The organism is Serratia sp. BNK-10 (assembly GCF_047456065.1).
GTDB classification, from domain to species: domain Bacteria; phylum Pseudomonadota; class Gammaproteobacteria; order Enterobacterales; family Enterobacteriaceae; genus Serratia; species Serratia ureilytica.
Window position 1 is genome coordinate 3858782 of sequence record NZ_CP179894.1, and the last position, 57671, is coordinate 3916452.

General features: G+C 60.5%; 43 protein-coding genes, 3 tRNA genes and 1 pseudogene (2 of these 47 running past the window's edge). 16 read left to right on the forward strand and 31 right to left on the reverse strand.

Annotated features, from left to right (window positions below; translation table 11 throughout):
* The 6 genes from ispU to rpsB form a co-directional block, all read right to left on the reverse strand.
* On the reverse strand, nt 1–359 hold the 5' portion of the coding sequence (gene ispU / locus ACMGG9_RS18620; protein ID WP_033644874.1) for a (2E,6E)-farnesyl-diphosphate-specific ditrans,polycis-undecaprenyl-diphosphate synthase. Its footprint begins 400 nt before the window's first position; 359 of the gene's 759 nt are visible here — the first part of the coding sequence; the start codon lies at nt 357–359; the stop codon falls past the left edge of the window.
* 268 nt (nt 360–627) lie between these two features.
* Entirely contained in the window at nt 628–1833 is a 1206-nt protein-coding gene (ispC, locus tag ACMGG9_RS18625) for a 1-deoxy-D-xylulose-5-phosphate reductoisomerase (protein WP_342193375.1), read from the reverse strand.
* Nucleotides 1834–1989: 156 nt separating this feature from the next.
* Complete coding sequence (frr, locus tag ACMGG9_RS18630) at nt 1990–2547, reverse strand: ribosome recycling factor (RefSeq protein ID WP_025160240.1); 558 nt, start codon at nt 2545–2547, stop codon at nt 1990–1992.
* 119 nt (nt 2548–2666) lie between these two features.
* Nucleotides 2667–3392: a UMP kinase gene (gene pyrH, locus ACMGG9_RS18635; RefSeq protein WP_004931940.1), complete on the reverse strand. Its 726-nt coding sequence runs from the start codon at nt 3390–3392 to the stop codon at nt 2667–2669.
* Nucleotides 3393–3540: 148 nt separating this feature from the next.
* Complete coding sequence (gene tsf, locus ACMGG9_RS18640) at nt 3541–4392, reverse strand: translation elongation factor Ts (protein WP_033644872.1); 852 nt, start codon at nt 4390–4392, stop codon at nt 3541–3543.
* Nucleotides 4393–4521: 129 nt separating this feature from the next.
* On the reverse strand, nt 4522–5247 hold the full coding sequence (gene rpsB / locus ACMGG9_RS18645) for a 30S ribosomal protein S2 (protein WP_016929891.1): 726 nt from the start codon (nt 5245–5247) through the stop codon (nt 4522–4524).
* 345 nt (nt 5248–5592) lie between these two features.
* Between rpsB and map the strand changes: the two genes are divergently transcribed.
* From map to ACMGG9_RS18665, 4 genes are all read left to right on the forward strand, one after another.
* The gene (gene map / locus ACMGG9_RS18650) at nt 5593–6387 is read left to right on the forward strand and encodes a type I methionyl aminopeptidase (protein WP_028127527.1); all 795 of its coding nucleotides are present in this window, start codon (nt 5593–5595) and stop codon (nt 6385–6387) included.
* Nucleotides 6388–6460: 73 nt separating this feature from the next.
* Nucleotides 6461–9124 carry a bifunctional uridylyltransferase/uridylyl-removing protein GlnD gene (glnD, locus tag ACMGG9_RS18655; protein ID WP_262825750.1) on the forward strand — a complete coding sequence of 888 codons (2664 nt, stop codon included), beginning with the start codon at nt 6461–6463 and terminating at the stop codon, nt 9122–9124.
* Nucleotides 9125–9166: 42 nt separating this feature from the next.
* Nucleotides 9167–9991, forward strand: a complete 825-nt coding sequence (gene dapD, locus ACMGG9_RS18660) for a 2,3,4,5-tetrahydropyridine-2,6-dicarboxylate N-succinyltransferase (RefSeq protein WP_004931932.1) — start codon at nt 9167–9169, stop codon at nt 9989–9991.
* 129 nt (nt 9992–10120) lie between these two features.
* Nucleotides 10121–10510, forward strand: coding sequence for a DUF3461 family protein (locus ACMGG9_RS18665; RefSeq protein ID WP_004931929.1), 390 nt, complete (start codon nt 10121–10123; stop codon nt 10508–10510).
* Between the two features lie 57 nt (nt 10511–10567).
* Here the strand turns inward: ACMGG9_RS18665 and ACMGG9_RS18670 are convergent, their stop codons facing one another.
* From ACMGG9_RS18670 to ACMGG9_RS18690, 5 genes are all read right to left on the reverse strand, one after another.
* Nucleotides 10568–11020 carry a flavodoxin gene (locus tag ACMGG9_RS18670; protein ID WP_033644870.1) on the reverse strand — a complete coding sequence of 151 codons (453 nt, stop codon included), beginning with the start codon at nt 11018–11020 and terminating at the stop codon, nt 10568–10570.
* A gap of 33 nt (nt 11021–11053) precedes the next feature.
* The gene (gene truC / locus ACMGG9_RS18675) at nt 11054–11824 is read right to left on the reverse strand and encodes a tRNA pseudouridine(65) synthase TruC (RefSeq protein WP_342193374.1); all 771 of its coding nucleotides are present in this window, start codon (nt 11822–11824) and stop codon (nt 11054–11056) included.
* Nucleotides 11825–11884: 60 nt separating this feature from the next.
* On the reverse strand, nt 11885–14233 hold the full coding sequence (gene pbpC, locus ACMGG9_RS18680) for a penicillin-binding protein 1C (protein ID WP_342193373.1): 2349 nt from the start codon (nt 14231–14233) through the stop codon (nt 11885–11887).
* A 49-nt stretch (nt 14234–14282) separates the two neighbouring features.
* Complete coding sequence (locus ACMGG9_RS18685; RefSeq protein WP_414161622.1) at nt 14283–20258, reverse strand: alpha-2-macroglobulin; 5976 nt, start codon at nt 20256–20258, stop codon at nt 14283–14285.
* Between the two features lie 146 nt (nt 20259–20404).
* Nucleotides 20405–20731, reverse strand: a complete 327-nt coding sequence (locus ACMGG9_RS18690; protein WP_033644943.1) for a YqcC family protein — start codon at nt 20729–20731, stop codon at nt 20405–20407.
* Between the two features lie 178 nt (nt 20732–20909).
* Between ACMGG9_RS18690 and ACMGG9_RS18695 the strand changes: the two genes are divergently transcribed.
* Entirely contained in the window at nt 20910–22148 is a 1239-nt protein-coding gene (locus tag ACMGG9_RS18695; RefSeq protein ID WP_033644867.1) for an MFS transporter, read from the forward strand.
* A 609-nt stretch (nt 22149–22757) separates the two neighbouring features.
* On the opposite strand, the gene syd is transcribed toward ACMGG9_RS18695, so the two are convergent.
* Nucleotides 22758–23306 carry a SecY-interacting protein gene (gene syd / locus ACMGG9_RS18700; protein WP_033644866.1) on the reverse strand — a complete coding sequence of 183 codons (549 nt, stop codon included), beginning with the start codon at nt 23304–23306 and terminating at the stop codon, nt 22758–22760.
* A 63-nt stretch (nt 23307–23369) separates the two neighbouring features.
* Between syd and queF the strand changes: the two genes are divergently transcribed.
* The 3 genes from queF (at nt 23370) to xni (ending at nt 26585) form a co-directional block, all read left to right on the forward strand.
* Complete coding sequence (gene queF, locus ACMGG9_RS18705; RefSeq protein WP_414161623.1) at nt 23370–24215, forward strand: NADPH-dependent 7-cyano-7-deazaguanine reductase QueF; 846 nt, start codon at nt 23370–23372, stop codon at nt 24213–24215.
* A gap of 192 nt (nt 24216–24407) precedes the next feature.
* The gene (gene ppnN / locus ACMGG9_RS18710) at nt 24408–25772 is read left to right on the forward strand and encodes a nucleotide 5'-monophosphate nucleosidase PpnN (protein WP_021505658.1); all 1365 of its coding nucleotides are present in this window, start codon (nt 24408–24410) and stop codon (nt 25770–25772) included.
* A 54-nt stretch (nt 25773–25826) separates the two neighbouring features.
* Nucleotides 25827–26585: a flap endonuclease Xni gene (gene xni, locus ACMGG9_RS18715; RefSeq protein ID WP_147881137.1), complete on the forward strand. Its 759-nt coding sequence runs from the start codon at nt 25827–25829 to the stop codon at nt 26583–26585.
* Nucleotides 26586–26624: 39 nt separating this feature from the next.
* Here xni and rlmM read toward each other — a convergent pair whose 3' ends face one another.
* The 4 genes from rlmM to ACMGG9_RS18735 all read right to left on the reverse strand — a co-directional run bounded on the left by rlmM (nt 26625) and on the right by ACMGG9_RS18735 (nt 29696).
* Nucleotides 26625–27728, reverse strand: a complete 1104-nt coding sequence (gene rlmM, locus ACMGG9_RS18720) for a 23S rRNA (cytidine(2498)-2'-O)-methyltransferase RlmM (protein ID WP_019455735.1) — start codon at nt 27726–27728, stop codon at nt 26625–26627.
* Nucleotides 27721–28116 (reverse strand): DUF423 domain-containing protein, encoded by a 396-nt coding sequence (locus ACMGG9_RS18725; RefSeq protein ID WP_004931896.1) that lies wholly within the window; start codon nt 28114–28116, stop codon nt 27721–27723. The genes rlmM and ACMGG9_RS18725 overlap by 8 nt, the downstream gene beginning before the upstream one ends.
* 51 nt (nt 28117–28167) lie before the next feature.
* On the reverse strand, nt 28168–29085 hold the full coding sequence (locus ACMGG9_RS18730) for a transcriptional regulator GcvA (RefSeq protein WP_004931894.1): 918 nt from the start codon (nt 29083–29085) through the stop codon (nt 28168–28170).
* 386 nt (nt 29086–29471) lie between these two features.
* Nucleotides 29472–29696, reverse strand: coding sequence for a YgdI/YgdR family lipoprotein (locus ACMGG9_RS18735; RefSeq protein ID WP_025304050.1), 225 nt, complete (start codon nt 29694–29696; stop codon nt 29472–29474).
* A gap of 196 nt (nt 29697–29892) precedes the next feature.
* Here ACMGG9_RS18735 and csdA point away from each other — a divergent pair, with 196 nt between their 5' ends.
* Nucleotides 29893–31098: a cysteine desulfurase CsdA gene (gene csdA / locus ACMGG9_RS18740; RefSeq protein WP_042785270.1), complete on the forward strand. Its 1206-nt coding sequence runs from the start codon at nt 29893–29895 to the stop codon at nt 31096–31098.
* 19 nt (nt 31099–31117) lie between these two features.
* Complete coding sequence (gene csdE / locus ACMGG9_RS18745) at nt 31118–31552, forward strand: cysteine desulfurase sulfur acceptor subunit CsdE (RefSeq protein ID WP_033652490.1); 435 nt, start codon at nt 31118–31120, stop codon at nt 31550–31552.
* Here the strand turns inward: csdE and tcdA are convergent.
* On the reverse strand, nt 31543–32349 hold the full coding sequence (gene tcdA / locus ACMGG9_RS18750) for a tRNA cyclic N6-threonylcarbamoyladenosine(37) synthase TcdA (protein ID WP_033652489.1): 807 nt from the start codon (nt 32347–32349) through the stop codon (nt 31543–31545). The two genes, csdE and tcdA, sit on opposite strands and share 10 nt — an antisense overlap.
* Nucleotides 32350–32433: 84 nt before the next feature.
* Nucleotides 32434–33570, reverse strand: a complete 1137-nt coding sequence (gene mltA, locus ACMGG9_RS18755) for a murein transglycosylase A (RefSeq protein WP_033644860.1) — start codon at nt 33568–33570, stop codon at nt 32434–32436.
* Between the two features lie 216 nt (nt 33571–33786).
* Here mltA and ACMGG9_RS18760 point away from each other — a divergent pair.
* The 3 genes from ACMGG9_RS18760 to ACMGG9_RS18770 all read left to right on the forward strand — a co-directional run bounded on the left by ACMGG9_RS18760 (nt 33787) and on the right by ACMGG9_RS18770 (nt 34140).
* Nucleotides 33787–33863 (forward strand) — tRNA-Met (locus tag ACMGG9_RS18760).
* A gap of 58 nt (nt 33864–33921) precedes the next feature.
* A tRNA-Met gene (locus ACMGG9_RS18765) sits at nt 33922–33998 on the forward strand.
* Between the two features lie 65 nt (nt 33999–34063).
* Nucleotides 34064–34140, forward strand: a tRNA-Met gene (locus ACMGG9_RS18770).
* Nucleotides 34141–34230: 90 nt separating this feature from the next.
* On the opposite strand, the gene amiC is transcribed toward ACMGG9_RS18770, so the two are convergent.
* Nucleotides 34231–35484 (reverse strand): N-acetylmuramoyl-L-alanine amidase AmiC, encoded by a 1254-nt coding sequence (gene amiC, locus ACMGG9_RS18775; RefSeq protein ID WP_033644859.1) that lies wholly within the window; start codon nt 35482–35484, stop codon nt 34231–34233.
* 239 nt (nt 35485–35723) lie between these two features.
* On the opposite strand from amiC, the gene argA reads away from it, so the two are divergent.
* Nucleotides 35724–37049, forward strand: a complete 1326-nt coding sequence (argA, locus tag ACMGG9_RS18780; protein ID WP_015378910.1) for an amino-acid N-acetyltransferase — start codon at nt 35724–35726, stop codon at nt 37047–37049.
* A gap of 38 nt (nt 37050–37087) precedes the next feature.
* On the opposite strand, the gene recD is transcribed toward argA, so the two are convergent.
* The 12 genes and pseudogenes from recD to rppH all read right to left on the reverse strand — a co-directional run bounded on the left by recD (nt 37088) and on the right by rppH (nt 55716).
* A complete protein-coding gene (recD, locus tag ACMGG9_RS18785; protein ID WP_047573888.1) occupies nt 37088–38938 on the reverse strand; it encodes an exodeoxyribonuclease V subunit alpha in 1851 nt (616 codons plus the stop codon).
* Nucleotides 38935–42484: pseudogene (gene recB / locus ACMGG9_RS18790) on the reverse strand (exodeoxyribonuclease V subunit beta). The gene recD and the pseudogene recB overlap by 4 nt, the downstream one beginning before the upstream one ends.
* Nucleotides 42481–45369: a pitrilysin gene (gene ptrA, locus ACMGG9_RS18795; RefSeq protein WP_042785784.1), complete on the reverse strand. Its 2889-nt coding sequence runs from the start codon at nt 45367–45369 to the stop codon at nt 42481–42483. Before ptrA ends, recB begins: the two are co-directional and overlap by 4 nt.
* A gap of 232 nt (nt 45370–45601) precedes the next feature.
* The gene (recC, locus tag ACMGG9_RS18800) at nt 45602–48973 is read right to left on the reverse strand and encodes an exodeoxyribonuclease V subunit gamma (RefSeq protein WP_308383502.1); all 3372 of its coding nucleotides are present in this window, start codon (nt 48971–48973) and stop codon (nt 45602–45604) included.
* 32 nt (nt 48974–49005) lie between these two features.
* Complete coding sequence (locus ACMGG9_RS18805) at nt 49006–49362, reverse strand: prepilin-type N-terminal cleavage/methylation domain-containing protein (RefSeq protein WP_033644852.1); 357 nt, start codon at nt 49360–49362, stop codon at nt 49006–49008.
* On the reverse strand, nt 49352–49798 hold the full coding sequence (locus tag ACMGG9_RS18810) for a YgdB family protein (RefSeq protein ID WP_015378916.1): 447 nt from the start codon (nt 49796–49798) through the stop codon (nt 49352–49354). Before ACMGG9_RS18810 ends, ACMGG9_RS18805 begins: the two co-directional genes overlap by 11 nt.
* Nucleotides 49795–50361 (reverse strand): prepilin peptidase-dependent protein, encoded by a 567-nt coding sequence (locus ACMGG9_RS18815; RefSeq protein ID WP_414161624.1) that lies wholly within the window; start codon nt 50359–50361, stop codon nt 49795–49797. The genes ACMGG9_RS18810 and ACMGG9_RS18815 overlap by 4 nt, the downstream gene beginning before the upstream one ends.
* Entirely contained in the window at nt 50355–50858 is a 504-nt protein-coding gene (locus ACMGG9_RS18820; RefSeq protein ID WP_042785274.1) for a prepilin peptidase-dependent protein, read from the reverse strand. Before ACMGG9_RS18820 ends, ACMGG9_RS18815 begins: the two co-directional genes overlap by 7 nt.
* A 174-nt stretch (nt 50859–51032) precedes the next feature.
* Entirely contained in the window at nt 51033–51827 is a 795-nt protein-coding gene (thyA, locus tag ACMGG9_RS18825; protein WP_015378919.1) for a thymidylate synthase, read from the reverse strand.
* Nucleotides 51828–51834: 7 nt separating this feature from the next.
* On the reverse strand, nt 51835–52707 hold the full coding sequence (gene lgt / locus ACMGG9_RS18830; RefSeq protein ID WP_015378920.1) for a prolipoprotein diacylglyceryl transferase: 873 nt from the start codon (nt 52705–52707) through the stop codon (nt 51835–51837).
* Nucleotides 52708–52929: 222 nt separating this feature from the next.
* Nucleotides 52930–55176, reverse strand: coding sequence for a phosphoenolpyruvate--protein phosphotransferase (ptsP, locus tag ACMGG9_RS18835; protein ID WP_033644849.1), 2247 nt, complete (start codon nt 55174–55176; stop codon nt 52930–52932).
* A 12-nt stretch (nt 55177–55188) separates the two neighbouring features.
* Nucleotides 55189–55716: an RNA pyrophosphohydrolase gene (gene rppH, locus ACMGG9_RS18840; RefSeq protein ID WP_004931849.1), complete on the reverse strand. Its 528-nt coding sequence runs from the start codon at nt 55714–55716 to the stop codon at nt 55189–55191.
* Between the two features lie 696 nt (nt 55717–56412).
* Between rppH and mutH the strand changes: the two genes are divergently transcribed.
* Both mutH and ACMGG9_RS18850 read left to right on the forward strand, forming a co-directional pair.
* Nucleotides 56413–57099, forward strand: coding sequence for a DNA mismatch repair endonuclease MutH (gene mutH / locus ACMGG9_RS18845; protein WP_033644848.1), 687 nt, complete (start codon nt 56413–56415; stop codon nt 57097–57099).
* A gap of 100 nt (nt 57100–57199) precedes the next feature.
* Nucleotides 57200–57671, forward strand: the 5' portion of a protein-coding gene (locus ACMGG9_RS18850; protein ID WP_033644847.1) for a TerC family protein. 245 nt of this gene lie beyond the right edge of the window; only the first 472 of its 717 coding nucleotides appear in the window; the start codon lies at nt 57200–57202; the stop codon falls past the right edge of the window.

The following is a 57671-nucleotide window of genomic DNA, read 5'->3' on the forward strand; positions in this document are numbered from 1 at the left end:
TCCTGCAAACGCGCGCTGAATCGGCTGATATCGCCGATCACTCGCAGCCTGACGTTATGTTTATGCAGGCTTTTTACTTCACTATCCAAAGCGCGGACAAAAAGCTCCATCAGGGCAGAGACTTCCTGCACCGGACGGTTCCAGTTTTCGCTGCTGAAGGCATAAAGCGTGAGCGCATCTAAATGGTGGCTGGCGGCAAAACTGACCGCGCGGCGAACCGATTTCACCCCTGCTTTATGACCGAAGACACGTAACTTGCCCTGACGTTTGGCCCAGCGTCCGTTACCGTCCATGATAATGGCGACATGGCGCGGCCCCGGGGAAGATGGATTAGCCTCTTGTTGGTTTGCGGACGACATAACTCGTACTTATTTCCTCAATAGAAATATAACTGCCTTTCCGGAACATCAGGCCCTTACGCGCAAAAAAAGCCGTGTGCCCGACACGGCTTTCAGCCTGCCCTTGCGATACCCGGCGCAGCCGGGCCGCCATTGACGCACAAGGCGCCAATCGGGCCATAATTCAACGGTATAACCGCTGACAGGTGGCGCAGACTATACCACCTCAGCGGGGCATGAACAAACGGCCCCGCTGCGGCGCACGCGAATTACGAGCAAAATCGGATAATCACCGTGATCGGCCGCACAACGCGCGAACCCGCTCCTCAGCGGCGGCGCGCGCCTGACGGTCAATGTCTAAGACCGCTTCGATGCTCGTCGGTTCCTGCAGCGCGAGACGTTCTACCACCTGGCGATTGACCGCCGCGATATCGGTAAAGCGAATCTGCTGCTGCAAAAATGCCGCCACGGCGATTTCGTTGGCCGCGTTCAGCGCGGTGGTGGCCGCCTGGCCGGCATCGAACGCTTCGATCGCCAAATACAGGCAAGGATAACGCTCACACTCCGGTTCGGCGAAGGTCAGCGAACCGATACGGCAGAAGTCCAGCGCTTCCACACCGGAATTCACACGCTGCGGATACGCCATCGCGTGAGCGATTGGCGTGCGCATATCCGGCGTCCCCAACTGCGCCAGCACGCTGCCGTCGGCATAGCGCACCATCGAGTGAATCACCGACTGCGGGTGCAGGATCACTTCCATTTGCTCGGCCGAGGCGTTAAACAGCCAGCGGGCCTCAATGTATTCCAGACCTTTGTTCATCATGGTGGCGGAATCCACCGAGATCTTGCGGCCCATCGACCAGTTTGGGTGGGCGCAGGCTTGATCCGGCGTCATCGCGGCGAACTGTTCCAACGGCGTGGTGCGGAACGGGCCGCCGGAACCGGTAAGCACGATGCGCGAAACACCATGACTGTCCAGTGAAGAGTATCCCAACTGACGCTGAATGTTCTCAGGCAAACTCTGAAAAATCGCGTTGTGCTCGCTGTCGAGCGGCAGCAGTTGCGCCTGGCTTTGCCGCACCGCGTCCATAAACAGACGGCCGCAGGTGACCAGCGACTCTTTGTTGGCCAGCAGCACCTGCTTGCCCGCGCGGATCGCCGCCAGCGTCGGCAACAGCCCCGCGGCGCCGACGATGGCCGCCGTCACTTGATCGACGTCATCCAAAGCGGCCAATTCACAGGCCGCTTGTTCCCCAGCCAACACTTCGGTAGCGACGCCGTTCTCCGCCAGGATAGCGCGCAGCTCGCGCGCGGCGCTTTCATCCGCCATCGCGGCAAATGCGGGCCGAAATTCCATGCATTGCTGCGCCATGACCGCAACGTTGCGGCCGGCCACCAGCGCTTTGATCGCAAAACGGTCGAGATTCGCCCTGACCACGGCCAGGGTGCTGGTCCCTACCGAGCCGGTCGAGCCAAGAATGGTCAGTTGCTTCATGAGTTCACTCTGAATAACTGTCTGATGAGATCGGAAGTGCTCCAGTGTGGAACCTTGGACACCGCTTGTCCATGATCTTTCAGTACGATGAAACGGGATCTGCGCCACAAAAAACAAAGCGCCGCCCAGGCGACGCTTTTTTCTGCGCGATGCTGATTAGAATTCCATCAGCTCTTTTTCTTTCTCCGCCAGCGCGGCGTCGACCAGCTTGATGTAAGCGTCGGTCATTTTCTGAATCTCGTCTTGTGAACGACGCTCTTCGTCTTCGCTGATCTCTTTATCTTTCAGCAGCGCCTTGACCTTGTCGTTGGCGTCGCGACGCACGTTACGCACCGCTACGCGGCCCTGCTCGGCTTCGCCGCGCACGATCTTGATCAGATCCTTACGACGTTCTTCAGTCAGCGGAGGCAGCGGAACGCGAATGTCAGAACCGGCGGAAGACGGGTTGAGGCCCAGATCGGAGCTCATGATCGCTTTCTCAACGGCTTGGCTCAGGCTGCGGTCGAATACGTTGATTTTCAGCGTGCGGGAGTCTTCCACGGTCACGTTGGCCAGCTGACGCAGCGGCGTAGCGGCGCCGTAGTATTCCACCATGATGCCGTCCAGAATGCTTGGAGAAGCGCGGCCGGTACGGATCTTGCTGATTTGGTTTTTGAATGCTTCTACGCTTTTTTCCATGCGTGAATCAGCATCTTTTCTGATTTCATTAGTCACGTTGCAAACCCTTGGAAGCTGGTTACTTGGCAGGCGATACTCAAGTATAGCCCGTAATCGTACTCGAAGAGCGCGCGGCGCCTGGCGTCACGCGCTCCGAAAAAGAGGTGTGAACAGCCTTATTTGCTGATCAACGTACCTTCGTTCTCACCCATCACCACGCGGCGCAGCGCACCAGGCTTGTTCATGTTGAACACGCGGATCGGCAGACCGTGATCGCGGGCCAGCGTAAATGCCGCCAGATCCATCACTTTCAGCTCGCGCTCCAGCACGTCCTGATAGGTTAATTGTTCATACAGCGTCGCATCCGGGTTTTTCACCGGATCGGCGGAGTATACGCCATCCACTTTGGTGGCTTTCAGCACCACGTCCGCTTCGATCTCGATGCCGCGCAGGCAAGCGGCGGAATCGGTGGTAAAGAACGGGTTGCCGGTACCGGCGGAGAAGATCACCACGCGGTTGTTGCGCAGCAGGCTGATAGCCTCTGCCCAGCTGTAATTATCACATACGCCGTTCAGCGGGATCGCTGACATCAGGCGGGCGTTCACATAGGCACGGTGCAGTGCATCACGCATAGCCAGGCCGTTCATCACGGTAGCCAGCATTCCCATGTGGTCGCCCACTACGCGGTTCATGCCGGCTTGCGCCAACCCCGCGCCGCGGAACAAGTTCCCGCCGCCAATAACTACACCGACCTGAATTCCCAGTTCGACCAGCTCTTTCACTTCCTGAGCCATGCGATCCAAAACGCTGGCGTCGATACCAAAACCTTCTGCACCTTGCAGGGCTTCGCCACTCAGTTTAAGCAGAATACGCTGATATACGGGTTTTGCATTGGTTGCCATGGTGTTCTGTCCTAAGAAGCAGTATTAGTATTGGGGATTTCAGCCGATGAAACGCGCCTGAGGTGAGCATCACGCTGCAGGGCCTGCCACCGGTGTAATTCTGGCTGGATAGTATGGAACCGCCAGACGGCGGTTCCATCGACAGTCATTAAGACTGTTTGCTCATCGCGGCAACTTCAGCAGCGAAGTCGGTTTCGACTTTCTCGATGCCTTCGCCCACTTCGAAGCGAATGAAGTTGGTCACGTCAGCGTTGTGCTCTTTCAGCACCTGAGCAACGGATTTGCTCGGATCCATAACGAAAGGCTGACCGGTCAGAGAAACTTCGCCGGTGAATTTCTTCATGCGGCCTTCAACCATTTTCTCTGCGATTTCTTTCGGCTTGCCGGACTGCATGGCGATGTCCAGCTGAACCTGGTACTCTTTTTCTACCACTTCAGCAGACACGTCTTCTGGCTTCACGAACTCTGGCTTGCTCGCCGCAATGTGCATTGCGATTTGCTTAACCAGCTCTTCGTCAGCGCCTTTAGCCGCAACCAGAACGCCAATGCGCGCGCCGTGCAGGTAGCTGCCCAGCACGTCGCCTTCCAGGGAAGCAACGCGACGAATGTTGATGTTTTCGCCGATTTTTGCCACCAGCGCTACGCGCTCTTCTTCGAACTGTGCTTTCAGCACGTCAACGTCAGTGATTTTGCCGGCCATAGCGGCATCCAGCACTTTGTCGGCGAACGCCTGGAAACCGGCGTCTTTCGCAACGAAGTCAGTCTGGCAGTTAACTTCCAGAATGATGCCGTAGTTGCCTTCGATCTTGGTTTTGATCACGCCGTCAGCAGCTACGTTGCCTGCTTTTTTAGCGGCTTTGATCGCACCGGACTTACGCATGTTTTCGATTGCCAGTTCGATGTCGCCGTTGGATTCAACCAGCGCCTTCTTGCAATCCATCATGCCAGCGCCGGTACGCTCGCGCAGTTCTTTTACCAGGGCAGCGGTAATATCAGCCATTTATTTTTCCTCGGTTATCTCGCGTGGAGACAGTTCTCATTCAGATAAGCAAAGGGGGCCTTTACAGGCCCCCCTAACCAACATATGTCAATACCTGGTTAATAAGGGCTCAGTGACGAGCTTGCCTTATTATTCAGCTTCTACGAAGCCTTCTTCCGCCTGAACGGCCAGATCTTGAGAACGACCTTCACGCACAGCGGCAGCAACAGCAGTCAGGTACAGGTTTACTGCACGGATTGCGTCGTCGTTACCAGGGATGATGAAGTCAACGCCGTCTGGGTTGGAGTTGGTATCAACGATAGAGAATACCGGGATACCCAGGTTGTTGGCTTCTTTGATCGCGATGTGCTCGTGATCGGCATCGATAACGAACAGTGCGTCTGGCAGACCGCCCATATCTTTGATACCGCCCAGGGAGTTTTCCAGCTTGGCCAGTTCACGAGTGCGCATCAGCGCTTCTTTCTTGGTCAGCTTGTCCAGGGTGCCGTCTTGAGACTGGATTTCCAGATCTTTCAAACGCTTGATGGACTGACGAACGGTTTTCCAGTTAGTCAGCATGCCACCCAACCAGCGGTGGTTCACGAAGAACTGGTCACAGCTGTTCGCAGCGTCTTTTACCGCTTCGCTTGCTGCGCGTTTGGTACCAACGAACAGGATCTTGCCTTTACGGGAAGAGATCTTGCTCAGTTCAGCCAGAGCGGCGTTGAACATTGGTACGGTCTGCTCCAGGTTGATGATGTGAACCTTGTTACGAGCGCCGAAGATGAAAGGCTTCATTTTCGGGTTCCAGTAACGGGTCTGGTGACCAAAGTGAACACCAGCCTTGAGCATGTCGCGCATGGAAACAGTTGCCATGATTAAACCTCTATAGATTAATTGGGGTTATGCCTCCACGTATCCCATAACGCCGACCCTGGCGGCGACAAGTCACCTCAGGGCACCCCGGCGGATGTGCCGATACGTGTGTGTTATTTACACAAAATGAGTGCAGTTAAAGTATTTTCGGCTCATTCCCGCCAGGTCACAAGAACCAAGACACGGATCGCCGGCGCGCTTTATACCATAAACCTGCCGCCGACACCAACTTTTGTTGCGTTTCGCCGGGCGTCAGGAAATGAAATTTGGCAGCCCCCGGCCGGGCTGATACCATAAGTCACTGCTTCTTATTGTCGACGATAACGACACCTGCGGACGAATTTCATGGCAATCTCAATTAAAACACCTGATGACATCCAAAAAATGCGCGTGGCCGGCCGCCTGGCCGCCGAAGTGCTGGAGATCATCGAGCCGCACGTCAAACCTGGCGTGACCACCGGCGAGCTGGACCGTATCTGTCACGAGTACATCACCAACGAGCAGCAGGCCATTTCCGCCTGCCTCGGCTATCACGGCTTCCCGAAATCCGTGTGCATTTCGGTGAACGAAGTGGTGTGCCACGGCATCCCGAGCGACGACAAAACGCTGAAAGACGGCGACATCGTCAACATCGACGTGACCGTGATTAAAGACGGTTTCCACGGCGACACCTCGAAGATGTTCATCGTCGGCAAACCGACCATTCTGGGCGAGCGCCTGTGCCGCGTTACTCAGGAAAGCCTGTATCTGGCGCTGAAGATGGTCAAACCGGGCATCCGTCTGCGCACCCTGGGCAAGGCTATCCAGCAATTCGTCGAAGCCGAGAAGTTCTCCGTGGTGCGCGAGTACTGCGGCCACGGCATCGGCGAAGTGTTCCACGAAGAGCCGCAGGTGCTGCACTATGACGCGGACGACGGCGGCGTGGTGCTGCAGCCGGGCATGGCCTTCACCATCGAACCGATGGTCAACGCCGGCGACTATCGCATCCGCACCATGAAAGACGGCTGGACGGTAAAAACCAAAGATCGCAGCTTGTCGGCGCAGTATGAGCATACTATTGTGGTGACTGATAACGGCTGCGAGATAATGACGTTGCGCAAGGATGACACCATCCCCAACATCATTACACACGAGATGTAAGCACCGCGGCGAACGCCGCGTGCAGAATATCACCAGGCCGGCTTATGCCGGCCTTTTTTATGGGCTGCGCACTATGTCTGACAATCTTCTTCAACAGGCGGCCCCGGCCGTGCCGATGCCGCCCGCCTCCCCCAGCGCCTACGGCGACGACGAGCTCACCTGCCCGGTGCTGAAACAGCGGCTGGAACAGTTTCAGCTGTGGCTGGCGGCGGCGTTCGACGCCGGCTCCAGTGCAGAAAGCCTGGTGGCGGCGCGCAGCGACTTCATCGATCGCCTGCTGCGCCGGCTGTGGACGTTCTACGGCTTTGAAGATATCCCGGAAACCGCGCTGGTGGCGGTCGGCGGCTACGGCCGCGGCGAGCTGCACCCGCTGTCGGATATCGACGTGCTGGTGCTCAGCCAGCGCCGGCTGACGGAGCAACAGTCGCTGCGGGTCGGCGAATTCATCACCCTGCTGTGGGATCTCAAGCTGGAAGTGGGCCACAGCGTACGCACCCTGGAAGAGTGTTTGCTGGAAGGGCTGGCGGATCTGACCGTGGCCACCAACCTGATCGAATCGCGCATGATCTGCGGCGACGTCGCGCTGTTCCTGCAGATGCAAAAGCATATCTTCAGCGACGGCTTTTGGCCTTCGCCGCAGTTTTTCCACGCCAAGATCAACGAGCAGCAAGAACGTCATCAGCGCTACCACGGCACCAGCTATAACCTGGAGCCGGATATCAAAAGCAGCCCCGGCGGCCTGCGCGACATCCACACGCTGCTGTGGGTGGCGCGTCGCCACTTCGGCGCCACCTCGCTGGACGAAATGGTCGGCTTCGGCTTTCTCACCCAGGCCGAACGCAACGAGCTGAACGAATGCCAGAGCTTCCTGTGGCGCATCCGCTTTGCGCTGCACCTGGTGCTGCCGCGTTACGACAACCGTCTGCTGTTCGATCGCCAGCTCAGCGTCGCGCAGCTGCTGCGCTATGAAGGCGAAGGCAACGAGCCGGTCGAGCGCATGATGAAAGACTTCTACCGCATGACGCGGCGCGTCAGCGAGCTGAATCACATGCTGCTGCAGCTGTTCGACGAGGCCATCCTGGCGCTGGACGCCACCGAAAAACCGCGTCCGCTGAACGACGATTTCCAACTGCGCGGCGATCTGATCGATCTGCGTGACGAAACGCTGTTCATCCGCGAGCCGCAAGCCATCATGCGCATGTTCTACCTGATGGTGCGCAACCGCGAGATCAAAGGCATTTACTCCACCACAGTGCGCCAGCTGCGCCACGCGCGCCGCCACCTGAAACAGCCGCTGTGCACCATCCCGGAAGCGCGCGATCTGTTCATGGCCATCCTGCGCCATCCCGGCGCGGTGTCGCGCGCGCTGGTGCCGATGCACCGTCACAGCGTGCTGTGGGCCTACATGCCGCAGTGGGGCAAGATCGTCGGGCAGATGCAGTTCGATCTGTTCCACGCCTATACCGTCGACGAACACACTATCCGGGTGCTGCAGAAGCTGGAGAGCTTCGCCGATCCGCAAACCCGGCCGCGCCATCCGCTGTGCGTGGAGCTGTATCCGCGCCTGCCGCACCCGGAACTGCTGCTGCTGGCGGCCTTGTTCCACGATATCGCCAAAGGGCGCGGCGGCGATCACTCGATCCTCGGCGCGGAGGACGTGGTGGAGTTCGCCGAGCTGCACGGCCTCAACTCGCGAGAAACCCAACTGGTAGCCTGGCTGGTGCGCTGCCACCTGCTGATGTCGGTCACCGCGCAGCGCCGCGATATCCAGGATCCGACGGTGATCCAGCAGTTCAGCAGCGAAGTGCAGAGCGAAACTCGCCTGCGCTACCTGGTATGCCTGACGGTGGCGGATATCTGCGCCACCAACGAAACCCTGTGGAACAGCTGGAAGCAGAGCCTGTTGCGCGAGCTGTATTTCGCCACCGAGAAACAGCTGCGCCGCGGCATGCAAAACAGCCCGGATCTGCGCGAACGCGTGCGCCACCACCGGCTGCAGGCGTTGGCGCTGCTGCGCATGGACAACATCGACGAAGAGGCGCTGCACCGCATCTGGAGCCGCTGCCGCGCCGACTATTTCCTGCGCCACTCGCCGAATCAGCTGGCCTGGCACGCCCGCCATCTGCTGGCCCACGATTCCACCCAGCCGCTGGTGCTGGTCAGCCGCCAGGCGACGCGCGGCGGCACCGAGATCTTCATCTGGAGCCCGGATCGTCCTTATCTGTTCGCCGCCGTCGCCGGGGAGATGGATCGCCGCAACCTGAGCGTGCACGACGCCCAGATCTTCACCAACCGCGACGGTATGGCGATGGACACCTTTATCGTGCTGGAGCCGGACGGCAGCCCGCTGGCGCAGGATCGCCACGCGGCGATCCGCCAGGCGCTGCTGCAGGCCATCACCCAGCGGGAGTACCAGCCGCCGCGCGTGCGCCGCCCCTCTTCCAAGCTGCGCCACTTCAGCGTGCCGACCGAGGTCACTTTCCTGCCGACCCACACCGATCGCCGCAGCTACCTGGAGCTGACCGCGCTCGACCAACCCGGCCTGCTGGCGCGGGTGGGCGAAGTGTTCGCCGATCTGGGGCTGTCGCTGCACGGCGCGCGCATTTCCACCATCGGCGAACGGGTCGAGGATTTGTTTATCCTGGCCGACGGCGAGCGGCGCGCGCTCGACCAAGAAACGCGCAGAAAGTTGGAGCAACGGTTGACAGAGGCCCTCACCCCAAACGATAAAATGTGATACAAGTAACTTTTTACCGACAACATCAGGAAAGAGAACAGCATGCAGCAATTACAGAACGTTATTGAAAGCGCCTTCGAACGCCGTGCGGACATCACCCCGGCGAACGTAGACACCGTAACGCGCGAAGCGGTAAACCAGGTGATCGGCCTGCTGGACAGCGGCGCCCTGCGCGTCGCCGAGAAGATCGACGGTCAATGGGTCACCCACCAGTGGCTGAAGAAAGCCGTGCTGCTCTCTTTCCGCATCAACGACAACAAGGTGATGGACGGCGCGGAAACCCGCTACTACGACAAAGTGCCGATGAAATTCGCCGACTACGACGAAGCACGCTTCCAGAAGGAAGGCTTCCGCGTCGTGCCGCCGGCCACCGTGCGCCAGGGCGCGTTCATCGCTCGCAACACCGTGCTGATGCCGTCTTACGTTAACATCGGCGCCTACGTCGACGAAGGCACCATGGTCGACACCTGGGCCACCGTCGGTTCTTGCGCGCAGATCGGCAAAAACGTTCACCTGTCCGGCGGCGTCGGCATCGGCGGCGTGCTCGAGCCGCTGCAGGCCAACCCGACCATCATCGAAGACAACTGCTTCATCGGCGCGCGTTCCGAAGTGGTGGAAGGCGTGATCGTGGAAGAAGGCTCGGTGATTTCGATGGGCGTCTACCTCGGCCAGAGCACCCGCATCTATGACCGCGAGACCGGCGAAATCCATTACGGCCGCGTGCCGGCGGGCTCGGTGGTGGTTTCCGGCAACCTGCCGTCGAAAGACGGTTCTTACAGCCTGTACTGCGCGGTGATCGTCAAGAAAGTCGACGCCAAAACGCGCGGTAAAGTCGGCATTAATGAGTTATTGCGTACTATCGACTAAATTGAAATAGCGGGTGATTCACCCGCTATTTTTTTGTCTGCGTTTCGCTGGCAGTCACAGTCGCAGATCTCGCTTTCCGCCATAATCGCAGTCGTGGAATATAACGATCACATCTAAAGAGGGCGCAGTATGTACGATAACTTGAAGAGTTTGGGCATCAATCAACCGGAAGACGTCGATCGCTATAGCCTGCGTCAAGAGGCCAACAACGACATCCTCAAGATCTATTTCCGCAAGGACAAGGGCGAGTTCTTCGCCAAGAGCGTGAAGTTCAAGTATCCGCGCCAGCGTAAAACCGTGGTGGCGGACAACGCCGGCCAGGGCTACAAGGAAATTCACGAGATCAACCCGAACCTGCGTTACGTGATCGACGAGCTGGATCAGCTGTGCCAGCGCGATCAGGTGGAAGTGGATCTGAAGCGTAAAATCCTCGACGACCTGCGCCATCTCGAAGGCGTGGTGTCGCACAAGATTGCCGAGATCGAAGCCGATCTGGAAAAACTCACCCGCGGCAAATAATGCGGATCGGCTGACCCGCATCATCGTTAAGGCGCCCTTTTGCGGCGCCTTTTTACGTTATGACTGCAGCAGCGTGCCCCACTGCTCGACCCACGGGCAGGCGGCCACTTCCGGCTCCGGCTGTTCCATCGCATCGATTTCCAGCACTTCGCCAACGCGGGTGGCGCCCTGTTCCTGCAGCAGCGCATCGAACGTGCGCCCAGCGCCGCAGAAGTGGTCATAGCTGCTGTCGCCGAGGGCGATCAGCCCATAGCGCAGCTCCGGCTGATAGCCAACCTGATCGCGGATAGCGTGGAACAGCGGCGCGATGCTGTCCGGCAGATCGCCCTGCCCGGTAGTGGAGGTGATCACCAGCGCGTAGTGCTGACGATAAAACTGCCAGGCCTCCAGCGTGCCCTCTTCGAACAGTTTGACCTCATGGCCCTGCTCGCTGAGGATGTTTTGCGCCTCTTCCGCCACCAGCAGCGAATTGCCGTAGACCGTTCCCACGAAGATACCAACCTGAGCCATGGCTCCTACTCCCTTCATTACCTTTAAAAATTGTCAGCTATCCTGACCGTTAGCCGCGCTAAACTCAACCCCGGCAAGTTCAGGGAATACCCTCGCCCAGCCGAACTGCGCCATCACCCCTTGCCAGGCCTCGTCCCAGCGCGCCGTTACCTGCAGCGGCTCGCCGGTCACCGGGTGCGTCAGCTGCAGATGGCTGGCGTGCAGCATCAGGCGCGGGCAACCGAAATGCTGCGCCATCCCGCGATTCTGCCGCAGATCGCCGTGCTTGCTGTCGCCGATGATCGGGTGGCGCAGGTGCGCCATATGGCGCCGCAGCTGATGTTTGCGGCCGGTTTCCGGCTGCAGTTCCACCAGACTGTAACGCGCGCTGTCGTAGCGGCCGACGGCCACCGGCATCTCTACCTGCGCCAACGGCCGGTAGTGCGTCACGGCCGGCTGCGGCCCCTTGTCGGCATCGGCATGTTTATCGGCGATTTTATCCAGCTCCGCCGTCAGCGGGTAGTCGAGGGTCGCCCCCTCCTGCACGTAACCGCGCACCACCGCATGGTAGGTTTTCTGCACCTGATGCTGCTCGAACTGCTGCGACAGCAGACGCGCCACCTCGCTGGAGAGCGCCATCAGCAGCACGCCGGACGTCGGACGATCGAGACGGTGCACGGTAAAGACGTGCTTCCCGAGCTGATCGCGCACCGTCTGCATCATAAAGCGAGTTTCATGACGGTCCAGCCAACTGCGGTGCACCAACCAGCCCGACGGTTTGTTCACCGCCACCAGGTGTTCATCCTGATACAAAATCTCAATCACATCGCATTCCCAGGTCAATAGCCGTTTCGGGCGCGAGTATAACAGGCATGGGACGCAACGCTAGTTCACCCATTCGATGGTCACCAGGCGCGTATCGGCCCGGCCGCGATCGTCCACCGCCCGAATGCGGTAGCGCCCGTTATTGATCGGCCGCCAGTCGATCGGTTTTTTGCTGGCGCTGCTGCCGAGATAGATATCGTCGACGAACCAGTACACCGTCTTGCTGTCGGCGTCCGTCACCGCATTGAAGGCGATTTTGTCCCGTCCCTGCTGCGACTGGCGCAGGGTATAAGTGGTGTTTTTCAACGGCGAGGTGATGCGCGGCGCGTTGCCGCCGACGGCGATGCCGTTGTCCTTGCAGCGATTGACCGGCGGCGCCCGCTTCGGCAGCCCGGCCTGGGCGAACACGTTGGCCAAATCGGAAGGCCAGAATTCAAAAATTTCGGTGTGGGTCTGCGCCGCGTCATACGGCGGGCAAACAACCTCGCCGCTGTGAGTATCCAGCACCACCGGCCGGTAGACGCTGTCTACCTTGATCGGCGACTTGCCGGGAATGAACCAGGTCTTGCCCTTTTGCTGGCACCAAGGCGTCGGCAGATCGCCGCTGGCGAGACAGATGTCTACCCGCCGCAGCCGCTTGGGGAACGGATGTTTCGGTTCCCGCAGGGCGGGATAGCTGGCATTGACGCTGTCGATGATATTGAAAAACAGCGGCGCGGCCGCCTCGGCGCCGACCAACGCATTGTTGCCGCGCCCATCGAAGTTGCCTTCCCACACCACCAGCACGTAAGGGCCGAAAATCCCGACGCTCCAGGCGTCGCGAAAGCCCCATGAAGTGCCGGTCTTCCAGTACACCGGCAGCGACGAAGAACGCTGCGCCAGCGTATCGCCCGGCCGCCGGTGCTGGCGCAGCATATCCAGCGTGATGAAACTGGCCTCCTCGCTCAACAGCCGCACCGGCCTCGGTTCACCCTCGTTCAGCCGCAATCGCAGCGGCCGCAGCTCGCCGCGGTTCGCCAGCAACGCGTACAGCTTCGCCAGCTCCTGCGCCGTCACCTCGCCGCCGCCCAGCACCAGCGACAGTCCGTAGTGGCCCTCATTGGCCATATTGGCGACGCCGGTCAGGCGCAAAAACTGATAAAAGGTCGGCTGACGCAGCTGTGAGGCGACATAGACAGCCGGGATGTTACGGCTGAAATTCAGCGCGTCGGTGGCGGTCACCGGGCCGAGAAAACGCCGGTCGAAATTTTCCGGCGCATAGGCGCCGAACGACGAAGGCACGTCTTTCAGAATGGTCATCGGATGCAGCACGCCCTGCTCCATGCCCAGCGCGTAGATGAACGGCTTCAGCGTCGATCCCGGCGAACGCTTGGCGTTGGTGCCGTTCACCTGCCCCTGGATCGGACGATTGTAATAGTCCGCCGAGCCCACCAGCGCGCGCACCCCCATATCGCGGCTGTCCACCAGCAGCACCGCGGCGTTTTGGATGCCGCGGCTGCGGTTGCGGGCGATAAAAGCGTTGACCTGCCGTTCGACCAGCCGCTGCAGCCCGGCGTCCAGCGTCGTGTCTACGCGGGTATCGCGCTGCACCAGTTGCTGCGTCTGCAGGCGCAGCTGTTCGATAAAGTGCGGTGCGATATAAGGCACTTGTTCAGGCTGCCGCAGCGCCAACGGCAGGCGGAACAGCGTTTGCTGGCTGGCGTCGGTGGGGTAAACCCGCTGCCAACGCTGGAACAGACGATTGCGCGCCTGCGTCAACGCCGCGCCGAGCACGCCGGTTTTCGGCTCCAGACGGTAGCTGGGTGACTGCGGCAAGACCGCCAGCGTCAGCGCCTCCGGCAGAGTCAACTCCCGCGGCGACTTGGCGAAATAGATCAGGCTGGCGGCGCCGATGCTTTCAATGTTGCGGCCGTAGGGCGCGTAATTCAAATAGGCTTCCAGGATATCGCGCTTGGAGTAGCTCAGTTCCAGCTGCACCGCACGCAGCACCTGCAACACCTTGCCGCCCGGCGTACGGGTATTGAGATGCCAGCGCATCCGCGCCAGCTGCATGCTGATGGTCGAACCGCCCTGCATTTTGCCGCCGGCGACATAGCTGCGCCAGAAACCGCGCATCAGGCTGACAGGGTTAAAGCCGGGGTTATAGTAGAACCAACGATCTTCGTGCAGCAGCAACCCGCGCACCGCCAGCGGCGACACTTGCTCCAGCGGGGTCCACAGCCGGTAGCGATCGTCGTTGGCCAGCGTAATGCGCAGCAGCGCGCCGTGCCTGTCGTAATAAACGGAAGACTGCGGCAGCCCCTGCCACAGGGGCGGATGCGGCCACAGCCGAATTGCGGTCAACAGCAGCGCCAGTAAAAACACCGCCATCAAGCCGTTTTGCAGCACGCGCCCGGTCAGGATCTTCATACGTTCTCAGCATTCCGGCGCCAGACGCTGGCCTGGCGCCGGATACGGCCTAGTCGTTGCCCGCCGGCACCACCACCAGCTTGCCGCCGCCGGCCGACATGGCCTGCACTTCTCGGTCATACATGGCTTCGCCGTAGGCCGGTGGAATAATAAAGCTGCCGGTATTGGTGGCCTTGATCTGATAGACGAACTCCTGCACCTCGGTGCCGGCGCTGCCGTAGATAATCACCCGATCTTCACGGATGTCGCTGTAATCCGGCGCCCAGGTGGAGCCGGTGGCGGCCAGCGGCGACTGCCAGCCGCCGCGATCGTCGCTCTCCTCACCGGCATCGGCCGGTTCCGGCGGCGTCTGCTGCACCACTTCGAACCCGCCCGGCAGCAGATCGACAATCGCCAGGTTGCTCTGCCCCTCTTTCGAGTTGGCGCGCACCTTCAGATGGACGTTGATCTTCTGCCCCAGCGTCACCTGCGTCACCGGTTTGCCCTGTTCGTCGGTGTACTCGCGGACGATCTCAATCCCGCGCGACAGCGCTTTTTGCGGCGCGTTCAGATCGTAACCGGCCTGCGTCACCACATACCAGGCCGGCGCGCTGCCGCCGTTGGTGAAGCGCACGGCGGTGGCATCGGCGTTGAACTGCCCCTGAACGAACAGCCCCTGCAGCTCACTGATGCGCTGCGGGTCGCCGCCGCTTTTGCCCACCTGCACGATGCCTAACGCGTCCGCATTGGCGGATTGCGCCGCCACCTGGGCCGAATAGCTTTCCAGCGCCAGGATGCTCATTGCAGAGGAGTAGGTGGTATAACGCTCTTCCTTCAGTGCCTTGACCATATTCTCCAGCACCTGCGGCGGAATCGACGCCACCTTCTCAGGGAAGTGACGGGTAATCAAATACAGCCGCGTCGCATCCTGCACCAGCGGATCGAAATAGTTCTGCGTCCACCAGGCGCTGTCATAGGCTTTGCTCAGTTGCTGCCAGCTGGGTTGCAACAGCGCGGCGGCTTCGTCGTCCATCTTCAACAAACGATAGGAAGAGGCCAGATACAGCGCGCTCAGATCGGTTTTCCACCCTTCGCCATAGCGTTTTTGCAGCGTATCCTGCACGGCCGCCAGCGAGTTGGTGGTCACTTCGCCCTGCAGCGTCAGCAGGTAGACCGCCCAACTACGCAGGCGCAGCAGATACAGATCATCGAAACCGCTGGCCGCCAGCTCGCGCAGCGCGCCGTTAGCTTCGTCCAGCATGCCTTCCGGCAGGGCGTAACCCGCCGCTTTGGCTTCGAGCAGATATTGCACCACATAAGGCGTGACGAAAGGATCGGCATCCGGCGACGAACGCCAGGCGCCGATCGCCCCGCTGTCGTTCTGACGGGCGCGCAGCACGCCCAGCAGGTTGCGCAGCTGCTTGCTGACTTCCGCCTGGCTCAGGCTGCCTTTCATCTCTGGATGGCGGCTCTGCAACATCAGCGGAATGGAACGGCTGACGATCTGCTCGGAACAGTAATACGGATAATCCGCCAGGTATTGCGCCAACCCGCTGGTCAGCACCAGCGGCGAATTCGACACCGCCGCCCGGCGCTGCGCGAAAGCGTCGAACATCTGGCGCAGGCCATCGACATTCTGGCTGCCGCCGCTCATGCGCCCCATCACCGATTGAGTACGGTACGGCGCCGCCGGCCGCACCGAGGTGCTGACGGTGCGACGGCTGGCCTGGTCGCCGTAACGGGCGTCGAACACCAGCGGCGCATCGCCCAAAACGGCTTTGGCGCGCAGACGGAAGGCGATCACGCCCTCGCGTTTTTCCGCCAGCGTCAGGCTTTGCGTCGCGTTGCCCACCACCTCCAATTGCGGCGGCGGCGTCAGCAGGACGTTGATGGCTGCCGACTGGCCGTTCAGCCCTTCGAGGTTGTTGCTGACGCCCACGCTGACGTCGAACTCATCGCCCGGCGCCACCATCGCCGGCACGTTCGGCGTCATGATGAAGCTGTCGCGCACCGTAGCGGCGGTTTGCGCCTTGCCGATTTTCTCCGGCGTCACCGAAATCGCCATGACGCGGATCTTGCCGTTGAAGTAATCCGGCACCGGATAGACGAACTGTTTCTCGCCGCTGACCTCGGTAATGCCGGACCAATAGGCCACCGGCTTATCGCGCTTGCGCTTGAACGGGTTGAGGTTGAGATCCAGCCCTTCGCCCGCATCGCCGCCCGGCGCCGCGGTCAACGCCATCAGCTTGCTGAATTCCGGCAGGATCAGATCGAGGATCTGCGAGCTGCTCACGTTCAGTTCGCGCTTGCTGAAGAAGAACTCCAGCGGATCCTTCAGACGGTAACGCGCCACCTGCAGAATGCCCTCATCGACGGCGAACAGCGCCACCTGCTGCGGCGCATCGGTCTTGACCGTCATCGTCAGGTTTTCACCCGGTTTGATGACCTCCGGCGCCGTCACCTCGAGGCTGTTTTGGCGCGCCTTGGTGCTGATCTTGAACGGCATCACGCCATAGCTCAGCGGGCTCATGAAGATCTCGCTGGAGTTGATGTCGCGCACGAACTGCACGTTGATGTAGCCGTTGCCCTCCATGCCGGCCGGCACGCGGATCGTCTGCACGGAGCTGGTGGTGTCGGTGTGGAACCACTGCCAGGCGTAAACCTTGTCCTTCTCGATGGTGATCAAGCCGCTGCCGGTATAGGGCGCGTTAATCGCCACCTCGATCTCTTCACCGGGCTGGTATTCCGCCTGGTTGAGTTTTAGCTTCAGTTCGGCGTTGCGATCCAGCGAACGGCTCAGGTTGGCGTTGCCGGCCACGCTGTAGGCGACGCGGTTGAGCGTCTTGCCCTGCGCATCTTCGATCACCAGCACGAAGTCGCCCGGCTTATCGGTCGCCAGCCGCAGATCCGCGCCCTGATCGCCCAGCGCCAGCGGCTGTTCCAAGAGCTGTACTTCCTTCATCTTCGACTGGTATTTGTAAACGCCCGAATCCTGTTTGGTCAGCACCGAAATGTATTTCTGTTCGATCAGCACCTGCTTCAGGTTCGGCATGGCGATCTGTTTCAGGGCCGGATCGATGGCGATCACGTTCAGATGCCGCTCCGCGTCGCGATTGATGTAGCCCAGATCGCCGTCGGCCTTCACCCCAATCAGGTAATCGTAAGGCGAAACCAGCGTACGGGCGGTAGCCGCCACCGAGCGACCGCCGCCGGCAACGAACGCCTCCGACAACAGCTGCAGCTGATAAGTGGCGTCGGCGTAAGATTTCAGATCGAGCGGAATATCAGCCGCGCCGTGTTCATCGGTGGTGCGATCTTCCAGCTCGGTTTCGAACCCGTCGCTGTTTTGTCGGTTTTCGTAGAACGCATAATCCGGGAAGCGATCGAAGCTCGGATACATTGGCCGCAGCGTCAGCCTGGTGGTCACACGGCGATCTTGCGCCGGGGTGCCGAACAGGTTCTGCACATCGATGCTGGCCTTCAGCTCAGACGGCTTGACCCAGCCTTGCTGGCGGTCCGGCGTCAACGCCAGCTTCACTTTCAGTTGATCCGGCTCGAACTCCTTCACATTGACTGCGGTATGGCCGAGCAGCGTGGAGGTGTCGTTGTTTTTGCCGATCAGATACAGATAAACGTTCCACTCGCCGGTGGGCGAGTTTTCATCGGTGGTATAGCTCAGTTCGTTGAAACCGCTGGCGCCCAGCGTCAGCGGCACGGTGGACATCAGCTTGTCGCGCGGATCGCGAATTTCGGCGCGCACCGGCACGCCGGCGAGGCCAACGCGCCAGTCGGCGGCGCGAGTGATCAGGCCGATATTGAAGGTGTCTCCCGGCCGATACACGCCGCGGTCGGAGAACAGGTAGCTGCTGAGCGTGCGCGGATCGGTCGGCGTTTGTTCACCGGCAACGTCGAAGCGCGAGAAATCCAGCCCGCGATCGTTATAGCTGCCGGTCGGCAGGAAGGAGACATCCCCTTCTTTCTCCACCAGGAACATCACCGGCTGGCGCTCGTTGGTGTACACATCCAGCGCCGGGAAACGCACGTGGCCGTCGGCGCCGGTGGTTTGGCTGAGCAGCGTCACGCCGTTTTTGGCCACCACAGATACGTTGGCGCCGCTGACCGGCGCACCGCTTTGGATCGACTGCACGAAGACGTCGCGCGTCTTATCCTGCGAGCTCTTGGCGACGATGCCCAGATCGGTCACCACCACAAAACGCGAATCGCCGACGTCGGGCTGCTCTTCCCCTGCGCTCTCGTCCTGTTCCTGCTCCTGCTCGGCGCCCGCCTCTTCCGCCGCCGGTTTGCGATTCGGCTGCCATTCCGACAGCGTCAACAGAAACACCCCACGATGGGAACTGGCGTTGGTGGAGAGATAGCGGGAAAGATCGATGCCCTGATAATTCACTTCCCCCGGCCGCTCGTTGTTGAGCGCCGTCTGGTATTTGAAATGCTCGGTGAAATACTCATCGTTGAGCCGGTTGAATTCCGTGGACGAGTATTCCCGGCTTTTGAAGGAAACAATGTGCTGCAGCTGACTCGGGATCACCCGCTTGATGTCCAGCCGCAGGCCCGCCACGTTGCGCGCCGCCACGCTGATCTGCTTGTCGCCGTTGACCGACAGCAGCGAGCCCTGCGACATGAACTGCAGCGATTTCGGGAACTCCGGCACTTCGACCACCCGATAAACCTTCTTCGGCATTTTGTAACCGCCGGCGGAGATCAGCTGGTTATCGATCTCGAGCAGCATAAAGCGGTGCGCCGGGGCGTCAAAACGGAAGCTGAACTGCGGCTGATAGGCCTCTTCCGCCTCGTTAAGCGTCAACGGCAGCGGCGTCGCCTGCGCCAGCACGTTCTTGCCGACGCTGTCTACCGTCCATGGGTAAAAGTCTTCAGCATCATTGGCGGCCTCGGCATCGCTCGGATCGTGCTGCGGCAGCAGCCAGGCTTTCGCGGCTCGCGCCAGCTCTTTATCCTTCACCGCATCGCTGAAACCAACCACCAGCGCACGCTGCCCTTTGCCGCCGTCGGTGTCCACCACCTGGGCGCTGGCGTCGCTCAGCGCCAGGCTGTACAGGGTGGGAACCTTGACCCAGTTGCTTTTCGCCTCTTCGACCGCGTTGCCGGCCGCCGTCGATTTAACGCCCTTGCCGACGGTCAGATGTACCGCGCCGCCCTGATCCAGCGCCTGCAGCGGCTCGGAATGCACCCAGGCGTTCAGTTTTTTCTCGTCATAGACCAGAGAGAAATTCAGCTTCTTCTCGGAGGTGGCGCTGCCTTCTTTCAATCCCAGCGAAATCTGTTTTTCAAAGCTGGCGACGTCGACCGGCGCGTTGAACTGCAGATTGAAAATCGCGCTGCGTTTCTGCGCATTCTGCGGATCGCGGTAGTACTCGGCCTGCCCCAGACGGTAGCCGAACGCAGGCACGGTGAAGGCATAGCGGGTTTTGGCGAGTTTGACCTGCGGCGCCAGCAAGGTAGCGGGCTCGAGGGTCACGTCATATTTCGCGCCCATCGGCAGCGGCTTTTTCGGCGTGAACACCAGCGTCGATTCATTGTTCCACGCCCACTGCCCTTCCGCCGTCGGTTTGAGGGTGATGCCGGCGCTCACGGTTTTGCCCACCGCGGCGATCGGCGCGACCGAGCCGCTGAAGGCCAGACTCACCGTTTGTGGCGCTTGCCGGGCGGCGGTGTAATCTATCGGCGCGGGGTTAGCCAGCGATGCGCTGACCTCCTGAACCACCATCGGCGCCGGTTCGATCGGCTGAGGCCGATTTTGCCACCAGTGCCAACCGTAAAACGCGCCGCCCGCGGCGCCTGCCAGCAGCAGCAGGCCCAGACCGATCGCTTTCGGATGTTTATCCACGCCGCTTTCCAGCCGCAGAAAACCGCGCGGCAGCGCAGCCCACCAGGCCGGCGCGCGCCAGCTGAGGTTGCCGACCAGCGGTCTCAGCAACCGCCCCAACAGCGACAAGACCCCACCCAACAGGCGGCAAACGCCCTTAACCAGGGTAAAAGGCAAACGAAGGATAAACCTTAATAAATCCATTATTGCAGCACCTCATCATCCTAATGCAGCCCCCGGTCAACCGCCGCGGTTTAACCGAGCCTAAAGACGCCGTCGGCTCTCCTGCCCGGCATCCGCGCGAGTACTCTACACTGCCGGGCGGCAAAAATCTGCGCGCCGCCGGCGAATTACGGCTCTTTATTCAACATCAAATCCAACTGCTGCAGCAGCACCAACAGCGGCAGACTGCTCGGCTCACGCTCCTTCAACGCCTCCTCGAAGTAAGGCGTGATGGCAAAACGCGTCGGCAGCGGCGCTTCGGCGTCCAACAGCGCATACATGCGCGGCAGAAACACCCACTGCAGCCAAGCCTCGGCCGACATGCTGTCGATGCAGAACGGCTCGGTGCTGGAGAAAGCCTCAGGCTCGGGCGGCGCGGCCTGCCACAAGGCCAAATCGCGCATGGATTGTTCAATCGCCTGCAAACTGCGGCGAACCTGATTATGTATACTCATCTGCATTCCCGATCTCTTTTCATCATGATATTCAGCTCGCTGGCTGAAAGGCGGCAAAGCATAGCATTTTTATAGCCCAAATTTGGCGCGCCCGAGACCGGCTGCCGTTTTTATCTGGTGGCGTGCGCCGCCGCGCGGCACAATAGCCCCACCGAATTCACCACACAGATAAAGATTCATGTCCGTAATAACAGAGAAAAAAAATCACGCGACGCCCGGTAAGGCCATGCTGGCCTCGGTCACCGGTTACGCCATGGACGGGTTTGACCTGCTGATCCTCGGCTTTATGCTGCCGGCCATCAGCATCGAATTAGGATTAACCTCATCGGCCGCCGGCTCGCTGGTCACCTGGACGCTGATCGGCGCGGTGCTGGGCGGCGTGATCTTCGGCCATCTCAGCGATCGCTTCGGCCGCATCCGGGTGCTGACTATCACCATCCTGATGTTTTCCCTGTTCACCGGCCTGTGCGCCGTGGCGCAAGGCTATTGGGATCTACTCGCCTATCGCACGCTGGCGGGCATCGGGCTGGGCGGCGAGTTCGGCATCGGCATGGCGCTGATCGCCGAAGCCTGGCCGGCGGAGAAACGCAACCGCGCTTCGGCCTACGTCGGCATGGGCTGGCAGTTGGGGGTGCTGGCGGCCGCTTTCCTGACGCCGCTGCTGCTGGAACATATCGGCTGGCGCGGCATGTTCCTGGTCGGCCTGCTGCCGGCGCTGGCGTCATTCCTGATCCGCCGCACGCTGGGCGAACCGGAGGAATTCGTGCGGCAGAAAGACGCCGGGCAGCCGCTCTCCTTCCTTCAGCGTTTGCGCCTGCTGTTTAAGGATCGCGCCACCAGCAAGGCCAGCATCGGCATCTTCATTCTCTGTTCGGTGCAGAATTTCGGCTACTACGGGCTGATGATCTGGATGCCGACTTATCTGGCGAAAAACTTCGGCTTCTCGCTCACCAAGTCCGGCCTGTGGACGGCGGTGACGGTGGTCGGCATGACGTTCGGCATCTGGCTGTTCGGCGTCCTGGCCGACCGCTTCGCCCGCTGGAAGATCTTCGTGCTGTATCAGGTCGGCGCGGTGGTGATGGTGATCGGCTACGCCCAGTTGAGCGATCCGATGCTGATGCTGTTCGCCGGCGCAGTGATGGGCATGTTCGTCAACGGCATGATCGGCGGTTACGGCGCGTTGATTTCCGATACCTACCCGGTGCAAGCGCGCGCCACCGCGCAAAACATCCTGTTCAATCTGGGACGCGGCGTCGGCGGCCTGGGGCCATTGGTGATCGGTGCGCTGGTGACGCAGGTGTCGTTTACCGCCGCCATCAGCCTGTTGGCGGCGATTTACCTGCTGGATATCTACGCCACGCTGTTCCTGCTGCCGAAAAAACAGGGCGCAGGCGATACGCTGGGCGCGATTGGTTAACGCGGAAGAAGGATTGAGACGGGGCGCACGCGCGGCGGGATAGAACAAAAAGTTGGGGGCACTGCGTTAACAGTGCCCCCGGTTCGTTTTATAGCCATCCCGCTACACAGCATGCTCCCTGCTCAATCCTTGAAAACTTTTCCTGCGGCCATCCTGACCAAGTGGTCCTTGCATCATCCTGCAGCATCGTCCTGACGCGGTTCCTCAGCCTTCCTGACCCGCCGACAGTCCTGCGCCGGCTCTCAATCTCCGTCCTGGAGGTGTCCTTGGTTTCAATCCTGAAACATCCTGGGCATCTCCTGACGCCATCCCTCGCTCTTGCCTGAGCGCATCCCTTTCTTCTTCCTGAAGCTGCATCATCCTGATGCTTTCCTGCTCCGCCGGGTCCGTGCCGGTAATGATAAGATCGCTCAAATTTCCCGGAATCACAAGGGTTTGAGAGGTGTCTCACACTAAATTAAGACTAAGAGTTATCCTAAAGAAATTCTAACCAATTGATCTGGATAACAATAATCTCATAGTCCAAAGAGAGGTGAAAAAAATTAAGAGCGATCTCTCACAGCCCGTGTGAGAGATCTCTTACACGACCGACGGCGAATCCGCCGCGCTTTAGTCCAGCACTGGGCGCAGCGCATCGAGGAAATTCCCCAGCGTCGCCGCCAACAAAGTGCGCTTATCGCTGCCGAACTGCTCCAGCACCACGTTGCCGCTGACGTTGCACAGCGACACCATCGTCATCTCGGATTCGGTGGTCGCCAGGAAGAGAGTCGGTGACAATTTGAGGCGCTTTTGCGTCACCAGATGGCCGATCAGATTCTCCTGCAGGCGGATGAAATCCTCTTCGCTCCATACCTGCAGCAGGCTCAGGCGATGCTCCCCAAATTGCGCGCTCATGTCACCGGCGTATTGCTGCGTGTAGAAACGGTGCGCATCCGGCTGCAAACGCAGCTCCAGCGCGGCCTCTACCTTCTCCAGCGTCGCCGCCGGTTCGAAAGGCTGCGGCAACCACAGCACGTCGTCCTCGCGATTCTCCACGATGCAGGGCGACGGCACGCCGTACAGCGCCTCGCTGGCCGGCGCGTGGCCGCGCTCTTGCTGCCACAACTCGACATAGCGTTGAGTGAATTCACGCAGAGCGTGCGATACATCATGGTCCATATTCTTTCTCGCATACGTTAAACTGACGGCCATTGTACCTATCTCTGACCGAGGTGACAGCAGATGTCCTCATATCAAGACCACCAGGCCCTGTCAGGGCTGACGCTGGGCAAACCCACCGCCTATCGCGATCGCTACGACGCCACGCTGCTGCAGGCGGTGCCGCGCAGCATGAACCGCGAGCCGCTGGGGCTGTATCCCGACAACCTGCCCTTCCACGGCGCGGACATCTGGACGCTGTACGAACTCTCCTGGCTGAACGCCAACGGGCTGCCTCAGGTGGCGGTGGGCGAGATCGGCCTCAACGCCGACAGCCTGAACCTGATCGAATCGAAAAGCTTCAAGCTGTATCTCAACAGCTTCAACCAAACGCCGTTCGCCGATTGGGAAACGGTGCGCAGCACGCTGCAACGCGATCTGTCCGCCTGCGCCCAGGGCGAGGTGAGCGTCACCCTGTTCAGCGTCGACCAACTGGAAGGCAGCCCGATCGCTCGTCTGGCCGGCGACTGCATCGACCAGCAGGATATTCGCATCGACAATTATGAGTTCAACGCCGACTACCTGCAAAACGCCGCCGGTGAAGAGGTAGTGGAAGAGCAATTGGTCAGCCACCTGCTGAAGTCCAACTGCCTGATCACCCATCAGCCGGACTGGGGCTCGGTGCAGATAAGCTACCGCGGCGGCAAGCTCGATCGCGAAGCGCTGCTGCGCTATCTGGTTTCCTTCCGCCACCACAACGAATTCCACGAGCAATGCGTCGAGCGCATCTTCAACGAGCTGATGCGCTATTGCCGGCCGCAAAGCCTGACGGTTTACGCCCGCTATACCCGCCGCGGCGGACTGGATATCAACCCGTGGCGCAGCAACGTCGCATTCGCTCCCGAGCACGGCCGCCTGGCGCGCCAATAAGTGCGAAACATTGCTCAACAACTGAGCTAACGAGCGGTTTGTGTTGGTAAAAGCGCAGGGACGGCGGTAAGGTTAAAACGAGGCTGCGGCCGGGCAGAGCGCCCGCTTCGCCGCAGCACGCCAACCATAACGAGATGCTGTTTTGCTGCGTATGGATTACTACCGCCCCGCACCGGGTGCAAAGGAGTTACCTTGATTACACACATCAGCCCGCTTGGCTCTATGGATTTATTGTCGCAGCTGGAAGTAGACATGCTGAAGCGCACCGCCAGCAGCGACCTGTACCGCCTGTTTCGCAACTGTTCGCTGGCCGTGTTGAACTCCGGCAGCCAAACCGACAACAGCAAACAGCTGCTGTCGCGCTATGAAACCTTCGATATCAACGTGCTGCGCCGCGAGCGTGGCGTGAAGCTGGAGCTGGTCAATCCACCGGAAGAGGCGTTCGTCGACGGCCGCATCATCCGTTCACTGCAGGCCAACCTGTTCGCCGTGTTGCGCGACATTCTGTTCGTGCACGGCCAAATCGCCAGCGCCGGCCGTTTCCAACACCTGAACCTGGAAAACTCGGCCCACATCACCAACCTGGTGTTCTCGATCCTGCGCAATGCGCGCACGCTGCATCTGGATGAGGATCCCAACATGGTGGTGTGCTGGGGCGGGCACTCGATCAACGAGAACGAATACCTGTACGCGCGCAAGGTCGGCAGCCAGTTGGGCCTGCGCGAGCTCAACATCTGCACCGGCTGCGGGCCGGGCGCCATGGAAGCGCCGATGAAAGGCGCGGCGGTCGGCCACGCGCAGCAGCGTTACCGCAACAGCCGCTTTATCGGCATGACCGAGCCGTCAATCATCGCCGCCGAGCCGCCTAACCCGCTGGTGAACGAGCTGGTGATCATGCCGGACATCGAAAAACGCCTGGAAGCCTTCGTGCGCATCGCGCATGGCATCATTATCTTCCCGGGCGGCGTCGGCACCGCCGAAGAGCTGCTGTACCTGTTGGGTATCCTGATGAACCCGGAGAACAGTGAACAGGTGCTGCCGCTGATCCTGACCGGGCCGAAAGAGAGCGCCGACTACTTCCGCGTGCTGGACGAGTTCATCATGAACACGCTGGGCGACGAAGCGCGCCGCCATTACACCATCATCATCGACGATCCGGCGGAAGTGGCGCGGCAGATGAAAAAAGCCATGCCGCTGGTGAAGGAAAACCGCCGCAACACCGGCGACGCCTACAGCTTTAACTGGTCGATCCGCATCGCGCCGGATCTGCAACTGCCGTTCGAGCCGACCCACGAAAACATGGCTAACCTCAACCTGTATCCGAACCAGCCGCCGGAGCAATTGGCCGCCGCGCTGCGCCGCGCCTTCTCCGGCATCGTCGCTGGCAACGTGAAGGAAAACGGCATCCACGCCATTGAGCAGTTCGGCCCGTACAAGCTGCACGGCGAACCGCAAATGATGAAGCAGATGGACAGCCTGCTGCAGGGCTTTGTTGCCCAGCACCGCATGAAGCTGCCGGGCAGCGCCTATGTGCCCTGCTACGAAATCGTCGCCTGACCCTCAATCCCGGGCGGCGTAACGGCCGCCCTGTTTTTTCTGACCTTACCGCCCATGATGATACACCTACTGATTGTCGACGCCCTGAACCTCATCCGCCGCATTCACGCCGTGCAGGGCTCCCCTTGCGTCAACGCCTGCCGCCACGCGCTGCAGCAGTTGCTTCAGCACAGCCGCCCAACCCACGCGGTGGCGGTATTTGACGAGGACGACCGCAGCGAAAGCTGGCGCCACCAAATTCTGCCGGACTACAAGGCCGGGCGCTCGCCGATGCCGGAAAACCTGCAACAGGAGATGCCGCAGCTGCGTGAAGCCTTCGCCGAACTGGGCGTCGCCAGCTGGCATTCACCCGGCAACGAGGCAGACGATCTGGCGGCCACGCTGGCGGCGAAGGTCGCCGGCAGCGGCCACCAGGTGACCATCGTCTCCACCGACAAAGGCTATTGCCAACTGCTGGCGCCGAACGTACAGATCCGCGATTACTTCCAGAAACGCTGGTTGGATATGCCTTTCGTGCAGCAGGAATTCGGCGTGCTGCCGCAGCAACTGCCGGACTACTGGGGGTTAGCGGGGATCGGCAGCAGCAAGATCCCCGGCGTGGCCGGCATCGGGCCGAAAACCGCCGTGCTGCTGTTGCAGCAGTCGGGCAGTCTGGACGGGATCTATCAGCACCTGGAGCAGGTGCCGGAGAAATGGCGCGGCAAGCTGGAGCAGCACCGCGAGCTGGCCTACGTCAGCAAACACGTCGCCACGCTGCGCACCGATTTGTCGCTAGACGGTAACCTGCAGCAGCTGCGCCTGCCGATACAATAAGGGCGCTGCAAGCAGCGCCCTTCATCAGGTTTAACGCGATTAATCGCGCTCGTCGCGGCGGCCCGGCACCGCCGACCACATGCGGCGCACGTGTACGGTGATCTCTTCGCGGTCGTGATACAGCTGCTTGGCATGCACTTCAACGCTGATGCCGGCAGCGCCCAGCGCTTCGCGGATGCTCATCAGGTTTTGCGACACTTCCTCGTAGCGTTTTTTCATCGGCAGTTTGAGGTTAAAGATCGCTTCGCGGCACCAGCCTTTCACCAGCCACTGAATCATCAGGCTGGTCACCTTCGCCGGTTTCTCCACCATGTCGCACACCAACCAATAGATCTTGCTGCTGTTCGGCTCGAACTTGAAGCCGTCGGCGCGGTGATGCGTTACCTGGCCGGTTTCCATCAGGCTCGGCGCCATCGGGCCATTATCCACCGAATGCACCATCATGCTGCGCTTCACCAGCTGATAGGTCCAGCCGCCCGGGCAGGCCCCCAGATCGACCGCATGCATGCCGCTGGCCAGGCGCTCGTCCCACTCGTCCGCGGGGATGAACACATGGAACGCTTCTTCCAGCTTCAGCGTCGAACGGCTCGGCGCATCGGCCGGGAAACGCAGACGCGGAATGCCCATATAGAACGGTGAGTTGTTGTTGCTGTAGGAATAACCGACGTAGCAGCAGCCCGGCGCGATGAAAAATACATGCACCACTGGGCGAGTCGGGTTCTCGCGCGCCATCAGCACCTTCTGCTCGCGCATCGCGGCGCGCAGCGGCACCGTCAGCTTGCGGCAGAACTTCATCAGCTCTTTGCTTTCGTTGGTGTCCGGCACTTCCACCCGCAGCTCGCCGCCGCGATCGACCACGCCGATCAGCATGCCGACGATCGGCGATACCCGATCTTCCGGCGGCAGATCGCGCAGCAGCTCACCCACCACGATCATTTGGCGGGCGAAAATCAGTTCGCGGAACGGAATCTCCCGCGCCAGGCGGTCGGCATCGTCCGGCTGATAGCATTCGAACAACACGTAACCGCTGTGCTCTTTTACCCGCGCAAAGCCGTAAATCTCCAGCTGGGCGGCTTTATCGGTGATCTCCGCCGCACACTCTTTTTCGAAGCCGGGACGGCAGTACAACGCAATCTTATTCATGGCGCTCGGCCTTTTTCCTCAGACGCAAAGCGCCAATCAACATCAATATCCAGCCGATCAAGAAGCACACGCCGCCAACCGGCGTGATATATACCCAGACCTTCAGGTGCGACAGCGCCAGACAATAGAGGCTGCCGCTGAACAACACGGTGCCGAACGCCAACAGCGCTCCGCTCCAGTAAAACCACAGGCTCACGCGGCGCTGCATCGCGACCGCCAGCGCCAGGATGGCCAGGGTGTGGAACCCCTGATACTCCAGCCCGGTGCGGATCCAGGCCATTTCGTTGGCGCCCAGCGTGCCGCTTAACACATGCGCGCCGAATGCGCCCAGCGCGACAAACACAAAGCCGCTGATAGCGGCGAAAACCAGCATGGAACGGCTGCTCATCGTGATCTATCCCATTAAAAATCACCGACCGCGGCAAGGCGGCGGCCGGCCTTATTGTTCGTAGCGGAAGCGGAACTTCTCTTGTTCGCTGGCGGCGCGCGCCAGGATCCACTGCCGGAAGGCGGCTATTTTACCCAGTTCTGCCTGGCTGTCATGACATACCAGATAAAAAGCATTTTTACTGACCAACACATCATTGAACGGGCACACCAGACGACCGGCTTCAATCTCGGTTTGCGCCATCACGTTGTTCACCAGCGCCACGCCCTGACCGTGCACCGCCGCCTGCACCACCATGGCGCTGTGGCTGAAGATTGGCCCCTGCTGCACGTTGATGTGCTGCAACCCCAGCTGGCGCGTATAGGCCAGCCAGTCGCGGCGTGAAACGTCATGCAGCAGCGTATGATAAGCCAGATCGTCTGCAGTTTTCAGCGGATGATCGCCGGTCAGCAGGCTCGGCGAACAAACCGGCAGCAAATATTCCGCATACAGGCGCTCGGCACGCAGCCCCGGCCAATTGCCGCGGCCATAGAAAATCGCCACGTCGACGTCGTCCGCCAGCTTGTCCTCTTCACGGTCCACCGCCTGGATGCGCACGTCGATGCCCGGATAAGCTGAGTTAAAGCCGGACAGACGCGGCACCAGCCACTGAATGGCGAAGCTCGGCGGCAAACTGACGGTCAATGCCCCCTTGGCGCTGCGCGCCTGCAGCTTGCGCGTCGCCTCGTTGATCGAAGAGAAGATCTCCTTGATATCAAGGTAGTAACTTTGCCCCTCTTCGGTCAGCAGCAGCGAGCGATTGCGCCGGCGAAACAGCTTCAGCCCGAGGAAGTCCTCCAGCGACTTGATCTGGTGGCTCACCGCGGCCTGAGTCACGAACAGCTCTTCCGCCGCCTTGGTGAAACTCAGGTGGCGAGCGGCCGCATCGAACACGCGCAGCGCATTGAGGGGAGGTAAGCGTTTAGACATTAAATTAGCTACTTTTGTGTAACATTAATCCGAATGATTCGGCGCCGAAAATCGAGCGGCTTTGTGTGGCAAGCCATGGACAAACGCTAACGGCGCATTGCCATTAGTTTTTTTAATCCGAGCCATTATAATTTGTCCGTTGAGGATGCGCCAGCAAATACCTATAGTGGCGGCACTTCCCGGGCCGGAACGAAAAGGGAGTGGGTGTCGAGGACGCCGATGAACTTTTGGCTTGTGGTTGTGATGTTGTGTTTGCAAATTGTCCGGCGATTCCGGACATGGTAGCTAGGCTACTGTTTTTTCACTTCCTGTACATTTACCCTGTCTGTCCATAGTGATTTTATGCAGCACCGCAAAACTTGCGGTGCTTTTTTTTTGCCTGACGGTTACTGGTTGCTTTCAACCATCTCTTTCACATCGGCGCGGTTGATCTGCTGTTCGACGCCGTTGGCGTCTTTATAGCTGATCATGCCGGTATCGTTATCCACTTTAGGCTTGCCGTCAGCGACAATGGTGCGTCCGTCATTGGTATGCATCACGTAGTTGCTGGAACAGGCGGCCAGGGTGAACGTAAGCATCAGGGCAGAGAGAACTGCGGCTGTTTTCTTCATTGAGGACTCCTTTGTAGTTTTAAATGCTGATAAATACCTTTTATGTGTATAGATGCGATTAATAAGCGCACGTTTAATAGCATAACAAACTTTCCCAATTTTGCCAGGCGATAAGTCCTAATCGGCGCGAACGCTTGTCTCCGGCGGCAAAATAGGACAGGATCACCCATCGACTCAAGCCAGTGACAATCAGGGTATGACGCCTTTTAACCCCAGCCTTTTTCGCCAACAGTTTCCCGCGCTCGCGCAGGACGGCATCTATCTGGACAGCGCCGCCACCGCGTTGAAACCGCAGGCGGTGATCGACGCCACGCAGCAGTTTTATCGCGACGACGCCGCCACCGTGCACCGCAGCCAGCATCGGGCGGCGCAGGATCTGACCGCTCGTTTCGAGCAGGCGCGCGGCCAGGTCGCGCAACTGATCCATGCGCCATCGGCCGACGATATCGTCTGGACGCGCGGCACCACCGAGGCGATCAACCTGGTGGCGCAGAGTTATCTGCGTCCGCGTCTGCAGCCGGGGGATGAAATTCTGGTGAGCGAAGCGGAACACCACGCCAACCTGATCCCCTGGCTGATGGTGGCGGATCAAACCGGCGCCCGGGTAGTGAAACTGCCTATCGGCGCCGACCGGCTGCCGGACCTGGCGCAGCTCCCCGCCCTGCTCAACGATAGAACCCGCCTGTTGGCGCTGGGGCAAATGTCCAACGTCACCGGCGGCTGCCCGGATCTGGCGCCGGCGATCGCGCTGGCCCATGCCGCCGGCGCGCGCGTGATGATCGACGGCGCACAGGGCGTGGTTCACGACCCAGCCGACGTACAGCGGCTCGATATCGATTTCTACGCCTTCTCCGGCCACAAACTGTATGGCCCGACCGGCATCGGCGCGCTGTACGGCAAATCCGAGCTGCTGGCGCAGATGGCGCCGTGGCAAGGAGGGGGAAAGATGTTGACCCAGGCGTCGTTCGACGGTTTTATCCCGCAAAAACCGCCGCACTGCTTCGAGGCCGGCACGCCAAACATCGCCGGCGTGCTGGGGTTGGCCGCCGCGCTCACTTGGCTTCGCGAACAGGACATGGCGGCGGCGGAGCGCTACAGTCGCGAGCTGGCTGACCGGGCGGAACAGCGGTTGGCGCAGCTGCCGGGCTTTCGCAGCTTCCGCAGTTCCGGTTCCAGCCTGCTGGCGTTCGATATCGCCGGCGTACACCACAGCGACATCGTCACGCTGCTGGCGGAGCAAGGCATTGCGCTGCGCGCCGGCCAGCACTGCGCGCAGCCGCTGATGGCAGCGTTAGGCGTCAGCGGCACGTTGCGCGCGTCGTTCGCCCCCTACAATACTCAACAGGACGTCGATACGCTGGTCAGCGCGTTGACCCACGCCCTCGACCTGCTGGCCGACTGACTTGATTCCCGGAGACGCTATGCTCGCCCCCCATCCTTTTGGCCGAGAGATCACCGCCGAAGCGTTGATCGCCACCTTCAGCGCGCTGAAACAGTGGGAAGACCGCTACCGCCAACTGATTATGCTCGCAAAACGGCTGCCGCCGCTGCCGGAGGCCTTGCGCAGTGAAGAAATGGCGTTGAGCGGGTGTGAAAACCGCGTCTGGCTGGGGCACCAGTTGCTGGAAGACGGCACGCTGCACTTTTATGGCGACAGCGAAGGCCGCATCGTGCGTGGCCTGTTGGCGGTGCTGCTGACCGAAGTGGAAGGCAAAACGCCGCAGCAGATCGCCGAATTGGATCCGCTGGCGCTGTTCGACCGCCTGGCGCTGCGCGCTCAGCTGAGCGCCACTCGCGCCAGCGGGCTGGCGGCGTTGGCCGCCGCCGTGCAGGCGATCGCCGCCCGTTACGCCTGACGCGCCGCCTTCGCCACCATCTTTTTCAGCGCGTGCGACACGGCGACGAAGCCAAAGGTGGCGGTGACCATGGTCGCCGCGCCGAAACCTGCGCTGCAATCCATTCTTTTCGGCCCTTCCGCCGTGCTGCGCGAAGCGCATACCGAACCGTCCGGCTGCGGATAAACCAGCGGCTCGCTGGAAAAGACGCAGTCGATGCCCAGCTTGCCCTTGCCGTTTTTCACCACGTTAAAATCGTGCTTCAGCCGCTCGCGCAGCTTAGCGGCCAGCGGATCCTGAATGGTTTTCGCCAGATCGGCCACTTCGATTTTGGTCGGATCCATCTGCCCGCCGGCGCCGCCGGTGGTCACCACCGGGATCTTGAAGCGGCGGCAGTATGACAGCAGCGCCGCTTTCGGCCGCACGCTGTCGATCGCGTCGATGACGTAGCTGAAGTTATGGTCCAGCAGCTCGGCGACGTTGTCCGGGGTGATGAAATCGTCAATGCAGGTCACCCGGCATTCCGGGTTAATCGCCAAGATACGCTCCGCCATTACCTCGGTTTTCGATTGCCCGACGTGCTGACGCAGCGCGTGGATCTGACGGTTGGTATTGGTGACGCAAACATCATCCATGTCGATCAGAGTGATGGCGCCGATGCCGGTGCGCGCCAGCGCCTCAGCCGCCCAGGAACCCACGCCGCCGATGCCGATCACGCAGACGTGCGCCTGCGCGAACACCGCCAGCGCCTGCTGGCCGTATAACCGCGCCGTGCCGCCGAAACGCTGCAGATAGGCTTCCGAATAAGCTGTGCTCATAACGCTTTAATTACCTTCGTAATGCAAATGATAAGGGCCGGAAAATCCGGCCCTTGCGGGTCAATCTTTTCACGCCGTGCGCGTTTAGCGGGTGACCAGCAACGAACCGCCGCCGTTTGACTGATTGGCGCTGAACAGCTGGCCGCCGCCGTTGTTCTTCAGCACCCAGACGCGGCCATAGTGGTTGTAGTACCCCGCCGAGTGGCCGGCTTCCGGCCCGATGCCCTGATACATGTCAAAATGCTGGCCCTTGATGGCGCCGCCCACGTCGAGCGCGACCATCAGACGCATCTCGTATTTTCCCGTGAATTTACCCTTATTGTCCAGCAGCGGCACTTCGGCCAGCAGCGTGGTGCCTGCCGGGATCAGCGAACGGTCGGAGGCCACCGACGCTTTGGCGATCAGCGGCACCGCGCTGGCGCCTTTCACCGGCGCAAAAGCTTCCGGGCGGAAGAACACGAACGACGGGTTCTGCTCCAGCAGCTCGCGCACCTCTGCGGCGCTGTGGGTATCCGCCCACTGACGGATCGCCTGCATCGACATGTCCGCCTTGGCCACTTCGCCGCGATCGATCAGCACTTTGCCGATGCTGCGGTAGGCGTGGCCGTTCTTGCCGCCGTAGCCGAAGAACACCAGCGGCTGACCGTTGCCGTAGTCGACGTAGCCGCTGCCCTGGACTTCCATCATGAAGTTGTCCATCAGCGAGTTGGTGTAAGCGATGATATAGCGATCGTCGAGCGCGCCGGAATAAATGCCCGCGCGATCCGGCAAGCGGCCCCTGCCCTTCGGCGGCATGCGGTACAGCGGATAACGGAACTCGCCCTGTTGGGTATAGCGCGCCTGCACCACCGGCGTGTAGTAGCCGGTAAACTGCACGTTGCCATAATTGTCGACGCCTTCCATCTGGTAAGCGCTGAGGCCGTACTGGCTCAGCATGCGCGTGTCGGCGCCGGACGCCATCCAGTTTTGCACCGCCTGATAGGTACTGTTGTTGCGGTTAAACAGCGAAGGCGACGCGTACTTGATCTCCATCAGCTGATCCGAATAATCCTTTGCGTTGACCGGCGAACCTTTGGCGTTGGGCTGATTGACCAGCTCCAGCGATTGATCCAGACGGCCGTCCTTATATTGCTGACCCCGATCGGTCGGCTTGGACGAACAGCCCGCCAATACCGCCACCATCAACCCGCCCAGCAGGTATTTGCCCCAACGTCCTTTCATCGCACACACTCTCAAACTGATATGATCTACCGGCTGAACGATAACAAACGCTCATTGATAAAGGAATCGCTGCAAATAAAAAAAGCCGCACGGAGGATGGTGATGAAAAAGAAGGCAAATTGCGGGCAAATTCAGCAGAAAAACGGGTTTAGGCCAATAAAATGCAAAAAGGGTTTGCAACAAAACGCATGGAGAGTATAGTGCGCATCCATCGGACGCGGGGTGGAGCAGCCTGGTAGCTCGTCGGGCTCATAACCCGAAGGTCGTCGGTTCAAATCCGGCCCCCGCAACCAACCGATGCCGCAGTGGCGGTATTTTGCGTTTGGGTTCGATAACAAAGTATTACACGGACGCGGGGTGGAGCAGCCTGGTAGCTCGTCGGGCTCATAACCCGAAGGTCGTCGGTTCAAATCCGGCCCCCGCAACCAACCGAATGCCGTACCAGCGGCATAACATGAACGGTGGTTTCGTCGTAATACCGCATCAAGACGGACGCGGGGTGGAGCAGCCTGGTAGCTCGTCGGGCTCATAACCCGAAGGTCGTCGGTTCAAATCCGGCCCCCGCAACCAACTCTTGATGACAACAGATAAGCACCCTGACGGGTGTTTTTTTGTATCTGCAATCCGCAAAAACAGCCGGACTTGCGCCCGGCCCTGCCGCTATCGGCTCGCTAACGCGCCGCCGTTGGCGAAATAAGCCTTGATGCCCGCCAGAATCGACTCCGCCACCTGCTGCTGGAAATGGCTGGTGCGCAGCTTGCGCTCCTCTTCAATATTGCTGATAAACGCCGTTTCCACCAGGATCGACGGGATATCCGGCGCCTTCAACACCGCAAAACCGGCCTGATCGACGCGATTCTTGTGCAACCGGTTGATTTTACCCATCCGGTTCAACACTTCCTTGCCGAACTTCAGGCTATCGTTGATGGTTGCGGTCTGGATCAAATCGAACATGGTGTGGTCGAGATAGCGATCGCCGCTCTTGCTGACGCCGCCGATTTGGTCCGAAGCGTTCTGCGTCTGCGCCAGGAACTTGGCCGCCGAGCTGGTGGCGCCTTTGGTGGACAACGCGAACACCGATGACCCGCGCGCGGCGCGGCTGGTGAAGGCGTCGGCGTGAATCGAAACGAACAAATCGGCGCGTTGCTTGCGCGCCTTGGCGACGCGCACCTTGAGCGGGATAAACACGTCTTCATTGCGCGTCATGAACACCTTCATGTTCGGCTCGCGCTTGATCATGGCGCTCAGCTTGCGGGCAATCTGCAGCACGATGTCTTTCTCGCGCGTCTTATACTTGCCGATCGCACCGGGATCTTCGCCCCCGTGGCCAGGATCCAGCATGATGACGATCGGCCGATCGCGCCCCGCCTTGCCGGCCTGCGGCGCTTCGGGCGGCAGCGTGCGCTCCAGGTCGCCTTTGTTGTAATCTTCCAGTAACGCCAGTAGCGGATCATACTCCTCGCCGCCGCTGCCGCCTTTGGTCGGGTAGAGATCCATCACCAGACGGTTGCGATACTCCGGCACCGGCGCCAGCGAGAACATGTGCGGGCTGACGCTTTGCTTGAGCTCCAGCACCAGCCGCACGGTATTCTGATCGAACTGGCCGACGCGCGCCTGCTTGAGATAAGGATCGTCGGCGCGCACCTGCCCGGCGATGCCCTTCAGCACGCTGTTGAGATGCACGCCTTCGATATCCACCACCACGCGATCGGGATTGGTCAGGGCGAACTGCTTGTATTTCAGTTCGACGTTGGATTCCAGCGTGACGCGGGTATAAGTGGAGGACGGCCAGACGCGCACGGCAATCACGTGCGATGACGCGGCGAAGCCCGTGCGACTCACACTCAGCAACCAGCTGGCGGCAACGCCCTGTAATAAACGACGGCGGCCCAGATTGTGATTAGCGTTTGGCATGCGGCTCCGGCAGTAATAACTGTTTACAACAGATGAAAAAAACACCAATGACTTGGGAATGCCGAAAACTTTAACCAATCATTCCAGCCCTGTCATCAGAAAATCTTTTTATGGTTTTTCAATTTATTAACGATTTAGCGCCCTTAGCTCGCTCTTCATGACGATTTCCCACTTGCCATTGGCGCAATAAAAGAATAAAAATACAAAAATATCGTATAAATATGCAAAGAGGTTTGCCCGTGAAGGAACGTAGTACAGAGCTGGTGCAAGGATTCCGTCACTCCGTCCCCTATATCAACGCCCACCGCGGCAAGACGTTTGTCATCATGCTCGGTGGGGAAGCCATCGAACACGAGAATTTTTCCAACATCGTCAATGATATCGGGCTGCTGCATAGCCTGGGCATTCGCCTGGTGGTGGTTTACGGCGCACGGCCGCAGATCGACGCCAATCTGGCGCAGCACAACTATGAACCGATCTACCACAAGCATACGCGCGTGACCGACGCCCATACGCTTGAGTTAGTCAAGCAGGCGGCCGGTTTATTGCAGTTGGACATCACCGCCCGGCTGTCGATGAGCCTCAACAACACGCCGCTGCAGGGCGCGCACATTAACGTGGTCAGCGGCAACTTCATCATCGCGCAGCCACTGGGCGTCGATGACGGCATCGACTACTGCCACAGCGGCCGCATTCGCCGCATCGATGAAGAAGCGATCCATCGTCAGCTCGACAGCAACGCCATCGTGCTGATCGGCCCGGTCGCCGTCTCGGTAACCGGCGAGAGCTTCAACCTGACTTCGGAGGAAGTCGCGACTCAGCTGGCGATCAAACTGAAAGCGGAAAAAATGATCGGTTTCTGCTCCTCGCAGGGCGTGACCGACGCGGAAGGCAACATCCTTTCCGAGCTGTTTCCCAACGACGCGCAAAAGCGTCTTGAAGAGCTGGAGGAAGGCGGTGATTACCATTCCGGCACCGTGCGCTTCCTGCGCGGCGCGGTGAAAGGCTGCCGCAGCGGCGTGCGCCGCAGCCACCTGATCAGCTATCAGGAGGACGGCGCGCTGGTGCAAGAACTGTTCTCACGCGACGGCATCGGCACCCAAATCGTGATGGAGAGCGCCGAACAGGTGCGCCGGGCGACGATCAACGACATCGGCGGTATTCTGGAGCTCATCCGGCCGCTCGAACAGCAGGGTATTCTGGTGCGCCGTTCGCGTGAACAGTTGGAGATGGAGATCGACAAGTTCACCATTATCGAACGCGATAACCTGACCATCGCCTGCGCGGCGCTTTACCCGTTCCCGGAGGAAAAAATCGGCGAGATGGCCTGCGTGGCGGTACATCCCGATTACCGCAGCTCTTCGCGCGGCGAGATGTTGCTGCAGCGGGTGGAAAATCAGGCGCGGCAGATGGGATTGAAGAAGCTGTTCGTGCTGACCACCCGCAGCATCCACTGGTTTCAGGAGCGTGGTTTCACCCCGGCGGAGGTCGACGTACTACCGATGCAGAAACAGGCGTTGTACAACTACCAACGCCGCTCCAAAATTCTGCTGGCGGATCTGTAATCCCTGTGGGCGCGGCCGCTACCGCGCCCCTTCATCGCTTATTCCGTCGTCTGCAGCCGTTCAGCCAATCCGCTGCGACGCTGGGTCGGCGTGCGAATGGCCCGTAGCAGCACCGCGTCCGTGGCGTACAGCGAGAGCTGCTGACGCGCACGGGTGATCGCGGTATAGACCAGTTCACGCGTCAGCACCGGCAGGAAATGGTTCGGCAACACCAGAACCGTATGCTCAAACTCCGATCCCTGGGACTTGTGCACCGTCATGGCGTAAGCGGTTTCATGCGCCGGCAAACGGCTCGGCTGCACCGACTTGATGCTGCCGTCCGGCAGTTGGAAATGCACGCGCAGCTCGCCGCGCTCATCCGGCAGAGTAATGCCGATATCCCCATTGAATAACCCCAGCGCGCTGTCGTTGCGGCCGATCATCACCGGCCGCCCCCGATACCAGCGGCCGAGCACGCCAGGTTTGCGGTCGATCAGACCGGCGCGCTGCAGCCCGAGTTCAATACGTTCATTCAGGCCGGCGACGCCGAACGGCCCTTCACGCAGCGCGCACAGCACCTGGAAGCGGCTAAAGGCGGCCAGCACCGCCGCCGCATCCGCGCCTTCGGCAGTCAGCCGCAGATAGTCGCGATAGCCCGCCACGCACGCGTCCAGCAGCGCCTGATACTCTTCGCTCGTCGCCAGCGCATAGCCCGCGACATCGCCGAAACGGCCGTTTAATGCCGCCAGCGCGCGATCCCCCGCACCGGCGTTGACCGCCAACGCCAGTTGACCGATGCCGGAACGGGCGTCGAAGCGATAGCTCTTACGCAACAGGCACAGGCTGTCGCGCACCGCCGCTTGCGCGTCGGCCCGCTGCCCAGCGATCGAACAACCGGTCAGGCGGCTCAGCTCTGCGGCGCGCGCCTCGCTGTATCCCTGCTCGGCAAAACGGCAAATATCCCCCAGCACCGCGCCGGCCTCTACCGAAGCCAGCTGATCGCGGTCGCCGAGGAAAATCACCCGGGCCCGATCGGGCAACGCCGCAATCAGGCGCGCCATCATCGGCAGATCGACCATCGAGGCCTCATCCACCACTAACACATCCAAATGCAGCCGGTTGCCGCGGTGATAGCGCATGCGCTGACTGTTGGGTTGCGCCCCCAACAAACGGTGCAACGTCGCCGCCTCCGTCGGGAACAACGCCTGCTGCGCCGGGGTCAACGCCAGCTGACGGCTGGCGCTGCCAAGCGACTCCGTCAGGCGCGCCGCCGCCTTGCCGGTTGGCGCCGCCAGTTGAATCCGCAAGCGCGCGCTTTCATCCAGCTGCACCAGCGCCGCCAGCAGTTTAGCGACGGTGGTGGTTTTACCGGTGCCCGGTCCACCGGAAATCACCGCGATGCGCCGCGTGGCAGCTACCGCGGCGGCGATCTTCTGCCAGTCGGGTTCATCGCTCGCCGCGCCGAACAAGCGGTCGAGAATGGCGCGCAACGCCTCCTCCGGCACCGTCAGCGATTCACCTTCACCGCCGATAAACGCCGCCACTTCACCTTCGTTTTGCCACATGCGTTGCAGATATAAGCGCTGCCCACGCAGCACCAGCGGCGTAGCGCCGCTGCCGTCCCCAACCGCCGCGCTGCTCGCCAGGCGCTGCTGCCAACGTGCGCTATCCGGTCGCCCGGCCGCCTCCCACAGCGCCAGCGCCAGCGCCGGTTGGCGCCCTTCAAACAGCGTGTCCGCCTGCAGTTGCTCCAGCATCAGGCAAACATGCCCCGCCCCCGCCTCTGCGCTCAGACAGGCGGCGGCCAGTAAAATATCAGGCTCGTCTTCGCTCGCCACCACGCGGGCGAACTGCACGTCCAGCGGGCGCAGCGCGCCAAGCGCCACCGCCTGCTCCAGCAGTGCGATCATGATTTTTCCTCCGTCGCCGCAGCTTCGCCGCTGAACAAGCTATCCATTCCCGCCACCAGTTCAAACGCGGGGAGACAGGTGAAAATGCCGTTGCCCGGGTGCGCCGCATCCACGCCGCGCAGGAACAGATAAATCACCCCGCCGAAATGGCGCCGGTAATCATAATCCGGCAACCGATGGCGCAAATAACGATGCAACGCCAGCGTATACAGCTGGTATTGCAGATCATAACGATGCTCCGCCATCGCCTGCTCCATCGCCGGCCGGGTATAGGCGCTGCTGTCCTCCCCCAGCCAGTTGGACTTGTAGTCCAGCAGGTAGTATTTGCCTTGCCAGCAGAACACCAGGTCGATAAAGCCTTTCAGCATGCCCTGCACCTGATGGAAATCCAGCGCCGGGCAGCGGGCGGAAAGCGGATCGTAACGCTTCACCAGAGCATCGAGCTCCTTCGCCTGCAACAGCCGGTTAATCGGTAAATAGAACTGCAGCTCTGCCTGCTTATGCTGCGGCGTCAGCGCCGCCAACGTCACGCCGCTGTCATCGAGCGGCGTATTGAGCAGCACCTGCATCCACGCCAGCAGTATCGGTTGCCAGTGTTCGGCAAACCCTTGCTGCTGCAGCTGTTCCAGCAGCCACTGTTCGTCGAGCGGCTGGGTGAAGTCCAGCGTTTCAAACAGGCTGTGCAGGAAGGTGCCGGGCGTTGCGCCGCGCGGGAAGGTATGCGGTGTAAGCGCTGGCTCACTTTCTTCCCCGCGCTCACCGGCCGCGTCGACATCCAGACGCGGCAGCAGATCCTGCATCAGGCTCGCGCCGTGCTGTTGCAAACCGGTATAGCTGGTCACCCGCCAAAAATCCTGGATCCGCCGGGTAAAGCTTTTCGCCGCCAACGCTTCGGCCAGCGACGCCTGGGGTTGCCAGGGTTCTGCATCCGGCGGTTCAACCAGCGACAGCGCGATACCGCCGCCCACCAATTGCTGCAGCCGCTCCTGCAGATACACGGCGTCGCCGGGCTGCCCGCCCTGCACCAGATAGCCCAATGCGCTGCGGTGCAGGTCGGTATCACCCTGTTTCTTGCGCGTGCCCTGGAACAGCGGCGCAATGCCGATACTGCAGTGGTACACCGAGCGGGTCAGCGCCACATACAGCAGACGCAGATCCTCCGCCAACCGCTCCTCCTCCGCCCAGGCCTGGCTCTCTTCATTGGCGTCGAGGTCCAGCAGCGCCTGGAAACTGTGGCGATCGTGATACAGCGCCTGCTGCTGCTGGCGGAAGTTGCCGACGAACGGCAGCCACACCAGATCGAACTCCAGCCCCTTGGACTTGTGGATCGTGATCACCTGCACCAGATGCCGGTCGCTCTCCAGCCGCAGTTGCTGATTGTCGGACTGGCGATTAGGCTGAGCGATCTGCTGCGCCAGCCAGCGCACCAGCGCATGCTCGCTGTCGAGCTGCGCCGCCGCTTCTTGCAACAGCTCCCCCAGATGCAGCACGTCGGTCAAGCGACGCTCGCCGCCGGCGCTGGCCAGCAGGTTCTCCGCCAATTGGCGCGCTTTCATCACCTCGCTCAGCATCGGCAACACGCCGCGGCGCAGCCAGAGCGTGCGGTAATTGTCGAATTCATTAACCAGCGCGTCCCAGGCGCGCTCATCGCGGCTCAGGCCGTCCAGCGTCGGCGCGTCCAGCCCCATCAGCCCGGTGGCCATGGCGCTGCGCAGCGTGCGCTCCTGCTCCGGCGCCAACACCGCCTGCAGCAACCACAGCAGGTCTTTGGCCTCCGGGGTGTCAAACACGCTGTCGCGGTTGGACAGGTAGACCGACGGAATAGACAGCGCGCTGAGCGCATCGCGCACCAACGCCGCCTCGTTGCGGCTGCGCACCAGCACCGTGATATCAGAGGCTTGCACCGGCCGTGACGCCTTGCCGCTCTGCAGCCGCGCCAGGCCCTGCTGCCCGGCGCTGAGCCAGTCGCGAATTTGCGTGGCGCACAGGCGCGCCATTAGCTGTTGGTAATCACTTACACCCGCGCCTTCCCCCTGCTGCAGCCAGAACTGCATCGCCGGCTGCGGCTTGCCATGCAATTCAAACGCCAGCCCTTGGTTCTTTTCCGCCGCGTTAACCTCAATAAAGGGAATTTGGCCGAACAGGAAAGGTTTTTCTACCTGAGAAAACAGGTGATTGACGCTGGCGACCATCGACGGCGACGAGCGCCAGTTGGTCTCCAGCGTATAGTGGGCGCTCACCTCTGAACGCGCGCGCATGTAGGTGAAGATGTCGGCGCCGCGAAAGGCGTAAATCGCCTGCTTGGGATCGCCGATCAGCAGCAGGCCGCAATCAGGCCGGCCGACGTAAAGTTTTTGGAAAATACGGTATTGCTGCGGATCGGTATCCTGGAATTCATCGATCATCGCCACCGGATAGCGCTGGCGGATCGCCTGCGCCAACTGTTCGCCGCCGCCGCTTTGCAGGGCGCTGTCCAAACGGCTGAGCAGGTCGTCAAACCCCAGCTCGGCGCGCTGGCGCTTTTCCTGCTGAATGGAGGTGCGGATCTCGCTGAGCGCGCGCGCCATGATCAGGTCGCGCAACGTCAAGGGTTCATCGAACAGTTCGTCTATCGCCGTGAACAGCGCATGACGCGGCGGCTCGCCCTTCTTGGTCTTCTCCAGCAGCACCGACTGGCGAAACTTGTCCAGCTCCTTCGGCAGTTGGTAATCCTGGGTCTCCTGCCCGCTCCATTGGCCGACCTTGTTCAACCAGTTCGGCAGGTGTTTGCTGCTGTAGCTGCGCTTATCGACGCCGGACTGGGCGATTAACGCCTCAAGATCGCCCGCCGCCGCCCGCCATTGCGCCTTGATGGCGTCGATGCGCGCGACAATCTGCTCGTGGCGCATCAGAACGGTTTCTTCGTCCTTCGGCGGCCGCCGCAGCGCCGGCGCTTCACCGTGCAGATAACCGGAAAGGTCGGCCAGCAACGCTTCCGGGCCGCTCCACTCCTGGCTGATCGCACGCGCCACGCCCAGCGGCAACGGATAGCAATGACGGCGCCAGAAATCGGCGCAGGCCTGCCGCCGCAGCGGCAGTTCGTCCTGTACCAGCGTTTGTTCAAACAGCATGCCGGACTCGAAGGCGTTGTGCGTCAACATCCGTTGGCAAAAGCCGTGGATAGTGTAAATCGCCGCTTCGTCCATCTGCCGCTCCGCCGCCAGCAGCTGCGCAGCGGCGTCAGACAAATCGTCAATTTCTTCCATCAGCGCCGAAAACAGCGGGTTAGCGCTGATGCCGCGCACGCAGGCGATGCGCAGCCCGTGGATATTGTCACGGATACGCCCGCGCAGCTCCTCGGTGGCGGCCTCGGTAAAGGTCACCACCAGGATTTCTTCGACCGTCAACGGGCGGGGAAACGCCGCCTCCCCCCAACCCCAGCAACAAGCGCAGGTACAGCGCGCCGATGGTAAAAGTTTTGCCCGTGCCCGCCGACGCCTCGATCAGGCGTTCGCCAAACAGCGGCAGCGTCAGCGGTTCTAGCCTCTGCGGGGCGACTTCCGTCATGGCGTCGCCACTTTGCGCGGCAGGATCTGCTGCAATGCCGACGCGTTCGGATAGGTGACCCAATCCTTAGGCGCCGCGTAATCCGCTTTGTCCTGCCCGCTGCCGCTGACCTGCGACAACACCGCCAGCCCCTGCGGCTGGATCACCGCCTGGTGGAAATAATCCGCCAGTTTGGTCGGAGTCAGCTGTTGCACCTGCGCGATCAGCTTCTGGCGGGTATCAAAGGTGAAGTTGCCGCGATCGAAATCATTGGCGAACCGGCTGGCCTCCTCGCTGAGGGTTTGCGGCCGCTGTTTGAGTTCGTTGATCAGCGCCTGTTTGTACTGCTCAAAATCGGCCTCGCTCATTTCACGCAGGCGTTTCTCGGTTTTCGGATAGAAATCCTGATAGCGCTGGTACAGGTAGGCCGGCTGTTTGCTGTTGCTCTGCAACAGGAAGCCTACGCCCCACTGGCGGCCCACCGACATCGGGAAGGCAAAGACCGCATACCCCAATTGTTCCTGAGTGCGCAGCTGGCTGTAGAACCACGGCTGAATAATCTGCCCCAACAGCGAGCTATAGGCCATGCCGGTCACTTCGTCGTAACCGGTCGGTACGTAGACCGCCGCCAGCGCCGAGTCGGTGCTGCTGCCTACCTGTTGCAGGTTGGCCAGTTGGTTCTTGTCCACCACCACGTCTTCGCCGTGCCACCACTCAATACCGGTACAGCCCAGACGGTGCTTCAGCGTCGACGCCAGCGTATCGACCTGTTGCTTGCTCATGTTGCCCACCACCAGCAGCTCCGGCGTGGCCTCGGCCAGCAGGCTGTCGCGATACGCCAGCACGTCTTTCAGCGTCAGCGTTTTCAGCACTTCGCGGCGCTCGCTGCGTTCGGAATACGGCACGCGGGAAACCATCTGCACCGGCTGAATGGCCAGTTCAAACGCCTTGCCCTTCTCGGCGGCGTCCAACTGCTCCAGGTACCAGGACTTGGCCTGCGCCAGCTGATCTTCCGTCGGCGTGAAGCTGGAATAGCCCTCGATCAGCGCCGTCAGCAACTGCGGCAAGCGCTGGGTAAAGCCGTTGGCGTTAAACATCAGGCCGTTGTTCGGCGACGTCGAGAAACTCAACCCGCCGACCGACGCCTGATAGCTCAGCTGATCCAGCGCCAGGCCGGCCAGATAATCCGTCAGCGAGAACAGCACCTGGTTGCGCGCGGAATCCATGGTCTTGGCGTTGCGGAAAGCGACGGTGACGTCGGCCTTCGGCTCATCGGCGAAGTAACGGCTCGGCATATACAGCACGCGCAGGCCGGGCTTATCCACCACCATTTCCGGCTTTTTGAATTCATGCGACGGTTTGGTCAGGGTGAAATCATCCGGAATATACGGGTTGAGCGCCGGCAATGACAGGGAAATGCCGCTGCCCAACTGCTGCCACTGCGTAAAGCGCTGTGGCGTGATTTTGTCGACCTGGTAAGGCGCATTGACGAAATAGGCCGTCTTGTTGTGCGGCTCATCGGGGCTGACGAACCAGATGCGCGCATTTTGCGGCGTCATGGCGTCCAGACGTTCAGCGATCGCCTTAGGATCATAGCGATCGGCCAGGTAAGGCGCGTCCAGCGCATGCTCAACCGGCACGCGCAGCATAGTGTCCACCAGCCATTCGATGTAGTCCATGTCGCGCGTGATCGACGGATAGCGGAAGTCCAGGTTCAGAACATGCGATATTTCGTCGAAGTAACTCTGCTTGATACCTTCGCTGCGCAGCATTTTCAGGTAGTTGAAAATGGCGGCGACGACTTGGTCGCGCTGGGCCAAGCCTTTGTCAGTCAGCGAGACGCTGATGGCGAAGACGCCGCCGTTGCGATCCACCATCGGATCGGCGCCGGCATTGATGGCGTCCGCCAATCCCTGCTTCTGCAACCAGTCGGACAGGGTATTTTTACTGCGGTTGCCGATCAGGTAACCGATGTAGGTATCGGTTTTGCTGCGAAACGCGGCGCTGTTGTTATCAATGCGGAACTCAACCTTCAGCTGCTTGCGCGGCTGCGCCGGCACATAGTGAATGATGATGCCCTGCTGCTCCGGCGTGACGGCCGGTACGGTGATCGGCGGCACGCTGGCGTCATGATTCGGCACGCGGCCAAAGGTTTTTGCGGCAATGTCAGCCAGCTGCGGCAGCGGCTGATTGCCGTACAGCACCCCCATCATCAGATTGGCGGAGTAGTAGCGCTTATAGAACCCCGTCAGCTCATCGTGCAACTTGCTGCCCGGCTTGTCTTTCAGCGTGTCCAGATTACCGCCGGAGAAGCGCGCGCTCGGGTGCGCCGGGTTGAGGGTTTCCGCACCGACCTGCGCCATACGCATGCCGTCGCGCGAACGCGCCATCGTCAATTCTGCATTCACCGCGTTGCGCTCGCGATCGGCATTGCCCGGATCCAGCAGCGGCTCCGCAATGGCGTCGGCCATGCGATCGACCGCCGGCTCCAGCGCGTCATTCTCCACTTCCAGATAGAAGGCGGTGCGATAAGAAGCCGTGCTGGCGTTGTGGCTGCCGCCGTGCTTTTTCAGGAATTCGGACAGGTTTTCCGGCTCGGGATAACGTTTGGAGCCCATCAGCACCATATGTTCCAGATAGTGCGCCAAGCCCAGTTGGCTGTTCGGATCTTCGAGCGACCCGACCGGCAATGCCAGCGCCGCCAGCGATTTCGGCGCCTGGACATCGGACACCAGCAGCACCGTCATGCCGTTAGCCAACTTGATCGCCTCGTACTGACGCGGATCGTGCTCACTCTTGTTGATCTTCTCCGCCAGCGGTTGCCATCCTTGTGCGGCCCAGCTCAACGGCGCCCAACACATAGCCAATAATACCAGCCCGGTGATGCGGGCCAACTGTCTGCGCATATCCAAAATAAACCCCTATTCTGACATCGCCACGCCCACTCCCTGACGCTGGCGACGTACATCAAAACCACATAACCAAATCTGTACTCGCCGGGTTCTTCGCCAATGTGGCGCCCCAAAACGCGGCGGGTATATGCCTGTACGTTATGTAAGACCGGGAATTACCCCAATGGTTGAATATAACCTTCGTTATTTTTACCACCTCCCGCCGCACAGCACCACCGGGGGATTGTTACCCCAGGTTATGACGCGCCACCGGCAGCAGATAACGCTCTGTTTCGGCCAGTATTTGCGCCAGGTAGTCATTGTCCAATTGGCGGAACACTCGCTGAACATAGGGATCTTCCCCTTCTCCGGGAATGCGCTGATCGCCCTGCCAAGCCTGCAGCAATTTGGCGCGAGCCTTTGTTTGCGCTTCTTCTTCCCAGTCGATTTGCTGCGTTTCCGGCTGATAGCACTGACTCAGCCACGCCCAGCCGCTCTTGTTCAGCAACAGCAGCGGCTGACACAGACCGCGCTGATAGCCCGCCAGCAGTTCCGCCAGCTGCGCCTGCGCCTCTTCAGGCGCAAGCGCGGCAAAGCGCCAGGCGGAGTTCTTGCGACCGTACATGCGGCTCTCGCCGGTGCCGCCGGCGCAGCAGTACACCAGGTGCTCCAGCCACAGCAATATGCCGTCCACCGCCGACAACGTAGCGGGCCGCCAGCGCAACAGGCCGTCATCCTGCACCTGATGCAGCCAGCCGCTGAGACGTACGCCGGCGATATCGATATCCAGCTCCAGGCTGTGGCTCTGCGCGCGTTCCGCACGCACCTGCTCGGCCAGTTCGCTCATCTCTTCCTGCTGCTTTTGCCAATAGATCTCGCCGAAGGCGCCATAGGGCAACCCCCCGGCGGCGCGCACCCGTTGGAATAGCCGCTCGGGATCGTCGCCGTCGATCAGGGTATTCAGCAGTTGGCTATTGAACTGGTAGCGGCTGAGGTTATCCAGCGTGAAGGGCTCTTCGTCCGGCAGCTCGGTCTCTTCCAGGATAAAACTGACACCCAGCCGCAGCTGGAAGAAGGCGCGAATAGGATGGCGGTAAAACCGCAGCAGCTCATCCAACGCTATTTGCTGCAGCGTTTCGGCGGGCAGCGGCTGGTTGAAGGCCGGGTGCGCCGCCCCGCGCCCGTCGGCGGCGGGCAGCCACTCGGCGGCATAGCTTTGCGCTTCCGAGCCCGGCAAGAAATTCTCGGCGGCGAACGGCATGCGCGCATGCCACTTCAGCAAATGCTCGCCCACTCGCCGGGCGCTGTCGTCTGCGGTGCGCGCCTCGTCTCCCGGCAGGCAATAGCTTTGCTCCAGATACTCCAGCAGCTCGGTAACCAGCACCGAAGGATAGCGCGGGCTGTTGTCCTGAATGGAACGGCCAATGAAGCTGATATACAGCCGTTGTTGCGCGGACAGAATCGCCTCCAGGAACAGATAGCGGTCGTCATCGCGCCGGCTGCGGTCGCCGCGCTTGACCTGCTGCGCCATCAGATCAAACCCCAATGGCGGCAACGTGCGCGGATACACGCCGTCGTTCATGCCCAACAGGCACACCACCTTGAACGGAATCGAGCGCATCGGCATCAGCGTACAGAAGTTGATTTGCCCGGCGAGGAAGCGCTGGCTGATGCGCTCCTGATCGAGGCGCGCCGCCAAATCGTCGCGCAGAATCGTCAAGGGCACGTCATCCGGATAGCGCGCCGCCAGGCCAAAATTGATAGCCTGCTGCCACTGCTGCTCGATCAATGCCAGCACCACTTCGGTATCGCTATCCGCTTCGAAGAAGGCATCCAGCAGCTGTCGGCACAGCGGTAGCCATGCCTCGAGCGAGCGCGCTTCGCTCAAGACTTGCCGCCAATGGCTCAATTGGGCCAGCAGATCCGCCAACTGCCCCGCCAGTTCGGCGACCAACCCGCTCGACTCGTCGTAAGGCAAAATGCCCTGCCAATCGCCGGCGTTGCTGTCCATCGCATAACCGAGCAGCATGCGCGTAATGCCGAATCGCCAGGTGTGCTGGCCCGTGGCGGGCAGATCCAGTTCGCGCACGTTATCGTCGTCCAGCCCCCAGCGCACGCCGGATTCACCGACCCAGTGACGCAACAGGCGCAGCCCCTCTTCGCCAATGGCGAAACGGGCGGCCAGGGCCGGCACTTCCAACAGCGCCAGCACCTGTTCCGACGTAAAGCGGCTTTGCGGCAGATCGAGCAGGGAGATGAACGCCTGCAAAGCCGGATGCGCCTGTCGCGCTTTACGGTCAGAAATGGCGAACGGCAGGTAGCGCTCGGCGGGAGCATTGCCGAACACGGCCTGAATATAAGGCGTATAGCTGTCGATATCCGCCACCATCACGATGATGTCGCGCGGCGTCAACGCGGGATCCTGCGCGAGCATGGTCAGCAGTTGATCGTGCAGCACCTCCACTTCCCGCTGTGGGCTGTGGCAGGCGTGCAGGCTGAGGGAACGATCTTGCGGATCGAGCCTGCGCTTGCTGAAACTGCTTTCCAGCGTTTCCGCCGTGATGCCGATCACCGCGTGATCTTCCAGCTCCAGCATATCGCGTTGAACGGCGTGCAGCATGGTATCCGCCGGGATATCGACAAAGGCGTCGACCTCTTGCGCCCCTTCCATCTGCGACAGCAAATAGAGGTGATCGCGCCCGAGCTTGCCCCAGGAGGCCAGCAGCGGGTTACTGAGCTGCTGCTGCCCTTCAGCATCAAACAGACGCGCCGCGTCAGCCGGTTCGCGAAACAGCCCTTGCTCGCGCGCCTGATGATAGTGACGGCGCTTGCGGCTCTGCAAGCGGGCCAGGAAAGCGTAATCCTGAATGTCGCCCCAGTAATAACGACAAGGGTTGGTGAACATCAGGTGGATATCGATATGCCGCCCCAGCGCCTGCAGCGCCTCCAGATAGACCGGCGGCAACGCCGAGATGCCGCAGATAAACACCCGCGGCGGCAAACCGGGCGGACACGTTGTTGCCTGCTCCAGCGCGTGGATAAAGCGGCTATACAGATTGGCGCGGTGCCATTCCGGCTGCCCCAATTCGCGCGTGTACTCCACCAGCCGCGCCCAGAGCGGCGCCTGCCACTGCTGAGCCTCGGGCAGACCGTCGATGCGTTCGCCGCGCTGCCAGCTCTCCAGCCACTGCGGGCGATAAACCAAATACTGGTCGAAAAGGTCGGCAACCCGGCCGGCCAATTGGTGGATTTTTCGCTTGTCGCCGTCATCGGTGAGATAGTGCTGCAGTGGCGCGAACGCCGGCTGGGTCAGCATCTCCGGCAGCAGCCACATCAGCTTCCAGGTCATGGCGTCCTTGCTGAAGGCGCTCTCTTTCGGGATATCCGGCAACACGCGGGTGAACATGTCCCAAATGAAGGTCGCCGGCAGCGGAAACGCGACATTGGCGGCGATGCCGAACTGCTCCGCCAGCTGCATTTGCAGCCATTGCGCCATACCGGGGCTCTGAACCAGCACCACTTCCTGTTGAAAAGGATCGGCCAACGGATCTCTGGCTATCAGCGCGCTGGTCAGCGTTTTCAATAAATCCAGCTGATTGGAATGATAAACCGTGAACATGATGGCTCCTTTAAAACAAGATACGTACCGGCTCAAAAACGGGTGCAATACCAGCGGCTCAGCGTCGCCCACTGCCGTTGCGGAGTTTGTACTCTGACCGTCAATCGGCGGCAATCCGCATCCGCGCCGTCGAACGCCGTCTCGCGTCGCCAGCCTTCCGGCAGCGGTTCGGCATCGAGCCGACCGGTGACGGCGAACGCCTCCAACTGCTGATGCGCCATCACCCAGGCTTGCCGGTAGTGCCACTGGCGCTGGAACGACTGCAACAGCACCTGATGATACTGTAACAAGCCCAGCAGCGACACCGAGAACAACAATGCCGCCACCAACACTTCCGGCAGGCTGAAGCCGTTGCGGGATAACCGCCCTACGCAAGCGTTAACCCTCACAGTCGGCCGGCCTTTTCTCGGGGCAAAAATCCAGCCGGCCGCCCGGCTGCGCTTGCACCCTGCCGACCGATTCCGCACCGTCAAACGCCCCCCATTGATACAGCCAAAGCGGCTCACCGCCGCGCATCTCCCCAAGGCCGCGTACCGTCACGACGCCCGCTCTGGCAGACAGCCGGGCGCAGGCCGTCAGTTCCGCGCGCTGCCTGCATAACCAGGCCGCCGCACTCAGCTCGGCGCGCGGCCAACGCTGGAGCATGCCCCAACTCAGCGCGGAAGCGGCCTGATTGTAAGCCTGGAGGTAGCGCTGCTGATCGGCGGCCAGTAACAGCGCGTTATCCAATTGCCGGTGCTGGGCATTGAGCAACATCAACCCCAACGCCAGCAGCAACATTACCGCCGCCAAAGTACTGCCGCCTCGCTGGCTCCGCCGGTTCATGGCAACGCCGCCATTTCGATGCTCCCGCTCAGGCTGCGCCTGATACGCGCATCGCCGACAGAGCGCCCCGCCAGAGTCAAACGGCCCAGCGCACCGCCATGCTCCCCGCGCTCTATCGCCACATGAAACCGCTCAATGCGCACTTCGTCATGATCGAGCAGCCGCTCCCAGCCGCCGCCGTCGCATTGACTTACGCCGCGCTGCCCTTCCAAGCCGCCATTGCGCAGCCGATAACCGAAATAACCTGCATCCTCACCCGAGGTGAGCCATTGCCCGCTGCGGGTGATGTCGTAAGCGACGATAACGCAGCTGCCCGCCGCCTGGCCGATCAGCAGCGGGCGGCCGGCGCACTGCCCGGCACAGAAACCGGCGCGGCGCAGGTCTTTCTCAATACCGAACGCCAGTTGCCGCAGCGTTGACTCCAGCCGAAAATGCTGGCCGACGGCCACGTTTTGCTGGCGCAACAGCGGATAGGTTTTCGCGGCGCCGAGCGCGATCACGCTGCCGAACACCAGCGCCAACATCATCTCCGGCAAGGTAAAACCGCGTTCGACAGTCAGCATGGCGCGATCCCCCTTATCCGGAGCCCTTCGCTGCACAAACGCAGCCGCCCTCGGGCGGACAGCACCAGCCGCAGGCCGCCTGCCTCGTTGCTGAGCAGGATGTGCCCCGCCTGCGCGGTATTGCGCAAGCCGTAAAACCCGATCTCTTTGTCGGTGTAGCCGCTCAAAACGACGTCGCGGTAAGACGGTGAGAAAACGGAACCCTCGGCGGAAGCGCAATCCGGCGGCGGCACACCGCCGCCCAGGCACCAGGGCGTGCCGTTCTTGAACCACAGCAGCGTCGTGCGGTTGCGCCAGTTGGCGTCCGCCTGCAGTCGCAGTAAAAACGCCAGCAGCTGCTGGGCAGTATGTTCCAGACGCAACGTTTGCTGATGGTGGCGCCATTGACCGACGCCCCAGCCGGTGAGCATGCCGGCGATCAGGAGCGCCGCCAGCAGCTCAATCAGTGTCATGCCACGCTGGCGGTCATCGATGTTCGAGAGCGTATTTTTTTTCATGCGGCCAGTTTAAGGGCCGTAACAAGGCGGTAAAGCCGCATGCGCAAGCCTTGCGGCAAGCTGCGCAATGTTTTCCCTATAGCGACAAATGGCGACAATAAAATGCGGCGCGGCGCGCAATGCGGATAAAAAAAGGGGCGCAATCGCTGCGCCCCTGGTGTGATGCGGTTAAGGTCAGATCGCGACCGGCGCCTTGATGGCCGGGTGCGGATCGTAACCTTCGATCTCGAAGTCTTCGAAACGGTAATCGAACAGCGAAGCCGGCTTGCGTTTGATCACCAGCTTCGGCAACGGACGGGGTTCACGCGTCAGCTGCAGCTTCGTCTGTTCCATATGATTACTGTACAGATGGGTATCGCCACCGGTCCAGACGAAGTCGCCGACGTCCAAATCGCACTGCTGCGCCATCATATGCACCAACAGCGCGTAGCTGGCGATGTTGAACGGCAGGCCGAGGAACACGTCGCAGGAACGCTGGTACAGCTGGCAAGAGAGCTTGCCGTCCGCCACGTAGAACTGGAAGAACGCGTGGCACGGCGCCAGCGCCATCTGGTCCAGCTCACCGACGTTCCAGGCGGAAACGATGATGCGGCGCGAATCCGGATCTTGTTTCAGTTGCTGGAGTACGTTGCTCAGCTGATCGATCTGACGACCGTCCGCCGCCCCCCAGGCTCGCCACTGCTTGCCGTACACCGGGCCGAGATCGCCGTTTTCATCGGCCCACTCGTCCCAAATGGTGACCTTGTTGTCACGCAGATAGGCGATGTTGGTATCGCCGTTCAGGAACCACAACAGCTCATGAATGATCGAACGCAGATGACATTTCTTGGTGGTCACCAACGGGAAGCCTTCCTGCAAATTGAAACGCATCTGGTGGCCGAAAATCGACAACGTGCCAGTGCCGGTACGGTCGGCTTTAGGAGTGCCCTCGGCGAGCACCTTGTTCATCAAATCCAGATACTGTTTCATTTGTCCCTCACGACAGTTGTTGCTGCGGGCGACGACGGTACGCCCAAATCATCATAATAACACCGGCCACCACCATCGGGATGGACAGGATCTGCCCCATGCTGATCACGCCGTCGAACAGGCCAAGCTGGGCATCCGGCTGGCGGAACGCTTCAACGATGATGCGGAATGCGCCATAACCGATCAGGAACAGGCCCGATACGGCACCCATCGGCCGCGGCTTGCGGATGAACAGGTTCAGAATGATAAACAGCACCACGCCTTCAAGCAGCAGTTCATACAGCTGGGACGGGTGACGCGGCAGCACGCCATACTGATTCAGCAGCGGCAGCAGAGAAGGATCGGCGGCGGCGAGCGCCACGTCTTCGCTGCGCGAGCTTGGGAACAGCATCGCCCAAGGGGTGTCGGTGGTCACGCGGCCCCACAGTTCACCGTTGATGAAGTTGCCGAGGCGGCCGGCGCCCAAACCGAACGGGATCAATGGCGCGATAAAATCGGAAACCTGGAAGAAGGTGCGTTTGGTGCGGCGAGCGAACCAGAACATCACCAGAATCACCCCCATCAATCCGCCGTGGAACGACATGCCGCCATCCCAGACTTTAAACAGATAGAGCGGATTATCCAGGAACAACGGCAGGTTGTAGAACAGCACATAGCCCACGCGGCCGCCGACGAATACGCCCAGGAAACCGGCGTAGAGCAGGTTTTCCACTTCGTCTTTGGTCCAGCCGCTGCCCGGCTTGTTGGCGCGGCGCACCGCCAGCCACATGGCAAAAACGAAGCCGACCAGATACATCAGGCCGTACCAATGCAAAGAAACCGGGCCAATGGAGAAAATGACCGGATCAAATTTAGGAAACGCCAGATAGCTATTGCTCATCTATCACCACAACATGTCTGTTATTTTTCCCCATGCGGGGGCGGCAGGTGCCAAACGTCGGCGCAGGTTGTCACACGCCTTTCAAACGGCAGCGTTGGCCGCTGCGGTTTGCAAGACGACGAACATGCGTCGCGCTGAGGTTGCGCATCATAACATAGGCTTAGCGCGGTCCGGGCCGGCAGCGCGGGAAAAGTTCTGTAAAAAAATCACATCGCGCGGCGATTATCTGCCGCCGCGAATCAACCCGCCCATGCCGCGTCGCTCCATAAACGCCGCCACCAAATGGCGCACTTCCGTGGTCATTTGGGTGTTCAACACTCGGTGCGCCAACACTTCGGCGTCGGCAAGATCGATATGCCGCAGCAGGTATTTGATGCGCGCCACGCTGCGTCCGTTCATGCTCAGATTGCGATAGCCCATGCCTACCAGCAACAGCGCGCCCATCGGATCGCCGGCCAGTTCACCGCACAGGCTAAGCTGCAGCCCGGCCGCTTTCCCCTGTTCGGCGATCAGCTTCAGCACCTGCAGCATCGCGGGATGCAGGCTGTCGTACAGCGAGGCTACCCGCGTGTTGTTGCGATCCACCGCCAGCAGGTACTGGGTCAAATCGTTGGTGCCTACCGAGATGAAGTCGACGCGCCCGGCCAAATGCGGGATCAGGAAAATCATCGACGGCACTTCCAGCATCACGCCGATTTTCGGTTTCGGGATCGCGTAGCCAAGCACCTCTTCCACCTCGCGCCCGGCGCGGTCAATCAAGCGCTTGGCCTCATCGACCTCTTCCAGGCTGGTGACCATCGGCAGCAAAATGCCCAGGTTGCCGGTGCCGGCATTGGCGCGCAGCATGGCGCGCACCTGTATCAAAAAAATCTCCGGCTGGTCCAGAGTGATGCGAATGCCGCGCCAGCCCAGGCAGGGATTTTCTTCGCTGATCGGCATGTAGGGCAGTTGCTTGTCGGCGCCGATGTCCAGCGTGCGCAGCGTGACCGGTTTGTTGGGGTAAAGCTGCAGCATGCCTTGATACTGCGCGACCTGTTCTTCTTCAGAAGGGAAACCGCTTTGCAACATGAACGGAATTTCAGTGCGGTACAACCCCACGCCGTCCACCCGGCCGCCCAACAGCTGTTCATGTTCCGGGCTGAGGCCGGCGTTCAACATCACCTGAACGCGTTCGCCGCTTTTCAACTGCGCCGGCTGTTCGACGTCGTCTTCCGCCAGCTTGCTCAGTTCCTGTTCTTCGCTGATCAGCCGTTGGTATTCCTGCACCAGCACCGGCTCAGGATCGACCAGCAGTTCGCCGCGATACCCATCGACGATCAGCAGCCGCTGGCTGAGCAGAGAAGGCTGGATGTCGGCGCCCATCACCGTCGGCACCCCCATCGCCCGCACCAAAATCGCCGCATGCGAATTGGCGGCGCCGTCGCGCACGACCACGCCAACCAGGCGATCCTGCGGCACTTCGGCCAGCAATGTCGCGGTCAGTTCATCCGCCACCAGCACAAAACGCGCCGGCCACTGGGTGGCCCCCTGAGTGGTGTCGTCGAGGTGGAACAGCAGGCGCTGGCCCAGCGCACGCAGGTCGCTGCCGCGCTCGCGCATATAGGTGTCCTGCAGTTTGGCGAACTGTTCGGCAAAGGCTTCTATCACCTGCTTCACCGCCCATTCCGCCACCGAGCCGTTGTCAATTTCGGCGAACAATTCGCGCTTGAGGCGGGCGTCGTTTAGCAGGTGAGAATAAAGATCGAAGATCGCCGCGCTCTCTTTTTGCGAGCTGGCGGCAAAACGCTTGCTGAAGCGGCGAAATTCCGCGCCGGCCTCTTCCAACGCCAACGTCAGGCGCTCGCGCTCGCTGGCGGTGTCCAGCGTCGACGCGCGGTAAACCTGATCGAGCGAAGGCTGGCTGCTGTCCTGCCACCCTTCCGCCACCGCTACGCCGGGCGAGGCCGCCAGCGCGCGCACGCGCGTTTGGCGATACTGGCCGAAAATGGCATTAAGCTGCGACTGTGAAAGGATCCCGGCCATCTGCGTGGCCAGGGTGACCATGAACGACTCTTCGCTTTCGTCGAACTGGCGCAGCTCGCGCTGCTGCACCACCAACACCCCCAACAGCTGGCGCCGGTGAATGATCGGTACCCCGAGGAAGGATCGGAAACGATCCTCTTTGACCTGCGGAACGTACTTGAAGCTGGGATGGCTTTGGGCATCGGCCAGGTTGATGGGTTCGGCCCGGCGGCCGACCAACCCGACGACACCTTCGTCAAACGCCAATGCGATAGTGCGCCCGCGCGGCTTTTTCAGCCCGCGCGTGGCCATCAGGTAGTAACAGCGGCGATCGTTGTCCGCCAGGTAAATGGAGCACACTTCGGTGTCCATCGCCAGACAGGTTTCATTGACCAGCAGATCCAGCGCATCCGTCAGACTGGCCGCCGCGGCCACCTTCTCTACAATTTCTCGCAAGCGCGTGAGCATAGTCGGCTTAACTTAACCTCTCTTTCGGCGATAAGCGGGGGCCTGCCGCGGCGCCGCCTGCTCTTGCATCGGCATCACGGTCACGGCGAATTCTTTCATCACCCGGCGGTAGACGTCGCGTTTAAATGACACCACCTGGCGCACCGGATACCAGAAGCTCACCCAGCGCCAACCGTCGAACTCCGGCGTGCTGCTGCGCTGCATGTTGATATCAGCGTCATTGCACAGTAGCTGCAACAAAAACCATTTTTGCTTTTGGCCGATACAAACCGGCTTTGTGTCCCAACGCACCAAACGTTTCGGCAATTTATAGCGCAACCAGTTGCGGGTCGAAGCCAGGATGCGCACATCCTTTTTACTCAGCCCCACTTCTTCGAACAGCTCACGGTACATCGCCTGCTCCGCAGTTTCGCCAGGGTTAATCCCACCTTGGGGAAACTGCCAGGAGTGCTGACCGTAACGGCGGGCCCATAAGACCTGCCCCTGACGATTACAGATTACGATACCAACATTCGGGCGGTAGCCATCATCATCGATCACCGGACTACCTCGATAAGCTTAAATTCGCATAGATGTCCTGATTGTTTCACACAAGCTACAGGCGGTAAACCACTGCTTTACGGCGCTGCGGGCCGGATAACATTGGGATAACTCACAGATATAGGCAAAGTTATAAACATGCATCGGCATTTCAGACCGGTTTTATTCACTTTTTCTGTGGATAGGTGTGTGTAGAACTCGAGGGATAAGCCGGTAAAACTCTCGTCCCCGAAAATCCCTCCTCACACAGATAAAACAATATTATTTATAAAAACATATAATTAACCAATATCCCACAGTTATGTACAGGGCAAAAATGTGATCTATGCACGGTAAGGATCTTACCCTGGCGAAAGATCCACCAACGCCGTTTTTATCCACAGATTATCCGGGCAAGTTACGCACAAAACGGACAAATTCGTAAAAAACCGCCCGAGTCAAGGCTGTAAATTGAACCAGTGATCGGTAAAAATTTGGGTTATCCCATAAATCTGTGGATAAATAGGTGTAAGATCCTGTTTATTGTCGGTGGCTTCAGGTGAACAAGCCTCGTGGGTGCATTGTCGTCCGCGCAAGGAAAGAAAAAAAGTCATGTAAAATCATGCTACTATTATTCTTTTCCCCAGGCGACTGGGGTTACCGTTTCCCGTGTATCTTTGCAGTACGTTTTTCAACCAAATTCGACAGGCTTGATTTATGGCGTTTTTATCCCCTCTGCCGCCCCCGCCGGAAAATGAACGGCAGCTGTTCGAGCGCGCTCAGGCGCTGGCCGGCTTCAGTTTTGGCGAACTGGCCGCCCGCGCGCAGTTGCCGATCCCCAAGGATCTGAAACGCGATAAAGGCTGGGTGGGCATGCTGCTGGAGCTGTACCTCGGCGCCATGGCTGGCAGCAAACCGGAACAGGATTTTCCTGAGCTGGGCATTGAGCTGAAAACCATTCCTGTCGACGCCGCCGGCAAACCGCTGGAGACCACTTTCGTCTGCGTGGCCCCGCTCACCGGCAACAGCGGCGTCACCTGGGCCAGCAGCCACGTTCGCCACAAGCTGGCGCGCGTATTGTGGATACCGGTAGAGGGCGAACGGCAAATCCCGCTGGCGCAGCGCCGCGTCGGTTCGCCGCTGCTGTGGAGCCCGAGCGCTGCAGAAGAAGAGATGCTGCGCCGCGATTGGGAAGAGCTGATGGATCTGATTGTGCTCGGTCACGTAGAACGCATCACCGCACGCCACGGCGAAGTGCTGCAACTGCGCCCCAAAGCGGCCAACAACAAGGCGCTCACCGAAGCCATCGGCGAACAGGGGCAACCTATCATGACGCTGCCGCGCGGTTTCTATCTGAAAAAGGGTTTTACCGGCGCGCTGCTGGCAAGACATTTCTCAATCTAAGCGATTTCGTTTAACTCTGGTTTAGCTAGCCCTGTCAGCGCCACGATAAACGCGTATAATTCACCCTTTGCATTTATTAAGTATTAAGGTGTGTCGGGCAATGTTCGAATGGATTATGGATCCCAATGCCTGGTTAGCGTTAGGTACGCTAACCATTCTTGAGATCGTACTGGGTATTGATAACATCATTTTTCTGTCGCTGGTGGTGGCGAAGCTGCCCAAAGCGCAACAGAACAAAGCTCGCCGAATGGGCTTGGCCGCCGCCATGCTGATGCGCCTGGCGCTGCTGGCCTCCATCGCCTGGGTGATCCGCTTGACGCACCCGCTGTTCACCGTGCTGGATCACGCCATTTCCGCCCGCGATCTGATCCTGCTGCTCGGTGGATTGTTCCTGATCTGGAAAGCCAGCAAAGAGATCCACGAAACCATCGAAGGCACGGAAGAAGAGCACCACACCAAGGTGCACAGCTTCTTCGGCGCGATCGTACAGATCATGCTGTTGGATATCATCTTCAGCCTGGATTCGGTGATTACCGCCGTAGGCCTTTCCGATCACCTGTTCATCATGATGG

Bases quoted from the DNA above. Each gene is read 5' to 3' on its own strand.
- ispC (WP_342193375.1), bottom strand. From the start codon at position 1,833: ATGAAGCAACTGACCATTCTTGGCTCGACCGGCTCGGTAGGGACCAGC.
- pyrH (WP_004931940.1), bottom strand. From the start codon at position 3,392: ATGGCAACCAATGCAAAACCCGTATATCAGCGTATTCTGCTTAAACTG.
- tsf (WP_033644872.1), bottom strand. From the start codon at position 4,392: ATGGCTGATATTACCGCTGCCCTGGTAAAAGAACTGCGCGAGCGTACC.
- rpsB (WP_016929891.1), bottom strand. From the start codon at position 5,247: ATGGCAACTGTTTCCATGCGCGACATGCTCAAGGCTGGTGTTCACTTT.
- map (WP_028127527.1), top strand. From the start codon at position 5,593: ATGGCAATCTCAATTAAAACACCTGATGACATCCAAAAAATGCGCGTG.
- glnD (WP_262825750.1), top strand. From the start codon at position 6,461: ATGTCTGACAATCTTCTTCAACAGGCGGCCCCGGCCGTGCCGATGCCG.
- dapD (WP_004931932.1), top strand. From the start codon at position 9,167: ATGCAGCAATTACAGAACGTTATTGAAAGCGCCTTCGAACGCCGTGCG.
- ACMGG9_RS18665 (WP_004931929.1), top strand. From the start codon at position 10,121: ATGTACGATAACTTGAAGAGTTTGGGCATCAATCAACCGGAAGACGTC.
- ACMGG9_RS18670 (WP_033644870.1), bottom strand. From the start codon at position 11,020: ATGGCTCAGGTTGGTATCTTCGTGGGAACGGTCTACGGCAATTCGCTG.
- pbpC (WP_342193373.1), bottom strand. From the start codon at position 14,233: ATGAAGATCCTGACCGGGCGCGTGCTGCAAAACGGCTTGATGGCGGTG.
- ACMGG9_RS18685 (WP_414161622.1), bottom strand. From the start codon at position 20,258: ATGGATTTATTAAGGTTTATCCTTCGTTTGCCTTTTACCCTGGTTAAG.
- ACMGG9_RS18690 (WP_033644943.1), bottom strand. From the start codon at position 20,731: ATGAGTATACATAATCAGGTTCGCCGCAGTTTGCAGGCGATTGAACAA.
- ACMGG9_RS18695 (WP_033644867.1), top strand. From the start codon at position 20,910: ATGTCCGTAATAACAGAGAAAAAAAATCACGCGACGCCCGGTAAGGCC.
- syd (WP_033644866.1), bottom strand. From the start codon at position 23,306: ATGGACCATGATGTATCGCACGCTCTGCGTGAATTCACTCAACGCTAT.
- queF (WP_414161623.1), top strand. From the start codon at position 23,370: ATGTCCTCATATCAAGACCACCAGGCCCTGTCAGGGCTGACGCTGGGC.
- xni (WP_147881137.1), top strand. From the start codon at position 25,827: ATGATGATACACCTACTGATTGTCGACGCCCTGAACCTCATCCGCCGC.
- rlmM (WP_019455735.1), bottom strand. From the start codon at position 27,728: ATGAATAAGATTGCGTTGTACTGCCGTCCCGGCTTCGAAAAAGAGTGT.
- ACMGG9_RS18725 (WP_004931896.1), bottom strand. From the start codon at position 28,116: ATGAGCAGCCGTTCCATGCTGGTTTTCGCCGCTATCAGCGGCTTTGTG.
- ACMGG9_RS18730 (WP_004931894.1), bottom strand. From the start codon at position 29,085: ATGTCTAAACGCTTACCTCCCCTCAATGCGCTGCGCGTGTTCGATGCG.
- ACMGG9_RS18735 (WP_025304050.1), bottom strand. From the start codon at position 29,696: ATGAAGAAAACAGCCGCAGTTCTCTCTGCCCTGATGCTTACGTTCACC.
- csdA (WP_042785270.1), top strand. From the start codon at position 29,893: ATGACGCCTTTTAACCCCAGCCTTTTTCGCCAACAGTTTCCCGCGCTC.
- csdE (WP_033652490.1), top strand. From the start codon at position 31,118: ATGCTCGCCCCCCATCCTTTTGGCCGAGAGATCACCGCCGAAGCGTTG.
- tcdA (WP_033652489.1), bottom strand. From the start codon at position 32,349: ATGAGCACAGCTTATTCGGAAGCCTATCTGCAGCGTTTCGGCGGCACG.
- mltA (WP_033644860.1), bottom strand. From the start codon at position 33,570: ATGAAAGGACGTTGGGGCAAATACCTGCTGGGCGGGTTGATGGTGGCG.
- amiC (WP_033644859.1), bottom strand. From the start codon at position 35,484: ATGCCAAACGCTAATCACAATCTGGGCCGCCGTCGTTTATTACAGGGC.
- recD (WP_047573888.1), bottom strand. From the start codon at position 38,938: ATGATCGCACTGCTGGAGCAGGCGGTGGCGCTTGGCGCGCTGCGCCCG.
- ptrA (WP_042785784.1), bottom strand. From the start codon at position 45,369: ATGCGCAGACAGTTGGCCCGCATCACCGGGCTGGTATTATTGGCTATG.
- recC (WP_308383502.1), bottom strand. From the start codon at position 48,973: ATGTTCACGGTTTATCATTCCAATCAGCTGGATTTATTGAAAACGCTG.
- ACMGG9_RS18810 (WP_015378916.1), bottom strand. From the start codon at position 49,798: ATGAACCGGCGGAGCCAGCGAGGCGGCAGTACTTTGGCGGCGGTAATG.
- ACMGG9_RS18815 (WP_414161624.1), bottom strand. From the start codon at position 50,361: ATGCTGACTGTCGAACGCGGTTTTACCTTGCCGGAGATGATGTTGGCG.
- ACMGG9_RS18820 (WP_042785274.1), bottom strand. From the start codon at position 50,858: ATGAAAAAAAATACGCTCTCGAACATCGATGACCGCCAGCGTGGCATG.
- thyA (WP_015378919.1), bottom strand. From the start codon at position 51,827: ATGAAACAGTATCTGGATTTGATGAACAAGGTGCTCGCCGAGGGCACT.
- lgt (WP_015378920.1), bottom strand. From the start codon at position 52,707: ATGAGCAATAGCTATCTGGCGTTTCCTAAATTTGATCCGGTCATTTTC.
- ptsP (WP_033644849.1), bottom strand. From the start codon at position 55,176: ATGCTCACGCGCTTGCGAGAAATTGTAGAGAAGGTGGCCGCGGCGGCC.
- mutH (WP_033644848.1), top strand. From the start codon at position 56,413: ATGGCGTTTTTATCCCCTCTGCCGCCCCCGCCGGAAAATGAACGGCAG.